A 57,671-nucleotide genomic window follows, 5' to 3' on the forward strand; every position below is an offset into this window, starting at 1 on the left:
ATGAACGCGAACATGATGGCCATGCCGAGGAACGTCATGAACTCGTACATGTTGCTGGTCGGAATGTGGCCGCCGCCGTACCAGCGGGTAAAGAAGAACGTCAGATGGGCCAGCCAGCCGATCGCCGCGAGCACGAAGGCGATTTTGCCCCAGCGCGCCGCGTGTTCCGCCGGCTTGCGATTGCTCCATTTCTTCCCGCCTACCGCGATCGCGTAGCTGATGAAGGACGCGCAGTACAGAAAAAAGGCTACGATAAATGCGTCACTGCTGAAATCCAACCACCACTTCAACGTACATTCCTCCTGTTATCGAGCGTCTTAGGGTCCACTGCGATCCCGGTTTTGCCCAGCGCTCCGGCAACGTCGGCCCTTAAGCCGTAAGTATTCTTGTTCGTATGTCCTCCGAGCGCCAGCTTGTCGCCGTCGATCCGGAGCCAAATCCGTCTGTGCTGCCAGTAGAAGCCCATGATCAGGCCGATCATGGAGATGGCCGCGCCGACCCAGACGTACGGCATCGCTCTGTCCATGCGAATGTTCAAATACGTCGTGAAGGCGGAATATTCGATATTGTTCATCTGGCCGTCGACGATCGGATTGTCCACTTGAATGGAGAAGCGTCCGGAATTGTCTCCGCGCTGCTTGAAGCTCTCGTTCAGAATCGTCTCGTAATACTTGCTCTTCTCGCTCGGCATCGCGAAGTAGACGTACACTTCTCCCTGGTCCTGAATGCCGGGGCCGGCAATCCGGAAGACGAACGCCGGATTGTTCGGATCGCGCGACTTGGTCATCGGCCTCGTCTGCTCGTCCAGGCCGAAATCCGGGTAATAGTCGATCAGCCTGAGCGCGTATTCCCCGAGCTTGTACTCCTCCGCCGGCTGGTTCATCTTCAGATCGAAGCTGCCGATATCGGTTCCGCTAACCTTGTCTTTCAACGTCGGATGCACGGATATGAAACGGACTTTCTCCTGAAAGCTGTTCTGATAGACTTTCAGTCCCTTGTAGGCAAGAGCGCTGTTCACGCGAATGTCGTGCTGCTTGACCTCGGTCAGAACGGGCTCGCGGGTCGGATCGTCGCAGACGTCCGTGCACTCGTACAGGCGCGCTTTCGTCTCGTACAGCTTAACGACCTTCGTACCCTTCTGATTGCTGGCCAGCTCTTCGTCCGAATAGTAATCGATCGTGAATTTGTCGTTCTTCAAATAATAATTCGTTCCCGGAATTTGCCGCGTCTCTCCCTCGTAGAGAGTCAAATACTGGTCCATGTGCCAGGCGGGAATGCTCCGTCCGAGCACCGCCAGCAAGAAAACGATAAGGCCGATATGGTTGATGTACGGTCCCCACCGGCTGAACCGGTTCTTCTCCGCCAATAGCGCCCCGTCTTCCCTCCAAACGCGGTAGCGCTTGCGTTTCAGCTCCTTCGCGAAGCGATCGAGCCATTCCTGCTTGTTCTGCGTCAGCTCGCCCGAGTAGACGACGTGCTGGCGGTTGATGAACTGCAGATGCTTGCGGACCTGCTGCTTGGAGAGCGCGCGGTACAACGGCAGCACCCGATCGAGACTGCAGACGACGAGCGACGTGCCGATCATGACGAGAAGTCCGATAAACCACCACGATTCGTACGTTCTCGACAGTCCGAGCGCATGATAAATGACGCCGAACGTGCCGTGCTGCTCCTTGTAATAGGAGGCGAATTCGGAGCGTTCCGTCAGGTTGATGATCGTGCTCTCCTGCTGAAGAATCGTACCGAACGCGGCTCCGATCAGCGTAATGACGATTAAGTAAACCGCGATCTTGACCGAGGAGAAGAAGTTCCATATCCGGTCGACGAAATGCGGATTCGCTTTCTGCGATCGGCGCGCCACGCCGTCGTACCTCATTTCCAGCAGCGCGTTCTCATCCTTCAGCAGCGCTTCGTCGAGGGGCTTGCCGCAGGACTCGCACAGGACCGTTCCTACGGGGTTTTGATGTCCGCATTCGCACTTGGTGTTCTGAAACAACGGTTAATCCTCCCTGACTGACGTCACGACTTCGTCTGAATGAGCCGTTCGATTCTCTTGTCGATCTCTTCCTCCGTCAGCACCCCGCCGATGACGACCTCCTGGATTTCTCCGGTGGGGGCGATGAAGAACGTCGTCGGGTACTGCTTCAGCCCGTATTTTCTTTCCGTTTTCTTGTCCTTGTCCAGCAGAATCGGGAAATTGACGCCGACTTGGCGGATGAAGCTTTCCGCGGTCAGCTTGTCCTCGCTCAGGTTAATGCCGATCAGCTCCAGCCCCTGGCCCTTCCACTTGTCGTATTGATGCTGCAAAGCCGGCATCTCGTTGCGGCACGGCGGACAGAAGGTCCCCCAAAAGTTGATGATGAGGGGCTTGCCCTCGTAGTCGCTCATATCGTGGACCTCGTTGTTAAGGTCAGCCAGACGGAAGCCCGGCGGCTTGTCGCCCTTCGTAAGCACGACGCTTTTGGAAAACAACGAATTGCCGATCGCGTATCCTCCGATGAGAAGCACGACGGCTAAAATGATATATTGAACCGGTTTCCGATAACGTCCCATAATCGTGTCAACACCACCCGCGTTTCGCTTAGTTCCATTGTATCGGAATGTGGGTCCTGCATCAATCGACCCCTTCCAGTATACGTTGATTTTACGGGCATTTCAGAAATTAGTTTGTCTAAATTAGTACAGTTTCGCGAGGAGGTCAGACTTAACAAAAGCAGTCGATGCCCAATGAAAATCAAAGAGAAGGCGCCTTTAACGCGCCTTCTCTCTCGTCGTTCCTTCCTATTCTTGGACCGAATCGGCAATCTCGCGAAGCTTCTCCAGCTCTTCCACGGTCAGCTTCCGATGCTTGCCTCGCTGCAGGTTGTTCAGGAACAGCCCTCCGAAGGACACTCGCTTCAGTCTCGTCACCGGGTGGCGGATCGCCTCGAACATCCGGCGGACTTGCCGATTGCGTCCTTCGTGGATTGTGATGGCGATCGTGGCGTACTTGCCGTCGGGATCGATATCCTGGTATTCGACTTCCGCCGGGGCGGTCATGCCGTCGTCCAGCTTGATTCCCTTCGCCAGCTTCTCCAGCGCATTGCCGTGCGGCACTCTCTCGACCGTGGCGTGATACGTCTTCGGCACGTGATGGCTCGGATGCGTCAGCTTGTGGGCCAGGTCGCCGTCGTTCGTCAGCAGAAGCAACCCTTCCGAATCGTAATCGAGCCGTCCGACCGGATACAGCCGCTCCTTGATCTCTTTCATGTAATCGGTCACGACGCTCCGCCCTTTCGGATCGGATACGCTCGTAATAACGCCCTTAGGCTTATTGAACATCACGTAAATCTTCGATTCTTTCTTGATCGGCTTGCCGGACACCGTGATCGTGTCCACGGCCGGATCGGCTTTGGCGCCGAGCTCGGTCACGACTTTCCCGTTGACCGTCACCTTGCCCGCCGTTATCAGTTCCTCGCACTTGCGTCTCGAAGCGACGCCCGCGTTCGCGAGAACCTTCTGCAATCTTTCCTCCACGACTTTCACCTCCACCCCATCATACCAAGCCGAACAGCAACCAGCAAGCGGCGACGGCGGCGAAAAATCCGACGAGATCGGAGAACAGCCCGACCTTGAGCGCGTAGCGGGCGTTGCGAATGCCGACGGCTCCGAAGTAGACGGTCAGAACGTACAGCGTCGTATCGGTGCTGCCCTGAATCGTCGACGCCACTCTGGAGGCGAAGGAATCCGGCCCCTGCTCCTTGATCAGATCCGAGACGAACGCGAGCGAGCCGGCCCCGGTAATCGGCCGCAGCAGCGCCAGCGGAAGCACATCGCTCGGAATGCCGATCAGCTCCAGCGCCGGCCGGATTACGCCGACGAGGGCGTCCATCGCTCCCGAGGCCCGGAACATGCCGATCGCCGTCATCATGCCGACGAGATGCGGAATGATGCCGATCGCGGTCCCGAAGCCGTCTTTGGCCCCGTCCACGAACGTCTCGTAGACGGGGACTTTGCGAAGCGAAGCATAAAGAGGAATAAAGGCGATAAGTACGGGAATCGTCCAAGTCGAGACGATCTGAATGATCGAGATCAATGCGATCAGCCTCCTCCGGCGGACGCGGGAGGCGGACTAACGGCGGCGCCTGGGTTAACGCTGCCGGTGTTCCTGTTCGCCTTGAAGGCGGGCGGAAGCTTGTTGCGGCGGCGGTACCACCTGTCCGCCAGGATGGCCGCGCCGGTCGAGATCAGAGTGGCGAGCAGCGTCGGCGCCACGATATCCGCGGGATGAACGGCGCCGAAGTTCATCCGGATGGCGATGATCGTCGTAGGTACGAGCGTGATGCTGGCGGTATTCAGCGCCAACAGCGTACACATCGCCGGCGTGGCGACGGTCGGCTCGGGGTTCAGCTTCTGAAGCTCCTGCATCGCCTTGATGCCCATCGGAGTGGCCGCGTTGCCCAAGCCGAGCAGATTGGCGCTCATATTAGACAGGATGTATCCCATCGCCGGATGGTCCCCCGGCACGTCCGGAAACAGCTTGCGGACGACGGGAGCCATGAGCAGGGACAGCTTGCGGACGAGCCCGGCCTCTTCGGCGATTCGCATCAGCCCCATCCAGAATACGAGGATGCTGATCAGTCCGAGACAGACGGTCACGCCGGTCTGCGCGCCGCCGAAGGCCGCCTCCGCCACCTGCTCCATCTTGCCGTTGGCGGCTCCGTAGATGACGCTGAACACGATCATGCCCATCCATATCCAGTTCACCATAGGCTAATCCCCTCCTTGCAGTAGCAAAGCTCTAAGCGCCGTCTTGAACCCCGTCCCGAACCCGCCTTGCGAGCCGGCCGCAGCAGACGACGGACGGTCGTCGCCCGGCCTCGTCTCCTGGGCGGCCTGCCGTTCCCGTTCGGCGTCGGCGACGAGCGGAACTGTCCCGACCTGGCGGCCGTCCAGCATGAACCTGAGCTCGCCGCGGTAGCCGAGACGGTAATGAACCGTCTCCGGCTTAAGCGGGGCGAGCCGGATTTCCAGCCGCTCGCGTTCTCCGTCGGCGAACGGATAAGCGAAGTCGGCCGCCGTCTCGTATGGATAATTCTTGAGCGGCTCTCCGGCCTTCACGACGGAGGCGAGCGGGAAGCCGGTGAAGCCGTAGTCGAGCAGCCTGGCGTGATCGTTCCAATCGTCGCGGTCGTTCAGCGTAACCGCAACGAGCTGCTGCCCGCCCCGGGTCGCGGAGCTGACGAGCGTTCGCAGCGCCTGCTTCGTATAACCCGTCTTGACGCCGTCCGCCCCTTCGTACAACCGCAGCATTTTATTTTTGTTCACCCATTTGTAATCCCAGGAGTCGTTGGGGTTGGGCGCGGTTCGGACCTGCGTGCCGACGATTTTCTTAAACTCCGGGTTGCGCAGCGCGTAGACGGTCAGCTTGGCCAAGTCGTTGGCGGAAGAATAGTGGCCGGGCTCGTCCAGTCCGTGCGGATTCATGAAATGGCTGTTGGCCAGCCCGAGCTCCTCGGCCTTCCGGTTCATCAGGAATGCGAAGCCTTCGACCGAGCCTCCGACGTGTTCGGCGATCGCCGTCGCGGCGTCGTTGCCGGAGCGCAGCATCAGGCCGTACAGCGCGTTGCGCAGCGAGATTTTCTCTCCGACCTTCAAATATAGCGAGGAGCCTTCCTTGCCGGCGGCCCGCTTGCTCACCTTCAAGGCGTCGTCCAGCTTGCCGTGCTCGATTGCGACGATGGCCGTCATGATCTTCGTCAGGCTGGCAATCTTCATCGGCTCGTCCCCGCGCTGGCTGTATAGAATCCGCCCCGACGCGACGTCGGCGAGGGCGGCCGCCCTCGCCTGGTTCGCAGGCGGCCCGGACGGCTTGGCCGCTCCGGCGGCGGCAACCGCCAGTGCAGGCAGAGAGCACAGCGTCAAGGCGATTCCGAGCAGACGAATATTTCTGAAGCAGCGAGTTTTGTTGATCATGCCTGTCCTCCTTGGGCGGTCGGTTCCGAAGACGGGGATCGCCCTTCGCGAAAAAGTTCCTGCCACCATTTTATGTATGCGTGTCCCAAAGTATGTGTCCAACGTAATGGAGGCCCGCCTCCGCCAACGCCCGTTCGCTCTTAGCCGACGCAGTCGGGCAAAAAAAGGAGCCGCCCCGCGAGTCATCTTGCGATGACTTGCGGGACGGCCCCGGGTTACATAAGCGAGGAATCGGCGGACGTTTTCGTCTCGACCGTGCGGATCGTCTCCGTCGCGTTCGGACTGCGCATGAAGGCGTTCTTCAGCTTGTCGACCCATTCGGGAGCGGCGTCGATCAAACGCTCTAGCAGATGCGTCTGATTGTCCAGCGGAACGACTTTGACGCCTTGCGAGCCGACGACGAGGAAGGCGATCGGGGTTATGGATACGCCTCCCCCGCTGCCTCCCCCGAACGGAAGCGCGACCGATGCATTTTGACCGTCTTGGCCCTGCGAATGATGATGCCCGGAATCGCCGGACGCGTCGTCCATCGCCGTAAACTCGCTGCCTCCCGCCGCAAAGCCGAAGCCGACCTTCGAGATCGGCATAATGACGCTGCCGTCGGGAGTTTGCACCGGTTCGCCGACGATCGTGTTGACGTCCACCATGTCCTTGATGTTTTCCATGGCGGTTTGCATTAAACCGTTAATCGGATGCTGATGCTGTGACATCTTCAACTCCTCCTTTCGTGTACCTAATTTGCCCGAACTCCCGCTGCCTTTATGCGTCGCATTCCGAGCCTCTCGTTGCCAGATGGGGTCAGCTCAAGCCTTCGCTCGGCGGCGTTAGCCAGCTGCGCCAAGCTCGAATCGCTTTGCGGATGCGAACGGTCCTTTTTCCCAGCTTGATGAAAGCCGCGACGGCGGTTGCCAGGCGAATGCGAAAGTCCGCTTCCCAGACGACCGTAAATTCGGACGACGAGTAATTCGGCGTCACCTCGCCGCGCGGAGAAGTGCGCAAGGAGATTAGCCTATCCGCAACGCCCGTCGCGCAACCGGACACGGCCCACAGCAGTCCCGTCAGCACCGCCGTCGACGCCGCGTCTCCCGTGCCTACGCGAAAATCGAGCCGCCAACGGGTGCACTCCACCTTTTTCAGCGTCCTTCTCGCCCAGCGCTTAAACTGCTTCGTGGATACGAGCACCGACCGATAGGCCCTCAAGTCCCGCAGAACCGTTTTCCTTCCCAGTGTCCGTCTGGTTCCGGTTTCGTTCTCCTTGCCGGGAAATCCGCCTTCCCGATGCTCAGCGTATACCATGTTCCAGCCGCGGATCGCGATGGAGGGCAGCAAAATTTGATAGCGAAAAAGGCCGAACAACGCCTGAACGATAACGACCAGCTGATCCAGCTTGCCGCTGCGCGAGTAACGCACGCGCACCTTGATCTGCGAAAACATTGCCGCGACGATAGCCGCCGCTGCGACCGCCAAGGCGATCCAAAGCCAAAAGGCCATACCTCCCCCGCCTTTCCTAGGGGTAGTATGACCTTCTGGCTTCCTTTCATTCCATATTCGCGCCAACGATTAGTCCGTTTCGAGCTCGCGATCCAGATCTTCCAAGGACAGCTGCCGCCCTTCGATTCGGTCGAACAGCATCTTCGTTCTTTCTTCCAATTCGTCGTCCCCGTCCGCGATCGTCGGCTCCGGCAAGCTCTGGATGCTCGGCAAGCCGAAATAGTCGAGGAACGCCTTCGTCGTGCCGTACAGGATCGGCCTGCCGATCGCGTCGGCTCTGCCCTTCTCCTCGATCAGGTCCTTGTTCACCAGATGGTGAATCGGACGATCGGCTTTCACTCCGCGAATCTCCTCGATCTCGATCCGGGTAATCGGCTGCCTGTAAGCGATGATCGCGAGCGTCTCCAGCGCGGCCTGCGACAGCGAAGAACGGGAAGGAGAGTACGCCAATTTCTCGAAATAAGGCGCGTGTTCGATGACGGTCGTCAGACGATATCCTCCTGCGACTTCGGCGATGCGGATGCCTCGGTTCTTCTTGACGAACTCCTTCTGAAGATCCTTGAATACGTCCGTGACGACTTCCACGTCCGTCTCCACCACTTCCGCCGCCGTCTTGGCGCTGATTCCTTCGTCTCCGGATACGAACAGCAAGCCTTCAAGTACCGATTTCAATGTCGAGTAATTCATCGTTCTCTTCTCTCCCCGTCCACGACAACACGATTTCATCGAACAGCGCGTTCTGATGGCACGAAACCCATCTTCGCTTCATTAACTCCAGAATCGCCAGGAAGGTGACTACGATCTCCTCGCGATCGTCCGCTTCCCTCAGCAGCTGCGAGAACAGCAGCTTCCCTTCGGTCGAACGGTTCTTGAGCGTATGAATGATGTCGAGAATCCGGTCCTTGACCGAAATCTCGTCCTTGCGAATGGAAGATACCCGGTTTCTTCCGGCCAGACGCCTCATCGCTTTCTGAAAAGCGCTCACCAGATCGTTCACGTGCAAGCCTTCGACCGGATTCGTCTTGATCGCCTTCTCGTACGGAGTAAGGTCCGCAGGCTCGCGCGTGTACACTTGGCTGCGGTCCCACTCCTTCTCCCGAAGCTGTCCGGCTACCGACTTGAACTTGCGGTACTCGATCAACTTGCGGATCAGTTCCTCGCGCGGATCGAGCTCGTCGTCTTCGTCGACCGTCAGCCACGGCTCTTCCGTAACGGGAGGCTTCGGCAGCAGCTGCCTGCTCTTCATCGAGAGCAGCGTCGCCGCCATGACGAGAAACTCGCTGGTAATGTCAAGCTCGAGCTCCTGCATAGCCGCCAAGTATTCCATATATTGATCGGTAATGTCGCTGATCGATATATCCTGAATATCGATTTCCGCTTTGTCGATAAGATGGAGCAGCAAATCGAGCGGACCTTCGAACGTCTCCAGCTTGTACAGCATTGCCACGCGGGTTTCTCCTCCTGCCTCTGCGCACGATCCTGTCTATCCCTAAAATAAGATCTTATCAGCCGGAGATCGCCCGCGTCAAATTCGCCATCTCGATCGCCGTCGTAGCGGCGTCCCAACCTTTGTTGCCCGCTTTGGTTCCAGCGCGTTCCACAGCCTGCTCGATGCTGTCCGTCGTAAGCACGCCGAAGATCGTCGGCACGCCCGTCTTAAGCGATATCGCGGCAACGCCCTTCGCGACTTCGTTGCAGACGTAGTCGAAGTGCGGCGTGGAACCGCGGATGACCGCGCCGAGCGTAATGACGGCGTCGTACTTGCCGCTCTCCGCCAGCTTCTGGGCGATCAGCGGAATTTCGAACGCTCCCGGAACCCATGCGATCTCGATCTCGTCCTCTTGCGCCCCGTGGCGCTTGAGCGCGTCAAGAGCTCCTCCGAGCAGTTTGGACGAGATAAACTCGTTGAATCTTCCGACGACGACCGCGTATTTTAACCCTTTGGATACTAAGTGACCTTCATATACGATAGACATATTCGTTCATCCTCTCAAATGTTGTAGTCAGGCTCGCCTTGGAACGACAGCAGATGGCCCAGCTTGGCTTTTTTGGTATGCAAATATCCGGTATTGTCTTCGTTCTCCTGCATCTGGATCGGAACGCGTTCGACGACGTTTAAGCCGTAACCTTCCAACCCCTTGATCTTGCGCGGATTGTTCGTCAGCAGACGAATGTCGCGAATGCCGAGATCTTTCAAAATTTGCGCCCCGATGCCGTAATCGCGCAAGTCGGGAGCGAATCCCAACTTGATATTCGCGTCCACTGTATCCAATCCCTGCTCCTGCAGCTCGTAGGCCCGCAATTTGTTGATCAGGCCGATGCCGCGTCCTTCCTGCCTCATATAGAGCAGCACGCCGCTGCCCGCTTCATCGATCTGCCTGAGCGCGGCTTCCAATTGGGGCCCGCAATCGCAGCGATGGGAATGGAACACGTCGCCGGTCAAGCACTCGGAATGCACGCGCACGAGCACCGGCTTGGAACCGTCCAGCTCTCCCTTAACGAAGGCGACATGCTCCTTGCGGTCGACTTCGTTCGAATAGGCGATTGCCTGGAACGTACCGAAGTCCGTCGGCAGGCGGACGGCGACTTCCCGCTTCACGAGCTTCTCCTTCTCGTTGCGGTAATGAATCAGATCCTTGATCGTGATCAGCCTCAGCCCGTGCTCCCGGGCAAAAATCTGCAGATCCGGCAGCCTCGCCATCGTTCCGTCTTCCTTGATGACTTCGCAGATAACGGCCGCGGGCGCGGAGTCGCTCATTCTCGCCAGATCGATCGCCGCCTCCGTATGGCCGGCCCGTCTGAGCACGCCGCCGTTCTTGGCGATCAGCGGGAAAATGTGGCCCGGCCTGCGGAAGTCGCCCGGCCTAGCCTCCGGATCGATCATCGCCTGCACCGTCAGCGAACGCTCGTGAGCCGAAATCCCCGTCGTCGTGGACACGTGATCGACCGAAACGGTGAACGCCGTGCCGTGATAATCCGTATTGTGATTGACCATCGGCGGCAAGTCAAGAGCTTCCGCGCGTTCCTGGGTAATCGGAACGCAGAGCAGCCCGCGGGCCTCCTTGATCATGAAGTTGATCACTTCCGGCGTCGCCTTGTCGGCCAGCGCGATCAGATCCCCTTCGTTCTCCCTGTCTTCGTCGTCGACGACGATGATGATCTTCCCTTGCTTCAAATCCTCGATCGCGTCGTCGATCCGGTCAAACTGATGCTCTTCCATGTTGCCCTCTCCTTTCACATAAATCCGTTGTCGCGCAGTATCGACTCCGTCAATCCTCCGGCCTTGCGAGCGGAAGGGGCATGATCCCGCCAGTTCAGCAGATGATCGACGTATTTGCCGAGAATGTCGCATTCGATATTAAGCGTGTCGCCCGGGTGCTTATGCTGCAGCACCGTTTCGCGAAGCGTGTGGGGAATGATCGATACGGTGAACGCGCCGGCGTCCGGGTCGGTCGAGACGACCGTCAAGCTGATTCCGTCCAGCGTAATCGAGCCTTGCTGCACGACGTGGCGCAGCATGGAGCGATCGTCGGGCTCGATCGCGAAGACGACGGCGTTGGCTTCGGCCGTTCGGCCTCTGATCGTCCCCGTGCCGTCCACATGTCCTTGCACGAGATGTCCGCCGAACCGAGCTCCGGCTTGCATCGCCCGCTCCAGGTTCAGCGGAGCGCCAGGTTTGAGCGCGCTCAGGTTCGTGTGACGGTAAGTTTCCGGCATCACGTCCACCGCGAAGCTCGTTCTATCGAACTCGACGACGGTCAGGCATACTCCGTTGACCGCGATGCTGTCGCCGAGCTTAACGTCCTCCAACACCTTGGAAGCCGCGATGCCGAGGATCATCGCCTCTCCCCTGCGCTGCACGGAGCGCAGCATGCCCATTTCTTCAATAAGTCCCGTAAACATCGTTAGCCTTCCTCCTTGCCTGCACGCTCAGGCGGTTCCGCCCCGGATGGGGCAAGCCGGTTGTCGGGATACCCGGTCACACACCAATCGTCTCCATAGCTTTGCATCGTTACTCTCGCAAGACGAAGCGCCGCGGACATTTCGTTAGGTCCGACATAGGAGAATGCGGACGGAGCTCCTTCTCCTCCAACGATAATCGGAGCGTAGAACAGCATCACCTTATCGATGAGGCCCGCTTCCAGCATGGCGCCATTGAGCACGCCGCCACCTTCTAGCAGCACAGAGCTGATCCCCCGTTCCCCCAGCGCCTTCATCGCCGAAGCCAGATCGACGCGCTCGCCGCCTCCGCGACGCAGCACCTCCGCGCCAAGCTCTCTGAGCCGTTCGGCTCTCCCCTCGTCCGCTTGCAGCGTGGTCAGAACGATCGTCGGGGCGGCGTCGTTCAGCACTCTTGCGGCCGGAGGGACGTTCAGCTTGGAATCGACGACGATGCGAGTCGGGTTCAGCGCCGGTACGGCGAGGCGGGTCGTCAGCTCGGGATCGTCGGCCAGCACCGTCTGCACGCCGACCATAATCCCGCTGTGGCGATGCCGCAGCGTATGAACGGCTTCCCGGGCCGCAGCGCCCGTAATCCAGCGGCTGTGGCCCGAATGCGTGGCGATGCGCCCGTCCAGGCTTAGCGCCGTCTTCAGCGTAACGAAGGGCATTCCGGTACGAATGAACTTATTGAACGCCTCGTTCCGGGCGGAGGCTTCCGCCTCAAGCACGCCGGTCAGCACCTCGATGCCCGCTTCGCGCAGTCTGGCGATCCCTCGTCCGGCGACGAGCGGATTCGGATCGACCGCGGCGACGACGACGCGGGACACGCCTTCTTCGATCAGGCGCTCGCAGCAGGGCGGCGTCTGGCCGTAATGGCTGCAAGGCTCGAGCGTGACGTATGCGGTCGCCCCTCGTGCCTGAGCGCCGGCCATATTCAGCGCATGCACTTCCGCGTGGCCTTCGCCCCGCTTCAGATGGGCGCCCAAGCCGACGATCCGGCCTTCCTTCACGACGACGCAGCCGACGACGGGATTAACGCCGGTCTGTCCGGAAGCCCCGTCCGCCAAATTAAGCGCCAGCCGCATGTAATATTCGTCATTCAGAATGTCCATCTGTCTCCTCCTCTCCTGTCGTCGGTCAGACAAAAAGCCCCCGGGAGCGAATCATCCCGGGGGCGTTAAATGCACAGCGATAAACAGGCCTTCAGGTCGTGTCCCGAAAAGCAGGGGGAAACAGCAGCTTAGGATCGAATCGACAAGCATACTGAAACAACCCGTCGCAACGCAGGTTTGTGAAAAAAGGAACAATTAAGTCCGACGAATGCCGGAATTCCCGTTACCCGCGAGTCGACGCTCTCCATTTGACACGGCATGGCCGCTGTGCTTCCTTCTCCCATCCAGACTGTTACTGTCGGTCCCGGATTCTCACCAGGTCCACCGCAAAGCGTCCGCCGGATCGACCGGAAGAAGCGATGACGGGTCACGGACTGACGGCGGCAAAATCGGCTTCGATGCGATCGATGGCCAAAGTGCTGCCGATCACCGTCGGTGGGGAATTGCGCCCCGCCCCGAAGGATAAGCAACTATTGTATGTCAGTGTATCACTCCGCCTGCCAAATTGCAAGCGGTCAGGTTGGAATTATGGTCAGCTTACGCGGACGGATTCCATCTTGTCCTGCCCTTTGAATGCGTCCACATGCTCCATGCCGGACGTTACTTTGCCGAATACGGTATGTACGCCGTCCAGGTGAGGCTGCGGCTGGAAGCAAATATAGAACTGGCTGCCGCCGGTATTCGGTCCTCGGTGAGCCATTGCCAGACTTCCACGCTCGTGCCTGTTCTTGTTGTGCTCGCAGTTAATCGTGTAACCCGGTCCGCCGGTTCCGTTGCCGTTCGGGCAGCCGCCTTGCGCAACGAAGCCCGGAATGACGCGATGGAACGGAATGCCGTCGTAAAAGCCTTCGTTAGCCAGCTTCTCGAAGTTCGCGACCGTGTTGGGCGCGTCCTGGTCGAACAGTTCAAGGACGACTTCGTTGCCGTCCGCCATTTTGATAATCGCTTCTTTAGCCAAATCTGTATCCTCCTCAAGTTCGATTCACCTTATTTTACAACATTTCCTTGCCGACGCACCACCTGTCCATCCAGGCAAGCCGCCGTAATGCCCGCGCCGGCAGGGCGGCGCTGTGCTAAATCGGGACGGACGATTCGCCCGCTAAAATGAACGCCGCGCCCCTCTGCAGGGACGCGGCGCCGAGTGCCATGCTTATTTCGCGACCGCTTGCTTCTGCAAGCGCTGCGGGATGACGTCGTTGCCGACGATATTCTCGTACGTCTCGCGGGCGACGACGAGATCCGCCTGGCCGTCTCTTACGAAGACGACGGCAGGACGGCGGATGCGGTTGTAGTTGCTCGCCATCGCGTAGTTGTACGCTCCCGTGCAGAACACCGCGAGCAGATCGCCGGATTGTACGGCAGGCAGGTTCAGATCCCAGATGAGCATATCGCCGCTCTCGCAGCATTTGCCCGCGACGGAGACGACCTCTTCCGCGGAGTCGTTGGCGCGGTTCGCCAGAACCGCCTCGTATTTGGACTCATACAGAGCCGGACGCGGGTTGTCGGTCATGCCGCCGTCCACCGCGATATATTTGCGCACGCCCGGAATGTCTTTGCTCGTTCCGACGGTGTACAGCGTCGTGCCGGCATCGCCGACGATGCTGCGGCCCGGCTCGATCCAAATTTCCGGAAGCGGGAAGCTCGCGTTCTCGCAGGTCGTGCGGACGGCGTCCGCGATCGCCTGTACGTAAGTGCCGAGCGGCAGCGGCTGATCGCCTTCCACGTAACGAATGCCGAATCCGCCGCCGAGGTTCAGTACCGTGAACGTATGGTTCAGCTTGTCGCGGATGTCCACCGCGAAGGCGGATACTTTTTCGACTGCCATCCGGAAGCCTTCGACTTCGAAAATTTGCGAGCCGATATGGGAATGGACGCCGAGCACTTTCAGATTCGGCAGGGAGATCGCCGTCTCGATCGCTTTGAACGCCGTGCCGTTACCCAAGTCGAAACCGAACTTCGAGTCCTGTTGGCCGGTGGAGATGTAATCGTGCGTATGGGCTTCGACCCCCGGCGTAATGCGCAGCAGCACGTTGACGCGCTTGCCTTGTTCGCCTGCCAGGGCGTTCAGAAGGTGCAGTTCGTTAAAGTTGTCGACGACGAAGCAGCCGATGTTCGCTTCCAGCGCCATCAGAATTTCTTCGGGCGTTTTATTGTTGCCGTGGAAATGAATGCGCTCGGCCGGAAAACCCGCCTGAAGCGCCGTATATAGCTCGCCGTCGGACACGACGTCGAGACTCATGCCTTCCTCTTCGGCCACGCGGCACATCGCCATGACGCAGAACGCCTTGGAGGCGTAAGCGACCTGATGACGCATGCCCGTCGCGCGGAAAGCTTCCATGAATTCGCGGGCGCGCACGCGCACCAGCTCCTCGTCCACGATGTACAGCGGAGTGCCGAACTGCTTCGCCAAATCCGTAACGTCGCATCCTCCGATTTCCAGATGACCTTTGCTATTTATTTTGCTCGTACCATGCAAGAACATAACTTCTTTTCCCCTTTGGCGAATATTTCCGGAATCGGGCCGTCGTCCGGCTGTCCGGTGTTTGCACTTTAACACTCAGTATAACGGAAAACCGGCCAAGGGGATATGGAGGATTTGCCACAACATTTGCATTAAACCTTCAAGAGGTTGTTCAAACTGTCCGCTAAACCGGCTGTTTGCGATTTTTTTTGGTCCGGTAAATGGAGAGTCTCTTTTTGTTGGTCGAAAGCGGCATTCTGAACAGGATGTTGCGGAAAGCGACGGCGTTAAAGGGCAAGAACGGCCACAGGTAAGGCGCGTTAAACGACCTCTTGAACGCCAAATACAGCAGCGTAACCGTCGAGAGCAGGACAAAGCCGATTTCCTGGAGGAAAAAGACGGAGAGCAGCAAGCCCAGCCGAATGATCCGGTTGGCCAATCCCAGCTCGTAGCTCGGCGTCGCGAACATCCCGATCGCGGATACGGCCATGTACAGAATGACCTCATTGACGAATAGTCCGGTCTTGACCGCAATGTCCCCGATCAAGATCGCTGAGAGCAGCGTCATCGCAGTGACGAGCGGCGCAGGCGTATGAACGGCGGCAAGCCGCAGCAGATCGACGCCGATCTCGGCGATGACGAACTGGAGAATAATCGGGATCTCACCCGCTTTATCGGTTCCGACGAACCACAGCCAATCGGGACGGAGGTCGGGATTCGCGTTGAACAGAAACCACAGCGGCATCAGGACGAGCGAAGCGATAATGCCCAAGTACCGCACCCACCTCATGTAGGAGCCCATGAACGGATTTTGGCGATTCTCTTCCGCATGCTGCACCAGGTCGAAGTAAGTGGTCGGAAGCAAAATCGCGCTAGGCGACGTGTCGACGAGGACGGTTACGCTGCCGTCGAGCAGCTGCGCCGCGACGACGTCCGGCCGCTCCGTATAACGCACCAGGGGGAACGGACTCCAACTGCTGCTCACCGTCATCTCCTCCAGCTGTTTGTCGGCGAGCGGGAGACCGTCGATATCGATCGCACGGATTTTGTCCCGGATCGACTCCACCAGTTCCGTGTTCGCGATATCGTCGATGTACCCTATGCAGACGTCGGTCTGGGTACGGCGTCCCACCTTCATGACCTCGAAGCGCAAATTCGGGTCGCGAAGCCGGCGCCGGACGAGCGCGACGTTCGTCAGCAGTGTCTCGGTGAAGCCGTCCTGGCTGCCTCTGACGACCTTCTCCAGCGAAGGCTGCTCCAGACCCCGAGACGGAAACGACTTCGCGTCGATCAACAGGGCGGCTGGCTGCCCATCCACATAGAACGCCGTGTTGCCCATCAGAACCTCGTCGATCATCTGTGGGAACGATTCCGTCATCTTGATCTGGACGGCGGGCACATAACGTTCGAGAAAAGCTTGCAGCGCATCGGAATCGAACGAGCTGTCGGGATCGAGATAGGTCAGTCTTTTGATAATCTCCGTCAGCGACGCGTCCTTCGCGAACACGCTGAGGAACAGCATCGCCACCTTCCTGCCGCCGAACGTCATCTCGCGCACTTGAACTTCGAAGCTCTTGTCCAGACCGATCGTCTCGGTCAGCAGCTCTTTCCACCGCTCAAGATCGGAGGGAATGCGCTCCTGGGACTTGCGGGCCGTCTCCGAAGCCGAGGGCATCGACTCCTCCTCCCGATCTTGCGAGTCTTCTTCGTCTCTCCGACCCGACCTTCGTCCCGACGGACCTCTATTGTCCTCGTGTCGCCCGCTCTCTTCGCCCAATTCCTTCGGGAATTTCATCGGACGGCCCGCATTCTTCAAATCCATGCTTCCGTGCTCGGTCGTTTCCATCATGTTCACACTCCTTAAGGCTGCAGCCACAGCCAATCGACGAGGGATCCCGTCACCTTGCCGAATACCAAGGCCATCAGCAGCGGCAGTAAGTAGGGTTTAAGCTTTAATCTCTTAGAGACGATAGGGATGACGTTCAGCACTTCCGTTAATGCCGCCGCGAACATGCCGACGAACAGCCCCTGAAACGCCGCCGGAATGAGCAGGAAGCGAGCCGACAGCCGGAACGTCCAGTCGAACAGATCGGCGCATATCCAGTACTGCGATCCGATCAGGATGGCGGATTCGAATACGGGAGACCGGCGATACGCCCTTGTCAATTGTACCAGCCTGGGGATCAGATCGAGCACGATCAGCAGCGCCACGAAGGCGCTCCCGACGGCAAATCCGCCCGCCAGGCTCACGACGCCGAGCAGCAAGCCTCGCAGCGCTTCAGCCGCCATCTCTTCCCGTTCTGTCCTCGTGTTTTTTGCGATATTCCTCGGTAATGACGTAATGGTTCACATTTTCCTGATACATGAACATCTCCACCTCCAGCGGATTAGGCTCGTCGTTCAGCCGCTTGCGCAAGAGCCGGTTGAAAAACAGCAGCATGCCCATTCCGACTCCGATCGAATACGGAATTTGAAACAGCCACGGATGCTTGCTCCCCTTCCCGGTGATCAGCTCGGTTATCCGTAGCTGCACCGCGGGCATATTGACGTCGGCATGGAAATTCATCATCGCCATCCCGGACCCGAAGAATAGCAGGAGCCAGGCGAGCACGAGCACGACTTTGCGCGGTTTGACTTCCCCGGCAGGCGATATTTCCAGCAGCACGTGCGGCTCTCCGAACGTCTCGATGACCATGCCCGGTTCCGCTTCGCGAATGGCTTTGACCACTTGCAGCATGTCGATCAGCACCAGATTACCGTCGGCGGCGGTCACTTCGTGGAGCGGAAGCTTCTCCAGCCGCTTCTGCAGCGCCGTCTCCGTCACCAGTCTCGCGACGTCTCCCAGGTAGACGACCGCTCCCGGCCGAACAACGGCTCGCCTTCGCATGCGGACGTAGACGACTGTGGAATCCTCTTCGGAACGGCCCATGCTACCCCCTCCCCATTCGGCATTTCGCTTAGTATGGAATGGAAGCGGTCATCGTAACCGCGAATTGGGAAAAAAAGAGGAGGCGGCCGCCGGTTTCCCGGCAGTCCGCCTCCCTCGATCGCGCCTTACAGGCTTAGGCCTACTGCGCGATCTGGTCCTTGATATTTTGCAGGATCTTCTTCTCCAGCCGGCTCACTTGAACCTGCGAGATGCCCAGCCGGCCGGCCACCTCGGACTGCGTCTGATCGCGGAAGTACCGCAAATAGATGATCAGCCTCTCCCTGTCGCTCAGTCCCTGGATCGCCTCCGTCAGCGCCAGCTTGTCGAACCAACGCTCCTGCGACTCGTCGGCGATCTGGTCCATGAGCGTAATCGGGTCGCCGTCGTTCTCGAACACCGTCTCGTGAATGGACGTCGGCGGCTTGTTCGCTTCTTGGGCGAACACGATTTCTTCCGGCGTCACGCCGAGCTCCTCGGCCACTTCGCCGATCGTCGGCGCGCGGCCGAGCCGCTTGGACAGCTCGTCCTTCGTCTTGCGGACGCGGTTGGCCATTTCCTTCAGAGATCGGCTCACCTTCAGCGTGCCGTCGTCCCTGAGGAATCTCTGGATTTCCCCGATGATCATCGGAACGGCGTAAGTCGAAAATTTCACGTCGTAAGAGAGATCGAACTTGTCCACCGACTTCAGCAAGCCGATGCAGCCGATCTGGAACAGGTCGTCGCTGTCGTAGCCGCGATTGGCGAACCGCTGGACGACGGACCATACCAGGCGAATATTGCTATTAACGAGCGTGTCTCGCGCGGTCGTATCCCCGGATTGACTAAGCGCGATGAGGCGCTTCACTTCGCTGTCATCCAAGTATGCCGGCGGAGACGATCGTTTCCATTCTGCTTCCATGCCTCCAACCCCTGCCGCACGGTTTTTAGTTAAACAACGCTTTTTTCGACTCGATCCGTTTTTTCATCCGAAGAGATGTGCCCCCTGCTTCCGAACTGACGACGTCGAATTCGTCCATGAAATTTTCCATGATCGTGAAGCCCATTCCCGAACGCTCCAGCTCCGGACGGGAGGTGTACAGCGGCTGTCTGGCCAAGTCCAGATCTTCGATCCCTCTGCCCTGGTCGCTTACGGACAGGCTGATCGTATCTCCGTCGATTTCCGCTTCCACGGTGACGATGCCGTCCGTTCTTCCGTCGTATCCGTGAATAATCGCGTTGGTGACCGCCTCGGATACGACCGTCTTAATCTCGTCCAGCTGCTCCAGCGTAGGATCGAGCTGGGAGACGAACGCGGCGACGGAGACTCTGGCGAACGACTCGTTCTCGGAACGGCTTGCGAATGAGAGCTTCATATGGTTATGTCCGCTCATGATACGACCTCCAGACCGGCGACTGCCGAACGCTCCGAATCGTAGAACGATAAAATCTTGAACAGCCCTGACAGTTCGAACAACCTCTTGACGCTCGGCTGCGTGTCGCACACGACCATTTTGCCGCCGCGGCCCTTGATGAGCTTGTAGCGCCCGAGAATGACGCCGAGTCCCGAGCTGTCCATGAATTGTAAATCTTTCAGACTAAGAACGACGTGATCGCATCGGCCGCGCAGGATCGCGTCCTCCATCTTGAAACGGACAATGTCCGCGGTATGATGGTCCAGTTCCCCTCTCAGGCGGACGATCAAAACGTTGCGTTGCTGCTCCAGCTCGACCTGTAAGCTCATCTTCATTTCCCCTTCCCCATATCCTGCTTGCTCGTCACCAATTCTACGAAACGCTCTCCCATTCCTGCCCTCCGACAAAACTAGAAGCTGGCCCTCCCGATTCGACAAAACGCGCGAAAGAGGCGGCGACGTTCTGTTCGTCGTGCCGCCTTATCGCCGAATTAATCAGAATCCGAGAAGAACAAGTGTCCAGTTGTGCGGCGCAGCAGCGACCACCAGCCCGCTCGTTCGACCGCTACCGGCGATTCTACCGGAAACTCGGTCAGAACGTCGTTGCCGCGGTAGACGATCAGCTTGCCGATCGGCTGACCGATCTCGACCGGCGCCTTGACGTTAGGTTCCAGCACAAGCTCATGGCGTATACCCTTGCCCGCGTCGCCCTTCTTCAAGAGGACGCTGTACGAATGCTTGGCCGTCAGCGGAATTTTGGCGACTTTGCCCTTCTCCACCGGCAGCGTTCCGATCGGGTCGCCCTTCTTGTAGATCGGGACGTTCGTATATTGAGCGAACGCATAATCGAACAGATGCGATACTTCCGCGTTGCGCGTCTTCGTGTTCGGCTCGCCCATCACGACGGCGATCAGACGCAGGTTGTCCCGGCGCGCCGTCGCCGACAAGCAGAACTTCGCTTCGCTCGTAAAGCCGGTCTTCAAGCCGTCGGCTCCGCTGTAGAAGCGAACGAGCTTGTTCGTATTCACGAGCCAGAACGGCTTGGGGCTGCCCTTGCGCAAGTAATCCTGGTACAGTCCTGTGTATTTCGTAATGCTTTCGTATTTCAGCAGCTCCCGCGACATGATGGCGATGTCGCGCGCGGAGGATTCGTGACCGTCCGCGGGCAGCCCGTTGCAGTTGACGAACTTCGTGTTGGCCATGCCAAGCTCGGCCGCCTTCTCGTTCATCATCGCAACGAACTGCTGCTCGCTTCCGCCCAGCTTCTCGGCGAGCGCCACGGAAGCGTCATTGCCGGAAGCGAGGGCAACGCCCTTAAGCATATCCTCGACGGTCATCTCTTCCCCGGGCTCCAGGAAGATCTGGGAGCCGCCCATTGACGAGGCGTATTCGCTCGCCGTTACCTTGTCGGTCAGCTTCAGCCGGCCTTCGTCGATCGCTTCCATCACGAGCAGCATCGTCATGATTTTCGTGATGCTGGCGGGAGGCAGAGCCAATGTGCTGTTCTTCTCATAGATGATCGTCCCGCTGTCCGCATCCATCAGAATCGCGGACTTAGCGTTGGAGGCCAAATCGGTTGCCGGCTGCTTAACCGCCGGCTCCTTGGCGTAGGCCGCAGACGGCGCGATCAGGGCAGCCGTCAACAGCCCGGCAAGCAGCCAGGCGTAAGGACGTTTGTCGGATGGTTTTCGTGTCTCTTTGCAAGCCAAAAGTGGCTCCCCCTCCTGAAGGCCGAGTGTCGGCCAATGATTTCTTCCCATTAGTCTGTCCTATGGGATGAAATATATTCCATCGGAGTGACCGTCCTGGATTAAGAATTAACTAAACTGGATTTTTTCCATAAAAAAATGGAAATACCACCAAGAAGAGCATCTCTACTCTTGGCGGTATTCCCAAATTCTATCAGTTTCGACCGTTGGGTCAAAGCATAGTAAGAACAATCTGCTCCCCGGAACGAGTTATAGTGTAGATGCCATCCTTCATATCTACCCCGTAATGCTTGTTCAGAAGCCGATTCCCGTCCGAATCGCTTTCCACGACGACCAGGTAATCGTAACCGCTCAACAGGTTGTCCATATTGTCCTCGTAGAACAAACAAATCCCGTCCACGTGCGAAGCGTACAAGAAGTACCTCCCAATATACTGCATATAAAAGTTCGTCACCTGCTGATCGGCATCGGAGGCGTAGAAAAGATATTTGCTGTTGTCCTCTTTGCCGTCGGCATACCACCGATCTCCGGTAATCGTCTGGATTTTGTGCGGAAGCGTCGTCTCGTAGCTGCTCGAGATGGATTGGATGCCGTTGTATTCCGATAACAACAAGGTGACCGCAACAGCCATGCAAGCCCAGATCCCTTTCTGATAAAAACCTTTCGTCTGCACGCTCTTGAACGCTCGCGAGTCGGGCACTTCGCCGATTTTATAATGAAATGAACGTTCCAGGTCTACTGTAGCGCACAGCACCAAGCCGCCGACAAAGAGGACCACGATACTCGAAGCGTAACGTTCAAATCCGGCCAGCCAAATGGCCTCGTCCAGCGGCATGGAGTAGAGGTATAGCCCCAGAATGCCTGCGTAGTACGACAACAGTACGAAATTAAGCGCAATCAGCGCTTTCCATAAGCGCCATTTCTTCTTCAGCACGACGGCCGCAATAATGGAAGCCGCGATCGCTGAAATCTCGAATGCGACAATCCCCATTGCGGGCCTTGTCGTAAGATCCATGCTGGACTTCAGAAATAGAGAAATAATTTCGTTCATTTGCTCCGGAGTTTTCCCCTGATCCACACTTTGAAGACCGGAGGCAGCGACGTCGAATTTGTTCTCTATTCCTTGAAAGACGGTCGCCATGCGCCAGCTCCAGCCCAAGTAAGGAAGCAATGCGGCGCAAATAAGCCCGACGACGGCAAGCGCATTTTTCCAGAAAGGCTTGCGACTATGAGTCAGCCAAGTATACGTCAAGTAGAGAAAGCCGATCGCCGCAAAAATGATGCCGGTGCTTTTCATGATCGTCAGCAATCCGGCGAGCGGAAGTATCGCTATGCAGGCTCGGAAAATATCGTTGCGATATTTATAGACCATCGTAAAGATGGCAAGCGTATAAATCGGGAGCAAAAAGTCTACCAACAGATTGGTGATGCGAATCGTAATATTGAAAAACGAGAGCGCGGAAAGTCCCAAACCGAGAAAAGCGTACAAGAGGAAGCGTTTCTTTTCGGAAACCAAGCCAAACATGGCATAGAAGCAGGAAAAGATGAGCAGTCCCTGCGCGAACAGCATCATGGACTGGGAATGCCCCGCGAAACGGCAAACATAATAGAGAAAAGACGAGACGCCAAGCGGGTAATTCTTAAAATCAATGAGATCGGAAGCGGCCGTCGGGAAGGCATCCGCACTTAACATCACCTTCAAAACAATCGCCCAATGGGAAAAGTTATCGTAATGTGTCAGCTTGCTCTGGAAAAGCATAAGAAGAAAAATGAAGCTGCCCGCCAAAAAGGAAAATTGGAAGATGGAAAAGGAAATCCGAAATTTCGCCTCTTGTCGGAGCCACATAATTACGACCGTGGCAAATGCCAGTAGCCCTAGAATCAGAATGACAAGACTGACGGAAAAAAGCTGTCCCGCCAAGCCGCCGAAATTGACCAAGCAGGCAATAGACGAGAAGACGAATACCGGGATAAATTCCCATTGTAAAGAAACTGTTTTTCGAACGAGCAGCATGTAACCCAAACAGGACAATGCCAGCAAGGCTCCCGTTAATATTAGATACATAGCCAGCAACTCTCTCCTATTTCACTTTATGCGGAACTCTCGGAATTCGATTGCATCAAGTCATTCAGCATCTGATCGACCAGGCCGCGCTCTACTATTTCGTCAATATTGACGATTGAGAGAAGCAACTCGTGACGACGGGCTCTCGTTTTTTTCGCATGCTCCAAAATGACCTCAATATTGCTTTTCGTATAAAAAGTAACCCGGGTTCCGGTCATCGTATCGCCCTCGAAGTCGGAGACGGAGAAGAAAAGGTAATTAAAGCTGCGCAGCGTACAGCTGTCTCCGTTAGTAAAGACGATCGGACACTGAAGCGGAATCCGCGGCATCTTTCTCTGATGCGGGGATGGCTGGACGATGCGCTTCTTCACATTGCGAATCATGTCGTCATAGGCCGTATCCCAAAGATTCATCTGCTCGGGTAAGGAGTGCTTCCGGTCGTAAACGATTTGCATGTATTGGCGTTTGTCCGTCTCGCTGACCGGCTGAACTTTTGCCGAATAGTTCCAGCCCTCTCCGTCCCTTTTCACATAGACGATCGTTCCCTCCAGATTCGCTTCGTAGCGCTTGGTCTTTACGACCAAAGAGATCGTGGATTGCGGGGGCAAGTAAATGGAAAAAGCAACATACAAGGCTATGCCATGCTCCGATACGTCTACGGTACGGGCCTGGTAACGAAGCTTCCTGGCTTTGTCGAGGATCGTCACCTCCTCTTGGGCCCGAATTCGCTCTGTCTCGCGATAGGCACGCCGGCCGATCATGAAGAACAGGGCGTAGCACAAAGCGACCATATTATGAACCAGCCAGAAAATGATAATGCTGCTGTAGAAGAGAGCCAGGCCGTATTTGCCGTGTACGAACCGAAGCAAGGCCGCGATCGAGAGAAGGAGAAGGAAAATATGCGGAAGGGCATACACCGCGGAAGACATCCATTTTCGACCGGCGTTTTTGTTCTTGCTCGTAACTTTGAATTTTCTCTCATGAATGTGCAAGGTTTCAAGGAAGACCGGCACGATCAGATACGGCATAAAAATCGTATCGATGACTTGACTCCAGCGCTGATTGCGAATATTGCTGGACAGGTAGCGCATCGACAAGCTGTAGCAAAAATAGGACGGAAGCCAAAAAATAAAAATGTGCCAAAAGCTGGTGCTTACGATTTGGAAATCGAACAGTGCAAATAGAATAGGAGCCAAAATGAAAATCAACCGGTTAAAAAAGGACCACCAGTACAAAAAGCTGCTCAAGTAGGTGACTCTTGTCCAGAAAGGGAGCTTTTTGGAGAAGATCGCCCGGGTATTCTGCAAACTCTGCAAAATGCCTCTCGCCCAGCGAATACGCTGCTTGATCATGCTCTTAATCGTTGTCGTCGTCAGTCCGGCGGCCTGAACTTCCTGCGTTGCATAAGTAATATAGCCCGCTTGTTGCAGGCGGATGCTCGTTTCGAAATCTTCAGTGATCGTTTTCAGCGGAAACCCGTTGATATCCTCCATTGCTTTCCGGGAAATAACCGTGTTGCTCCCGGTGTAAGCGACCGCGTTGGAGGCATTGCGCAAAATGTTGACTTCTCTCGAGAAGAAATCTTGCTCGTTCGGAATTTCTCGTTCCGCGTACAGATTAAATTGAAATAAATCCGGATTATAGAAGCTTTGAGGAGTTTGAACCAGTCCAAGCTTGAATGTATCGTCCAATTCATCCTCTCTGCGCAGCCGCCATTCTCCGTTTTCCTTTATAAACTTGGAGAGCAGGAAATACGGAACGGTTTTCATCAAAAACGTGTGCTTCGGAATCATGTCGGCATCAAAGGTTGCGATGAGCGGGGAGGAGGTTTTGCTCAGCGCGTTGTTTAAGTTGCCGGATTTAGCCTCCTTGTTGCCCGGAAAGCCGAGGTACCCGACGCCAAACTGTCTGGCCAGTTCCTCAACCTCGGGTCTTCCTCCGTCGTCGCACAAGTAAATATGAACTTTTCGTTTGTCGGGATAATCCATAAACGTACAGGCGTTAACGGTTTTATACAACAGCTCCACCGGCTCATTGTGCGTGGCGATGAACACGTCCACATCCGGGTAATGCTCCGGCGGAACGGTCGGGAGGTCGAGTTGCGTACGTTTCTTTTGCATCTTCTGAAAAAACAATTCGAACGTAGTCAACACCGTAATCGTTTCAGCCGCAATCAGGAGAATGCCGAAAATCATGTTCAATACGCCTTGATTCCATGGCAGCGTAAAAATCATGCGCCATAGCAAATAAACGGACATCAGGATCATCGTGACGACAAACAGAACATTTTGCCGTTTTTCATTTTGCACTACAGTTGCTGCCTCCTTGCCGCAAAAACCCACCGCCGCTGCGCCTGATAACTCAGCAGGAACAACAAGGCATCGCAGATGAGCTTCGCTATTTTCTCGCTCATGAAGAACACCGTATGAATTATATATACCCCGGTACTCGAAAGTAGGATCACTAACGCGCAAAGCGTCAAATAGCGCCACAAACTCCCCCGGCTATCCTTCTTGCGGAAAACAAAATGCGTGTTCAGCAAATAGTTGACCATAATCGAAACGATTCTTGCGATCACGGTCGCCAGCAGAATTCTCAAGTAGTCCTGCTGACCCAGCATCGGCCGCAATAAATCGATTAATAGCCATGCGATTCCCAGATCGACTACAGCGCCTGTAAGGGAAGAGGAGATAAATTTTGCGAAATTGGAGAACAGAACCCCCATGACCCGGGCGCTGTCCCGTACCGCTTTAAAATGCGTCCCCGCATTTCCGTTTTCATAAATCACTTGAATCGGAAGAGTAGCGATCGGTATGCCGGACTGGATACAGGAGATGAGCATCTGCAGCTCGTATTCGAACCGTGAGCCTCTGACGCCCTGCATTAACGCGAGCAGCCGAGGCCCGAAGGCGCGAAGTCCGGTCTGGGTATCCGACAGCCGTTTGCCGTACAGCGCGGCAAACATAAAGGAGGTAATCCGGTTTCCAAGCAAAGACTTCGGCGGTATTCCACCTGCGCCAAAGTCTCTGACCCCTAGAACGAGCGCTTCAGGATGGCGCATCGCTTCCTCCGCAAGGCGATATACATCTTCAGCGGCATGCTGCCCGTCCGAATCCGCGGTTACAACGCAGGAAACGTTGTCGAACTGCTGATCTATGTACTGGAATCCGGTCTTGAGGGCAGCGCCCTTCCCCAGATTTTCCGCATGCCGGAGCACGACGCAGCCGTTCTCGCCCAGTTTCCTGAAAAGAGGCTGGTACTTCTCGCCCGAGCCGTCGTCCACGATGACAATATTAAGCAGAAAATATTCTTTCAATTGCTCCACATAAGACAACAACTTCTCATCCGGCTCAAGCGAAGGAATAAGGATAATAGTTTCGCCCTTTTGTTTCCCCATAATCACCACACCAAATCATTGCAAATTATGAAATCGCTCAAACATCGTACAACATATAAATCCACATTTAATTTCATGAAAAACAGATCAAAAGACCTGTAATTTTACAAATATATAATTCTATTTAACTATTTCATTTTCGATTGATTTCAAGTGTAACATTATCAGACTGAACAATAAATAAACATTTCGCACAACATCCAGTATTTTTCGACGAAAAATTCTGGAGAGTCTTCTGAAGGTGAAGATGATTTCCCATTGGTTTTAGTGTCGTTTTATAACAACAAAAAGAACGTGCTTCAAGAGAAACACGTTCTAACTTTAACTTGTTTGTCACTAGTCTATTTCAGTTTGTAAGTCAACATTTCCCCTTTTGTTGGGAGCTTATCAGCTTTATTATCGTTGAGAAGAATTCCAAGATTTACACTCTGTCCCGCACTAACCTTTAAATCCGCTAGCGGGATCGCCAATTCAACTACAGATGAACTAGATACGTACAACTTGTCTTGCGACAATTTCACGGGACTGAATGACCAATTCCCGCCATTTCCTGAATAGCTGTACCATTTACCCGACTCCAATAAATAGTCGATGCCCGCGGTTGTCCATCGGGAGGTTTGAAAGCCAGTCTTCTCGTTCGCATCCGAATTAAAATAAACCTGCAGCTTATTGTTTAGCTTCGTTCCTTCTATGAGCATATAAAGGTACTCGGCATCATTCAAGATTTTGACCGATTTCACATTGCTGCTGCTGGATGCGGCTGGTGCAATTTGACTCCATTCATTCCCTTGGCCGTCTACAACAACTAATGAAGGTGTCGGCGTTGGCGTCGGTTCAGGCATCGGCAAAGCTCCGTTAACAGGCACAGATGCCATACTATTGTTAACCGGCAGCTTGTCTGCGGCAGAATCCTTCCATGCAAAACCAATTTTTACAGTATCCTTGACTCCGCCCAGATCCGTTAACGGAATCGCATATTCGACCACCGTCGCATTCGCCGCATGCTGCTTCAGGCTTCTATAGGAGACGATCTTGGACCAGTTCCAATCTCTTCCCCCTGTACCGCTGTACTTATACAATGTATCATTTTCGATCAAATACTCTGAAGGGTTCCCTATCCAATATGGGGCATCAAAAGCCTTTTCGCCCGTACCCAGACTTATGAACAGTTGGCCCTTTTCATTGAGCAGGTTACCGGTTACCAGCACGTACAGCCAGTTGTTCTGAATGAATGCTTTCATGCTTCTTGCATTAGAGCTGCCGGTACTTAGTTCTGGAACCTGACCCCAATCCTCGCTTACTCCATCAATGAGGATCCCGGATGGCGAAACCGGCGGTTCAGTCGAAGGATTTCCGGTATTGATTGGCGGATCAGTAGGTTGCGGTTCTTCTGTTGGCGTCGGCTTCGTCGGTATAGGTTCCGTCGGCACCTCGGGAATAACCATCGCCCCAAACTCCGCAGCTCCAATATCGATGCTGCCGCCCGTTATCCTCGGCTGACTGTAATAATCTAACGACATATTGCCGCTATATTGCAGCGATCCTTTATCTATAGCCAATGAATGTTCCGACAGACGGAAATTATGATTGCCGATATCTACGAACGCCGGATCGGCAAAAATCGAGTTTTGATCAAAACCTGTTGCCCACTTGAAATCATCCCATGTTTTATACGATACGCCGTCATATCGCCAGCTTACGGAGTTTAGCTCGTCTGTGCGGTAATACAAGTTGTTATCAATAACATTCCCGCCGCCATTCGTTCCGGATTTTCTGATAAAGGACTTTTGGGGGAACGTGTAAAATATGTTATTCGCGAATATATTGTTAAAATTATAATTTTGCAGCGTCACTTCGCCATAGCCTTGATTCAATCCGTCGTTTAGATACAACGTATTGTTAACGATTAAATTGTTGGACGCCCCTCCATTGCTAGTGCCCGAACCGCCCATAATTAGTCCTGCGCCATGATTATGATGTAAATAATTATTCCTTAATATAATGTTGCTGGTTGCTTGTCCATTCTGTTCGCTGGCCAATTCAACACCGAAATTGCTATTGTACACTTCGTTGTTCTCAACGATGATATTGGTTCCGCCGTCTACATAGATCCCTCCCGCGCTTCGGCTTCCCGAGCCATAGGCAGGATTTGTTGAGCTATCGATATTATAAACCGTATTATAGGCTACAACCCCATTGCGAGCCTGATCCTGACAAGAGCTTGGGCATGTATTGTAGTAGCCGGCAATATCGATGCCAATATTATTATTATCATGAACAAGGTTATGATCGACACTGAAATTCTGCACGTTGCCGACGACAGTTAACGATTCGCTGGAACCGTTAATCAGGTGATGGATTTCATTGCCGCTTATTTTGATATCCGTGATCGGAATGACAGAGTCCCCGTATACGACCAACCCGTGCGCATTTCCCCTGCTGGACCGGTTTTCGATATGATGGATATCATTGTTCAAAATATGAATATTCGAACCGCCGCCCTGAATCTTCACGCCTGCCGGATACTCGGAAGAACTTGCAGAAGTCAGTCCGCGAATCTCGAAACCTTGAACAACAATATAGTTGGCCGATCTAATGCTAATCAAGGAACTTTTACCGCTCGCAATCGTCAAGTTCCTTCCTTCGATTACGGGTTTCTCGCCCGGATAGGCCTGGAACGTAATATACCCCGCATCAGCCGATCCGGAGCTTCTTATCGTAACGAATTCTTCGTATATTCCGCCTCTTACCAGTACCGTGTCTCCTGGCAATAGCGAGTCGACTGCCTTCTGGATCGTTCGCCACGGAGCTTCAATCGTTCCCGGATTGACGTCGTCGCCTTCCGTGCTTACATAATAAACGGCTCCTGAAGAGTTATTGGAATAAGCCGTTCTCGGAACAGCATAAGAGAATAAAATCATCATGACCAGCAACAAAGCAAATGCGATCTTTACTCGTCCCAACATTAGTTCGTGCCTGTTTGGTATTTTCATGACCAATCACTTCCTTCCTGTAATATCATCGGATGAACCGTAATTCTTTGGAAATGAAAAGCCTCCAAGAGTACCTGCAGTGTAGCACAGTTCCATTGGGAGTAACAGGTGTAATCATCTAATATTAGTAAAATTGGTTTCGCTTGCATAAACATAGAAAGACACAGCCGGAGACCCGAACTGTGTCAAGAAAACGTAATGAAAACAAGATCTCATCTTGTTTTCATTGCTTCTTTTCGTTCGGCAACTGGCTACCATAGGCATTAGCCCTTAGGTCCTGTAGTTTTGCGTCGCTGTCTTTCGACAGTTTTGCCCTTATCGCGAGAATGAGAGACGGCTTCCGACTCCCTCTGACAAACCCTTAGCTTTCATTATCCATACTTCGGGTCAATGTGCAAGAGAATGTGACATCCATTCACAAATTTATCTTCTAACGAGCTAATAATCTTTCTTATTGCGCATAATCTCCTGTGTAATTCACAAGTGAAACCACATTTCCCGCTATATGATTCTTCCTCTCTTTTTTGTGCTAATATTTGAGATATGGAGATAGGGAGAGGGCGCTATGAACTTAAAAAACAAATCTTGGCTTCTACTAGCCGCTTTTATGGTCCTGGCCGGAGCGATCTGGTTTTCAGCAGGACATAAGCAGGAAGAGGCCACCCCGGGTTGGCCTGTAGAGACGGACGGGCCTGTCGGAATTACGGGCGATATCCCGCAAGCCATCGTCACGACATTCAGAGGGGATCCGCGGACCAGCCGGGCATTTACTTGGCATTCGGAGACGCCTAACATGCAGGCTGATCTGCAGGTCGTGAAGGGGACGAATGCGGCAGATTTCCAGGATCAATCGAAGCTCCTGGAATTTCGGGGCGAAGCTTCGGAGCTGACGTTAAGCAATGGAAAGGTTAAAGGGGTATATAAAGCGGAAGCGACCGGGCTGAAGGCAGAAGAAAGCTACCTGTACAGAGTAGGCGATGGAAAAAAGGCACGGTGGAGCGAGCCGGCGGCATTTAGGACGGCGCCAAATCGCATTGAAAACTTCGGTTTTATCAATGTTGCGGATTCTCAAGGGGTAAACGAGCAGGATTTTGAACTATGGCGAAATACGCTGGAAAAAGCGTTCGAGCGATTTCCGGAAGCCCGATTTTTGATCCATAACGGAGATCTAACGGAACATCCCGAGGACGACGCGGCATGGAATCATTTGCTGAACAAAGCGCGTCCATGGACGGCGAGCGTTCCTTTCATGCCGGTAACGGGCAATCACGATCAGGTAGGTCGGCAAGCCTCTGCCTTCGGCTCTCATTTTCATTTGCCGAATAACGGTGCCGCAAGCTTGCAGCCAGGGACAAGCTATACCTTTGATTATGGTCCCGTCCATTTTGTGATGTTAAATACGGAAGGAAAGTTTAAGGAGCAGGCGGTTTGGCTCAAGCGGGATTTGGAGGCTAACCGTCAGCCCTGGGTCGTCGTCTCCATTCATCGTCCTGCTTATGGCGGGAATCAGGATCAGAAGGTGATCAAGCACTGGGTGCCTCTGTTTGACGAATACGATGTCGACCTTGTGCTGCAGGGGCACAATCATGAATTCTCCCGATCCTACCCGCTCAAAGACGGAGAAATTGCATTATCGGGCGGAACGGTGTATGTAACGACGAATGCCTCCGGACAGAAGTTTAACAAGAAAAAAGAGGATCGATTCTACCACAAGAAGCACCTGCAAAACTGGAAACAGATGTATGCGGGCATCGAAGTGTCTGCCGATAAGCTGATCTATAGGGCTTATACCGTTGATGGCGAGCTGGTGGATGAATTTGAGCTTGAACGCAAGGAAGGTCGGAAGCGCTAAACTGACGAAGCATAGATAGGCCGGCGCACCCCCAAGAAGGGCTGTCTCCATGAGTAGGGGCGTACAAGATAATCGATGAATAATAAAGGCATCTATCTCCTGGCAGCAGTGCAAGGAGATAGATGCCCATCGCATTCACCCATCGATATCGGTACGACTCTGTTTACTATGAGACAAGCCCTTTCTGAGCTTAGATGCTTCGCGTCTATTGTGCGTAATCTCCCGTGTAGTTCACCAAGGACGCATCGCTTACGCCCGACATCTCGATAATGGTTTGCAGAAAAGAAGTATTGTCGTCGACAAGCTTGATTTCGTAAGTGACTTCCGTATAATTCTTGCGTACATTTTTCGATTTGAGCTTCCCGTTGAGCTTTTTCATTTCCGTTCTCAAAGCAGCAGTGGCTTCGTCGGTATGGCGAATGATCAGGAGGAATGCTTGCTCTCGGATCTTTCTCTTGCTGAGCCAAACGATGACAAGGCCGATTAATAAGGAGCCGCCAAGCGCAATCGGATAGACTTTGGCTCCTGTGGCAATTCCGGCGGATAACGCCCAGAACATGTAGACGACATCCAGCGGATCCTTTACCGCAGTACGGAAACGAACGATACTGAGCGCGCCGACCATTCCCAGCGACAAGACAATATTCGTGCTGATCGTCATAATGACAAGCGTCGTAATCATGGTGATCAGGACGAACGACACATTGTAGTTGTAGCTGTATACGACGCCGCGAAACGTTTTTCGATAGATGGCGTAAATAAACATCCCAATTGCGAAGGAAATCGCCAAGCTGATGCTTGCCTCATAATAGGAAACTGTCTGGAAGCTCTCCAGTGTCAATACGCTCTTCTTAATTATGTCCTCAAAATTCATAACGGTCCTCCAACCTGTTCTCTAACAGCCTCATTGTGTATGCAGCAGCATGAGTTTCTCTCTGCACAGGACATACTTTGAAATCGTAGATCGTAGATGATACGCCGGCGTAATCAGTTCTCTGACGACATTAGGCAGCACATCGTCGAACTTAACCTCCATGATGGTGACGCCAGGCATGCTAATCTCGGAAAACAACAGCTCGGGGTGAAATAGATCTTGCTGGTTAGCGGCTACCGCAAGACGCTTATCAAAAGTGATTCGAACATTCCCGTGCGGATAGATGAACGCTTCCCGCCAATAATCGACGATAACCGTCGGCCTATATCCGCCGGCCGTCATGGCGGCGTAGAAATCGTGCGCTAACGGATCCCCGTCTGCGTACAAGCTTTCATAATTTCCATGCAGAATTTGATCATACTGCTCTCTGGATATGCGAATCGATTCCTTCGCGACGTATTCCCCCAACTTGCTTTTCCGTTCCAACGCGATGTGATTGTCCGAGCCGTTATAAATGCGGATTCGGAACTTTTGCCTACTGAAGATGCCATCGTTTTTCGTTTCCAGCGCGGTTTTGCGCGGGTCGTCGAAATACAAGCTGCGAATATTGTAGCCGTCAACATCGACCGAATTCGGATCAAGCGTCATCAGTTGAGATAGCTTCATACGCAATGCCAGATAATCGTGCATATGGATGTAGTATTTCTGCTCCGTGCGTAGCTGCTTCCCTCTCAGCCGCATTCAGTTCACCTCAAAATCCTTTATGCCGTAGTACATTTCGCCTTCCTCATCCGTGTAAATTTCAAAGTTGAACTGCCGATTGCCTTTGCCGTCCACGACATCTACCCGCCAGAAATATCGGCCGGGAGCCAGCTCCGGAATCGAATGCGAGATCTCCCGCAGTTGTTTATTTTCATAGACGACATCCGTGAATTCCTTGTTTTTGGCAATGACCATTTCATAGGTCAGCTCATCGTCTTGCAGATCGAACGATACCCCCCAGTCGAAATAGAGCCGGCCGTCGCGCTGCGTCGCTTCGTTCAAATAGAACGGCTTGGGCTTTTCCAAGTCGTCGTAGTAGCGTTCCAGCCCCCGTTTGGGCGTGTCGATAATCCGTTGTATGTCTTGATCATAAGCGGATAGACGATCGGGCAAATATTGGATGTCCGGCATCCGGCTGACGAATGGCTCGACGATCGCGCGGTATTTGTCGATTTGTGCCTTTACGGTTTCCTCATTAATGTATTGGCTAAGCTCCTCCATTTTTCGGGTTAACTTATTGACATTCTCCTGATTGCGGAAGAATCGGTTATGCAATTCAACTCCCCAGTAATTGCTAAGACCGGTTTGATACGGACGGATAAACTTCATATTTCTTTGAAGCTCCCATCCTCCGTCGTAATCCCATGGAAGAAAATACCACTTGTCGATGTTAAGCGGAGAGTAAAGGAAAAAGTTATTGGCGTCCGTATCCATGTTGTCCATTAAGATATTCATGGCTGTCCATGTCAGAAAGTTGTCAAGATCGAAATACTTTTCCACGGTCTCTTCGATCGGAATGCTGTAATCGTTGACGGCCTCCAGCATGGCGATCAGCTTGTCATGCTCTTCGCGCCCTTTGATTTCCAAAATCTTCTCGAATTTGGCAACATCGTAAGCCTCGTCCGTCGTCGATTTAATCTGGTCGGGATAGCGGTGGAATTCGAAAAATTTGACTTTATAAAAATAGGCGTTCGAATCCAGCATATGAGCTTTCAAAAACCGTTTGTTCGGCTGCTCTACATTCGTGTATAAACCATAGTCGACATAGGGAGCTTGCTTCTCCCCCTGGGTAAGATCTTTCACGTAGAGCCGGACAAACTGCGTCCTCAGGCTTGTCATATCCGGAATGGTTTCCATCAAGTCGAAGCTGAGCTTGTTGCGAAGCCGCGACAGATCGTCAATGTGCTTGTTCAGATTAAGCGTTCGCTGATCCATGTACAGCCCGGTCTCCTCGTAAAGCTTCAGCTTATAGGACTTTTGAACGCGCGACCAGGCAGAGTTGCCGCGCACCGCAATCGACGCATTGGCCGCTGTCGCATCATGTTCGAACATGCCGGGCTTTGGCCCGGATCCGTCCGGCAGCCCTTCCTGCACAATAACTTCAAGCGATTTTCCCGATTCCTTGTCCACCTGACGGTTCAATGCGTACCAGTCGAACGAAGATTGTTCCCCTTTTGCCGGCAGCACGGTAACGTACAGCGCTTTAAGCGAATCATCCTGATCGCGATTATACAACCGTTTATCGTCTTTTAATCTGTAATCGTGATCGACCGTGATCATCTTGGCAGGGCTATCGTTCGCTTCCGTCTGGGAAGAGGCCCCTGAACTGCATGCCGTCGCCAGCAGACACGCGATAAGCATCGTCGCGACGATGCCTGCTTTACCTTTGCCGCGTTTTTGGCGTGCGTTGTTGCTGATCGGCTGCGCGCAGAACGTATAGTAATCGATATTTCGCACCACGTAGAGCAGCCGCGCACTCACGGCCAGCAAAGAGACGAACGAAGCAATGAACATGCCTAGGCCGTCATAATTCAACTGCATCGTTGCAATCGTGCAGCCGATATTGAGCGCCACGAACAACAAGCTTGTCCAAAGCACGCCTTTTCGGTCGTCGAAGTACATCAGAATATGGACGAAGGAGAACAAAATAATAAACAAGTAATAAGCGAGCGCCAGGATGATGAAAAGATCGAGCTGCTGCATCGTAAAGCCGATTTTCGGCAACAACAGCATTCCCGCGCCAAGCGACAGGACCGTAACCACAAGCTGAATTTCCATCAGAAAGCTGATTTCTCGCATCAGCGTTTTTTGCATTTGTTTTTTGGCATTTTGAATATCTTGTATGGTGCCGTCGGCGCTGATGTACAAATAATAGTGGCGAAATTTCTCGAAGAACGACGTTTCGACGGACACGACAAAAGCGACGAGCGTAGGCAGCACGGTCAGGAATGCATAAAAAACAGGAACGTCGTAAAACATGAAGACCCGATAGGCGCCCCCGATCACTTGGCCGTTATCGCTGAACCAGTAGACAAAGTTATGCAAATAGATGCCGGAATAAACTAACATGCCGCTGAAGAACAAGGCGGGATACTTTTTCATATGCAGCAAAAATTCATAGTAGCTGCCGGAATCGGCTTTAGGGAACTTATGGTGCATGTGAAGCCCTGTCAAGAGGCATATGGTCAAAAAGCCAGCATCCAGGCCAATGAAGGCGCCTAAAAGGGTAGAGATCGAGAAGTATTTCATCAGGACCCACGCGACCAGCACGGCGATCCCAGCGCCGCTCAGAAAGCTGCGCGCAATTCGCATATAATCCTTTAACGCGGACAAGTAGACGCCTTGTATCCAAATCATAACGAGAAAAACAAAAAAGAAAAAGGCGCTGAATTTGTAAGCCAGACTTCCGTCTACCCGACTTAAAAAGATCGCGGCCGTTATGGAGGCGATCGGAACGATAAGGCTCAGTACGCCGTAATAGGAGGACATGAGCTTGCTGAATTGTTTGGTGTACAAGCAGTCCGAAACATATCGCGTAACGACGAGGGAGATCCCCGAAGTCATCACGATGGAAAAAATAAAGCAATAGGATACTGTTGCAATGTATAGTTCCCAATCCAGATAGGTTCCCTCATGAATCGACATCAAGCGCTGCAAAATAATGATCAATGACATGCAGAGGATCATAGGACCGACTGTTGTCATGGAGGAATATGCGTAGGCACGCAGATTGTTGAGCAGCCCTTCCTTACGAAAAAGCTTTCGCAGCTCGAATCCGATCCCCGCCATTTGTCCCGCCTCCTAGTTCAGTATATAATTTCCGGTAATTCGCAATGACGTCTTCTTGCCGATAATAGCGGCTAACGCGAGCATAAGCGTTCCGTCCGTACTCTTCTCTCATTTTTTTGCTGCTTGCCAGCTGCAGTACTGCCTGGGCAATTTGCTCGATATGCATAACCGGCACCACTAAGCCCGCGGGCCCGATCCCGTCGTCCAGCCCGTCTAGCAACTCCTTGCAGCTGCCGACATTGGTGGCGACGTACGGCTTGGCGGCAGCCATCCCTTCCAGCATCGCGAGCGGCTGTCCTTCGCTAATGCTCGTCAGCAGCAATATATCCATTTTTCCAATATACTCCATAATATTGACCGCTCCGGTAAAGATAACATCCTTCAGTTGCAGGCTGTCTACCAGCTTGAGGCATTCCTCGTAATATTCCTCGTCCTCTTCGTAAGAGCCCATAATATAAAATACGGCATCCGGTCTTTCTTCTTTCACAAGCATGAAGCTCAGCAGCATCGTTTTAATATCTTTAATCGGCACTACGCGAATAATGGCGCCTAGATAAAGCTGGTCGCCGGGTTTTTGCCGATCCAGCCGATCATATCTTTCGACCTGAACCCCGTTGGGGATAATCTGGATTTTATTCGCGTCGCAGCCCAGTTCAATTTCGATTTCACGATTGCGGTTAAACAAAGTCGTGACATGATCCGCATGCTCATAGGCGCTGCCCGACAGGCGATAGAAGTATTGAATCCACAAATCTTTGAAATACCCTTTCACCCAATCGGCCTTAATAATTTCCTCTTCCCTTTCCCGCGAGTAAATGCCATGCTCGGTCAGGAGAAACGGCATTCCGTACAGTTGCTTGGCAAGAGCGCCGACTACGCCGGCATAACCGGTGGATACGCTGTGATACAGATCGGCTTTCGGAATGTTCTCCCGAATCGTCAGAAACAACGGAAGAATCATCGAACGAACCGTCCAGAACATTTCCGTGAAGGGGACCAGCGGATAGCGCTTCAGGCACAGCGCCTGAAGCACATCGTAGAAATCTTTGCTCTGCAAAAAATCCGACACGCGAGCATATTGCTCCTTGCGCAACAGCGCGAACAGCTCCCGCCATTCCACGGTTCCCGCATCTCCCAGAAGCCGCATCAGGTTGTCGCGGTCGGCGTCCGAGAGATTAAACCGCGTTCCCCATTTCCCTTCCTCTGTTAGATAGGCGTCGAGAAAGGTTTCCTTGACCTCGATCACATTGTCCGGCAGCTTGTATTTGAACTTTCCCTTCTGCGTTCGCTGCGCGGCGATCGTATAAATGATAAATTCATGCTCCTGCATTTGCGTGGCAATCTGATGAATCCAACTGGAGACGCCCCCCGTGACATATGGGTAGGAGCCTTCGGCAATGATGCATATTCTCAAGTCCTCACCTACTTCAGTTCGATATTGAATTGCGCGTTTGTCGCTTCAACCAAATACGTATTTTCATCGATCCGTTGGACGTGACAGTTGGTCAGCTTGCCGATTTTCTTGTCGGAGCGAAGAATAAAGTATTGCCGGGTACGGTAATTTTCAATGTCGACCCCTAATTCCGTATCCGATTGCTTGCGTGTGATCCGGCTGTTCAGCACCGCTGCCACATGCATGGCGGCGTCCCCGGAGGTTTGCGCCTTTAGCCAGGGATAGGTATCGTTGACCCGGTCAAGCAGATGCTCGAAGTCTTGATACAGGTTTTTCCAGCTTTTCTTCTTGCCCCTCCGCACATCCAACAGATCGTCGGGATGAATAAAGTGCGAGAAAAACCCGTGCGCGGTCATCACGCTCGCTTCCAACCAGAGCATATCGGGCGATTCGGCATAACCGGACGTAATGCGCGGCATTTCTACGATTCCGTCGTCGGCAATTTCAAACTCTTGTACGTAGGAGAAGTCTCGCGGATCCTCCTCGTACAGACTCGAAATGACGCGCAAGCTTTCCCAGTTGTCGACCAGAGCCTTCCTGCCCTCTCTGCTCAATACGTTGGAAGGAGGCACATAGCTGACCGTATCGTAGTTCGGAAACGCTTTTTCCAAAAACGCAACGACCGTCTGTACGGAGGCCTCGATATCCTCATAGGATTTCCACGTATGATAATGGTACTCTTTGGCGATATCCTCCCGAAACTGCAAGGGCTGATGATTGTAGCCGTGTATGCCGATTTCGCCGTCGCTCTTCAACACCTCGCGGCCGTAAACGATCAGGTTGGTCAGATCCTCCTGTCTGTAGGCGGGAAGAGGCGCGGCAACCTTATCGTTATAGTCTTGAATCGCAACGGCCGTATATTTCAAATCGTATTTTTTCGCCACCCGAATCATATCCGGCCACCAAATATCCTTGAAGAACGAAGCGATATTGCGTTTATAGTCCGCGTAAATGCCAAGGTCTATCCCCTTGCTGAACGGCGCGGGATAGTCGTCGATGTAGAACAGCTTGGCGTTAAAAATCGGATAAATGTAGTCCTGAATCAGCATGCTGAGCGCGCCGACGATCAGGCCGCGATTCGATTTCGTAAACAAATTGTTTCCATTGTAGACCATTACAGCGCCATCGCCGTATTCATAGCGCCAAATGACCGGTGATAGTTGTCCTTTGGCAAGCAGTTCGCTGTCATGATCCAGTTCGACAGAAAGCGAGTCGTTATAGAAATAATCGTCAACAAATTTCTGGTTCTTTTGTCCGATCAACACGTTCGAAGTAAATTCGATATCGTGATTTCCAATGACATACCGGTAATTAACGATTCCGATCTTGCGATAGATGCGGGTGAAAACGGGACCTGGATGATCCATTCTAGCCAGGAAGAGATAGCCGCCTTGGGCGATATACCGCTCGAGTTCATCAATGGCATCCGGCATGGTTTCAATGCTGTTAAGCAGGATGACGGCCTGGCACGATTCGAAGCCGATTTCGTCTACGGCGACATCCTGAATCGTATAAGGCTGCTTGATATAACGATAAACTTCCTTAAAATTGCCGTAATGCTTGGCGCTCAACTCATCTTGGCTGTCATAGACCATACAGTGTGCGCCGAATGCTTGACGATTCGCCATAAGCATATCTACGGGCTCGATCGACTGTTGAAACTCCCGCCACTCCGCCATTGACATTTTATTGTTGTTAGACACATACTTCAGAACGAGATCCGATCGGGCAAGCTGTGAAATAATGCCAAAGCCAAGTATACCGACCAGGATAATATAGACGTTTCTTCTAAATCTGACGTTGTTGTTCATTTGCTTCCCCTTCAGACCAGAACCGCACTGCAGTCAGCCCTGCATTCGACAAGCGAATCGGCGAGTTTTTCAAGCGAATTAGCGTCTGCTCCAGCTTGCGGCTGGAGCGGACAGTAAAATAATATTTCATTAATGAAAGATAGGCTTGCTCGCTTAATGGAAAACATTCGACGTAATGAAGGGCGGTCTGCTCGGCTTCTGCAAAGATGCCCAGTTCAATTTCCGTTTCCAGCTTGGCGGCAAACAGCTGCTCTTCCTTCTCGTGCTGCTTCAAATAATTCGTCATAACGGACAAGTACGTATATTGATATTTTCTTTTCGTCCGCTCGTCGAGAAAACCGCTTCTCACGTAAACCGCCAATACTTCGACATACGCTTTGGCGGTTTCCGCATGATGCGGATCCTGCTCGTAACGCACTTCCAATTCCTGCAAGGAAATCAATAGCTTGCGCTTCATCTCCATAATCGCGCTCACCGCGTAATGCGAGGTTTCCGTATCCTCATTGTTGACCGCGAGCTGCAAAACCTCGATATATTTGATCGTATCCTGTTTCAGCACTTCAATCAGCGCTTGTCGCCGCTCTTGATGGCGGCTGGCCACCAGCGCGTCCTCAATCGGCACGACGTCCAGCTCCCGCTGCTTCTCAACGCCGTGAAATACCCCGATTCGACGAATCGAATGCTCTCGTTCTTGTTGTTCTACATATTCCGCGAACTGTTGTGCGGAGCGGGGGCGCGGTTTTTGACTCCATATCGTCGGCAAAAGCCAGCCCAGCCCCGGAATGCTCGCTACGATTAATAGTTTGATCAGCAGCAGCTGTTTATCTTGCCGGTTAAACAGGACAAGTGCCGCAGCAGAAATAATGAGATATAATCCGTAATAGAGCCAAAGCATTCGCTCACTCCTCGCTTACGACGGTAAATGATATTTCCGGATGAGACAGCCGCGGCATAATGAGGTTCAGATCTTGTTTACTCGTATTCGACAGCAGCAGCTGAAGCTGCCGCTCTTCCGTAAGACCTACATAATCCGTTTCGCGAAGCAGAGGCTCAATAAATTGCGCCGCCTGCTGCTGAGAACACTGGTTCAGGCTGCATTGCAGCAGCAGGTACGGAATTTGATGCTGCAGCTTCGCCTCCTGCTTGGCTTGCACAATTTCCTTAAAGATAGCCGGCTGCATAATTTTCGTTCCTTCAACGTACCGATTGTTTTCCGTTGCTTCAATAAAGGTAAAGGCCTTGCTTAAGGAAGAAGCGATCAAATCGGTCGTAATCCGAAACAGATTTTGCTGGTACAAGGAGAAGCTTTCGAATTTCATGCCGTCAATGGCAATAACCGCAGCAACCCGGTTTTGATGATAGAGCGGGACGGCCATTAGCGGCATGCCCTGCTCAAGATGCTTATTCATGTAGATTTGCCCGTCCTGCAGCATGATCTGCAGGTAGCTAAAATCCGATACCCGCAAGGACTTGTCCAGCGATTCCGCATCATAGCCCGAGCTCGCCAGCAGACGGAGAAAGTTTTGATGCTTGTTCAGGCGATAGATGGCAACCTTCTCGACGCGCATAATCGATTTGACAACGTTAACGGCGGAGTTGAAGACCGTTTCCGGCTCCAAGCTCTCAAGCTCTTTCGTCGCATAATAGATTTTGCCGTAGCTGTCGCCCGCGTTCATGATGCGGAGTTGAAGCTCGTCCTTAACTTCGCGCACTTCTTTGTAGATATCTTCCAGAAATTCATAGCGTTCTGTAGCTTCGGCTGCTTTTCGTTCCTGCTGTGCGATACGCACGTTTTTTCGCTGTATCGCATAACCGACGACAAGTCCGATAAACAGATAGATCGCTATGCTGAAAAAGAAATCGGTGTCGTAGGTGAGCGACACAGGGTCTCTGCCTGCCTGCAGTTCTTGGTAGGTTAGCAAGCTGACCGACAACGCAACGGCCAGCAGCGCCTGGCGATTGCCGTATAAAATGCCAATGATCGTTATGTAAAACAGCTTGACATCGATAACGCCGTACATGTTGCTCACGATGCTCAGGCTCAGCCAGGCGGTTAACGCAAAGGCCAGCGCATTTTCAAGCGTCGGCATTAGCCACTTCGGCATTTTCGGACGGCCTTGTTTCGGCGCCAGTTCTGCCGCAGCAGATGCCGCGGTCTCATTTTGCCCGATTTGGCTGACGAAATAAGCGTACGTGCGCTCCAAGCCTTCTTTAAGACTGTAGAGCGGCGACCAGTCCAAATCTCGCATGATGGACGTATTGTCCAGATGCGAATGCCGGATATCTTGCTGACGGGGCGGTTGGTTCTGAACCTGCAAATCCGGGCGGATTTCAGAAAGATATCGGATAATGTCGTTGACGGAGTCCGGGCGGTTCACGGAAAGATTGTAAATGCCCGTGTGCGGCGAATTTACGCTGCGATACAGCGCGTCGGCCAAATCCTCGACATAGATGAAATCCCTTGTTTGCTCGCCGTCGCCAAACACCTGCAAGGGCTTGCCTTGCAGCATGTTGTTTATAAAGATCGAGATGACCCCGCCCTCGCCTCCGGAATTTTGCCGGGGTCCGTACACATTGGAGAAACGAAAGCCGATTGTCGACAAGCCGTACAGCCCCTGCCATTTTTCCGCGTAGAGCTCGTTGACGTATTTGCTTATCCCGTAAGGCGCAATCGGGTCCGCGCTTTTCGTTTCCTGATGCGGCAAAGCTTCGCTGAGACCGTATACGGCGGCCGATGACGCGTAAATAAACCGCTTAACCCCGTACTTGACCGATAGGTCCAGCATATTGACCGTCCCCAGCACATTGGAGTCTGTATCAAGTTGGGGATTGACAACGGATTTGCTGACGCTGATCTGGGCCGCGAGATGCACAACGGTATCAAAACGATACGCCCGGAAGATCTCTTCGCATTTGGGATCTGTCACATCCAGCGTATAACCGCGATGCTTGATTTGTACATTCGCTTTATTTCCGGTCGACAGGTTGTCGATGATAAATACTTCGTAGCCTTCCTTGAAAAACCGGTCCGCGACATGGGAGCCAATGAACCCATAACCACCCGTTATTAACACTTTCATTCCATCATCACTTCCTGAATAAGAAAAATTTTATCCTAATTTGTAGCCAAATTATCTTAACAGAGACCACATTTTGGATGCCAGCTATACGAAAAGTATCATAACATGTCTAAACTTGCCAGTCGACACATTTATTGTTGTTGAATGGCTGAATTAATTTCGACATTCCATTCAAACTAGCATAATAGCATGAAGCGCTAAACAATTTCTGAACAATCACGATCTGCTCCCCCGGAGCAGGCAATTGGTAGATGCCTCTTTCAGTGCCCTTGAAGCGAACTATACACTTGGTGCATAACGTTTGAACCCGCCATTTTGTACAGTTTTTGTTCAGTACGATAGTTTATTATTTCAGCTTGAAGGTATTACGTATAGTTAAAGGCAGATGGTAAATCTATGAAACTAACCGGAACAACCGTCACGAAAATCGCTTCCTACGTTTTGATCGCCGCCGGACTTACAGTGCTGGCCTTTCCATTCGTTCGCGAGTATGTTCAAGACCGAGAGCAGCAGCGAATATTGCAAGAGTTGGAGCAATCTTTGTCATCCGGCGATCTCGTTCGCTCGTACAATATTCAAGCAGAATACAGCCGCCTCTCCAACGTGCTTGACGAAGGGCTAGAGCAAGCAGCAATGAAAGCGGAAGCGTCCGAATCTCCCGAGGATTCTCAAGAGTCTATGGACGACAAAACGATCGCCATCATTCAGATCGACAAAATCGATCTGAAGCTGCCGATTCTCGAAGGAGCAACCGCGAAAAACATGAAGGTCGGAGCGGGTCATATGACGGAAACTGCGCCGCTCGGGGAAATTGGCAATTCAGCTGTCGCCGCTCATCGGGCTCGTACGAAAGGCCGGATGTTCAACCGGCTTGACGAGATGGAAGTCGGCGACCGGATCGACATTCGGATGAGAAACAGCAGCGTCGCCTACCAGGTAACGGATATTAAAGTCGTCCTCCCTACCGATCTATCCGTACTGAAAAGCGATGGAGACAAAGCCGTTCTTACTTTGATTACCTGCGATCCGTTGGTGAATCCGACGCACCGGCTTATCGTTCATGCCGAGAAAATCGAGGATCAGGGATGAACCCCAGCCTGACGCGCAAGCGGTTATAGCTGTAAACACGAAAAAACGGCCAGAATCGTCAATAGATTCTGGCCGTTTCGATGTTCGATTAATAGTATTTGACTGCCGAATAATCGCTTGCCTTCTTGCCGAACGACACCTTCTTGTCGCCCTTGCTTAGCCCCGCGTCCACGGTCGTGTCCACGACGACCCATTTCCCGTTCAAGTATACCTCGTTCCAAGCATGGTACTCGTCGACCAAGTTCGTCGTGCCCATCGCCAGCTTGGCCGGAATCCCTGCGCTTCTCAGCATGGCCGCATAGAGCGTAGCGTAGCCGTAGCAGATCGCTTTGCCCGACGCCAATGTACCGTCAATGTCGGGAACATAATCCGATGTCACCTTGCGGGCCAACTCTTTATCGTAGCTTACGTTGCGAATTATATAATCGTAGATCGCTTTCGCCTTCTGTTCGTCGGTCGCAGCGAGCGCCGTCAACTCCTTGGCCTTGGCTAGCGCCTTGTCGGCGTCCTGCCAAGCGATCGCCTGCGTGGAATTCAAGTAAATGTCCGACGTCTTCGTTACGGTTACGTTGACCTTCTCCGCCAGATTCACGCGATACTTTTTGCCGGTTACGTGCTCGAGCACCGCAATCTCGTATTGCCCGTTCCCCATCTGCAGCGGCAGCCACAACGTCTGTCCGTCGGAAGAGGCGCTTAGCGTGTAAATATAACTGGCGCTCCCTTTCGATATTTTCGCTTTCGTGTCCACTGTCGGTTTGCTCGTCAACCGAATGCCGATCGTACCCTTTTCCAATTTGGAAGTGTCCAAAGTCGCTTTGCTCGTCCCTGTGCTCGCGGATGCAAGAGCAGGAATCGAGGCGAAGAGAACAAGAAACGCCAACAACAATTTTGCGGATTTAAGCATGCCATATGGCTCCTTTCGATAGCTGGCTGTCATCCTTCGAGGAAGGGAAGACCCTTTAGCTTTGCGTCGCTGCCTTTCGGCAGGTTTGCCTTTATCGTGAAGCTTGTCCAAATAAAACAAAAAAAGCCTAGTCTTTCGGTAGCTGGCTGTCATCCTTCCGGTGGAAGGGAAGACCCTCTAGCTTTGCGTCACTGTCTTTCGACAGGTTTGCCGTTATCGAGCTTGCTTTCTATGAAAATTATAGCGAAATTTCGACGAAAGCACAAGGAAAAACCTGCCAGATTGACCGGCAGGTTTAGTTTTTTTCTCTCTATGAAATTCTATCTGTCTTTATTTATCTATCTCTATCTCTCTATCTATTCTTTCTTCATTCGAAAAATACGATTGCGGTACATGATGAATGCACCTGCCGCAATGAGGGCCAGGCCGGCAAGCTGAAGCGGCAGCGGGCTTTCTTCCCCGGTTTTCGGCAATGTTTTGGTCGGAGTTTTGCCTCCGTCGTTAACCCCGCCGCGCGGAACGTCGTCCACGTCGATCTCGACGAGAATTTCCTGTTCATTGCCTTCCGAGTCGGTCACGATGATGGTAAAGGAATCTTTGCCTTTGTAGTCTTTGTCCGGCGTATACTTCCATTTGCCATCCGGCGTGATCGTTACCGTGCCGTGCTTCGGCTCTTCTCCGACTTTAACTTTGCCGCCTTTGGGAACTTCCGTTGTTCCTTCAACCGGCTTGTCGTTCGTCGTTTTCTCTTTTACTTTCTCTCCTGGCTTGCTAGGCTCCTCCGTTTCTGTCGGCTCCGTCGGTTTCGGAGTTTCGGTAGGCTCAGGAGTTTCGGTAGGTTTCGGAGACTCGGTCGGCTTCGGAGACTCAGTCGGTTTCGGCTCCTCCGTCGGCTTCGGCGTCTCCGATGGTCCCGGACCAGGCGCACAACATCCGCCCGAGCTCGGGATTCTCTCGTTTGTTTTTTCCACCAGGACCGTTGCCGTTTGCGTTGTCGTAATCTCGAATTCTACCGGATCGGTATTCAGACGATAGTCGTAAGGCGCTTGAATTTCGATCAGGCGATATTTGTTTGGTTCGAGTTCATCCAGGAACAACTCACCGTTCGCACCCGTCGTCAGCTGCGCCGGAGTCAACCCTGTCACGCGCTCATAAATCTCGTTGCCCTGAAGATCGAAGTTGAGTGTAGAACGCCACAGTTCGAACACAGCGCCGCTGAGAAGCTGCGACTTGGACGCATTATACTTCACCAGTCTGACCGAACGAATATGCTCCTTGTTCTCGATAATCAACGAAGTGTTCTCCTGATGAATCGATACTTTCGTATTTGGATTCTCGATGACGAAGCCTTCCGCTTTCGTTTCTACTATCGTGTACAAACCGTAAGGCAGGTTTGTAAACTCGACTACTCCATTAACGTCCGTCGTTTTCGTATCCACGAGTACGTTTTGGTCGTTCCACAACTCGAACTCTACATCTTTAAGCTTCAGATTATCCGGATCCTTGGCGTTCACTTTGGTGACGGTTAACTTTCCGTCGGATCCTCTCACGTTAGGATGTGTTTTCGTAACAATCTGTGTCTGATTGGCGACAATTTCAATCGGAATCGGCGTCGGGTCGAGTGTATAGAACAACGGCGCCTCCGTTTCGATCAGCGTGTAGGTGCCCGCCGGAAGATTACCTTTGCCCAATCGCCCATCTACCGTAACCAAGTTGTCGTCGATGACCGTGTTGTTGGAGTCTCTCAATTCGAACTTAGCTCCCGTAAGTTTGGCACCCGTAACCGAATCTTCCTTCACAAGCTCGAAGCCTTGGCGAATGACCTCATTGACAATCGTGATCGGTTCGACCACGAACGGCGCGGCCAAGTCATCCTGTTTGCCGATCAGTTTAATTTCTTTTCCGCCAACTGTACCATATTCAGGGTGTACGAGGTATCCGCTCGGAGCCGATACTTCCTTCAGTTTGTACGAAATTCCGGACGTGCTGTTAAGGCGGTACTTGCGCAGCGTCTCGGCTTCTCCGTTCGCGTCAGTCGTTAGTTCCTCCAGCACTTGGGTGCCAGCAGCATTCCATAACTCGAATTTCACACCCGCGATCGATTTGTTCTCGTCATCAAGCTTAACGATTTTGAGCTTGCCCGTTCCCGTTCCAGCTCCGCCGCCGGCATCCGCCATTTGTACTTTGAACCCATCCTGGTCGTTTTCTTTAACCTTCACGGTGTCGCCATGATAGGAGGCTTCGTTGCCGATCAGATCTCCGTTGAATGCATTAATGTATGATTCGTATTTGACGATGTACGCCGTGGACAGAGCTTTATGGAACGTAATCGTAAACTCGTTTTCCGTCACGGACACCGAGTAGTCCGGCTCTTCCGGATCTTTCAGTTCATCGCCTTTAGGAAAATTGCCCGAGTTGTTCGGCGGGAGATTCGTCTTGTACACCTTGATCGTGTTACCGAGCAGAATCTGGTTATCGGACAGTTTGTCTTTAAACACGGAGCCCGCCGGGATATGGGATTGGCTCGGATTCACGATAACCGTCCATTCTGCTTTGTCCGTACCAGGGAGTTGTCTGCCGGATTTGTGCAGATACTCTCCGCCATATTTCGGCGTTACCTTCGCCGACCACTTCGAGTTAAGACCCGGAATCTCTTCGTCCGTAAGCGTCGCATCGTTAGAATAAACTCCTTTGACCGGATACTCACCGCCGACGCTCGTCTTGTACTGTACGCGATAAGCTTGCTTGCCAACGTTGCCCAGCTTCAGCTCGAAGCCTTTGCCGTCACTGTCAAGCTGGAATTGGTAAGAATCAGGATCTTCTGGCGTGACAGGCTCAGGATACGTGTCGTTAGTTGTGTTGAGTTGAAGCTTATAAACCTTAATCGAATCCTCAACGTATTTCAGATTCGCAGCAGAATCTTCTGCCTTGAAACGGTCATTCACGATCGCATTTTTAAGATCGTAAAGATTGTAGTTCAAATCGATTGTCCAGAGAATCGTTTTGTCTTTGGCGTTGTATTCGCCTTTTTTGTTTCCGTTCTTCTGGGTATTCTCTTTAGCCTGAACCTCCGCCTTTTTTTCAATAGGATCCGGATTCGAGTTCGTAGGCTCTTTCCAATAAATCTTCGCCGTGTTCACGTACTTATTGCCAGCAGGCATACCCGCTGTAGGATCAAACGTTGTCTCGAACGTAATGAAGTGACGTTTGGAAGTGCTTTTCCCCGACTTTAACTGGATTGTAAATCCATTATTATAATTTCCTGGATCATTTGTCGGATTAACAACTTCATCAACAAGCTCAAATATGGACTCATCTTCAGCGATCGCGACACCATCCACCTTGACGGTATCCTTAATCAGTTTCATGTGTTGACCAAAGTACTCATCCTTGATCACGATGTCGGTCATCTCTTTTTGATCGCGGTTAACTTCAAGCTGCCATTTGATTTTCTTTTCATTGAAGTCTTCCTTGGCAACCGTCTTTCTAAAGATGACTTCCCGATACTCCCCGTTGGCCTCCTTTGTCTTGTTGCCATAGATTGTTGCAGTATTCTTGAATTTTGTATTTTTGTAGACGCGCTCCTCAGCTTTCGTCGTGTAAACGATATCGTAGGCTTGCTTGTCTACGTCGTTTATAAATTTAAGCTCGAAGCCTTTGTTATAATCTGTATCCTCCGCTTCCAGTGGCTTAACCTCATACAAATTGGGATCAATCGCCATGCTGCCGCGAGAGGCTATTCCGTCGCCGTCGATCGTCACGGGATACACTTTCAAACCTTCAATAGTGTCGCCATTATGAACGACATCGTTAACCACAACGCTCTGCTTAATTGGATTTTCGATGCCAGTCAACTCATCCTTAATCCAGGCATCGACTGCCGCAATCGTCTGCTGATTGTAGTTGTATTTGATGACCCACTTCATCGTCTGATTGCCGCTATTTGAACCGAAGTCGTGGTCTATCGTCTCCTTATACAACGGCTCGTTAAAGCTGATTGTTACCTGTTTTTTATCGTTCTTTTCGTCGATGCCACCTCCAGTTAACTTAACCGCATTCTCATACGTCTTGCTGGCCGAGCCGTCGGTAGGAGCCGTCACGGTTGTCGCGTACTCAACCTGGTAAGCCTTGTCAGTATCTACCAGATTGATTGGAAAACTATCATACTCGACCGGTGACGCAGGGTCTTTCTTCTTCACCGAACCGTCCGGTTGAACTTTAAGTTCATAAACTTTGATCATGCCATCCAGAGTCAAACCGTCGCCCAAAGTATCGTTAAGCTGGGCATTCGTAATGGCTTGTTGCTGTTGGTTGAATTGAACAACCCAGTTAATCTTATCCGAGTTAAAGCCGTTTTTGGTGGCCTCTCCCGTCTTGACAAGCTTGTCTTCGGCCTTATTCCCGAACTCCACCTTGATCTTTTCGTTTATCGGAGCCTTGAAATCAAGCTCGTATTCCAGACCGTCGTCCAGCTTGCCCTCGTCGAACTTCAGCCACACCCAGAAGAATCCGTCTTCCAAACCTTGACTGCCATTAATATTTTCGTTGAAAGTAAACTTGACCGTGTGGTCCGTATTAACGACAAAGTTACCCACACCGCCCGATAACGTTCCATTAATAGGAGCTTGAACCTTAAAGAGGTCAGGCAACGTAAAAGTGAAAGTATCTCCGTCGTTGTAAGAATGCCCATCCTGCAACGACCAATCCATAACAATAGCAACTTCCTTAGTCGCATCAAGTTTCACATCATTTTGATTCGGAAACTCATTGCCATTAGGCGTCCCGTTGGCATCAGGCTTCTGGTCAAAAAGCCTTACCTTGGTAATTAGAGGTTCTGCAATTTCTGCCGCATGCGAAGACGGCGTCACAAACAACTGCGTCGCCAACTGAAGAACCAACGCGAGCGCAACGAAAATCGTCAGCTTTTGCTTGGCTTGTCTAGCGCGGTTCTTGCTCACTCTTACTCTGCTAACTCTCACAAAATCCTTCCTTTCTAATATGAAGTGTTGCAGCCTGCATTCGGACCTCTGTTGTTCATGACTAATTGATTGTTCTCGGTTTTCCGCATGCAAAAAAAGCACATAGCTGAATATTAGCAAGGTCTCCTGAACAACTTCTGAAAAATAACTGAAAAATATCCCGAACCTTGACATCCGAACACATGTTTGCTAATATTAGTAAATCATTCGCGAGAGGGGTCTACTAATGTCTGAAGAACGTCTGGCTAGGCTCGAGGATATGATGGGGCAGCTAATCGGCATGGTAGGGAAGGTTCTGAGCGAACAGCATGAGTTGCGGCAAGAAATGAATGGGATGAAGCAGGAAATTGGCGGCGTTAAGCAGGAAATTGGCGGAGTTCAGAAGGAAATTAGCGGAGTTAAGCAGGAAATTAGCGGAGTTCAGAAGGAAATTGGCGGCGTTAAGCAGGAGATCGATGGGATAAAACAAGTATTAATAAGAATGGACGAGCGTTTGGAGAGAGTAGAAACCGAGCAGACCCGCTTCAACGACTCCATCCTCTATCTCATGGACAAGTCGACCCAGCACGATCACGATATCCACGTACTCAAGAGGCATATTCTCAAATAATCCCTTCACATAACGAAGGAGCCGCCCCCCCGAGGGGCGAGCTCCTTTTTCACTGATTCAGCGTCAAGATGACGCTGAAGACGTTTTTGCTTGTTTGCCGTTATTACATTTTCGGAAGGACCGACAGTACGAGCGATAAAAACTGTTCCTTCACCCGCTCGGTCGTCTCCATAACCTCTTCGTGCGAGAGCGGCTGATCCAGAATGCCCGCAGCCGCGTTGCTGATGCACGAAATGCCGAGCACTTCGATGCCGGAATGCCGGGCGACGATCACTTCGGATACGGTGGACATGCCCACCGCATCGGCTCCAAGCGTACGCAGCATGCGAATCTCCGCAGGCGTCTCGTAGTTCGGGCCGAGCAAGCCGACGTATACGCCCTCTTTAAGTTCGAATCCAAGCTCCTTGGCCGTCTCCTGAGCGATGCCGCGCAGTCTTCTGCTGTACGCTTCGGACATATCCGGGAACCGGACGCCGAGCGCGTTGTCGTTCGGACCGATCAACGGATTTTTGCCTGTTAAGTTAATGTGGTCGGAGATGAGCATCAAATTGCCCGCCGCGAAATCCAGATTGATGCCCCCGGCCGCGTTCGTCACGAGCAGCTTCTGCACGCCCAGCGCCTTCATGACCCGAACGGGCAACGCCGTACGCTCCGGCTCGTAGCCTTCGTACATGTGGAATCGGCCGCGCATCAGCATGACGTTGCAGCCCTGCAGCTTGCCGATCAGCAATTCTCCGGCATGCCCTTCTACCGTCGAGACCGGGAAATGAGGAATATCCTCGTACGGAATCGTAACCGCATCTTCCAGCTCGTCCCCAAGAACCCCTAAGCCGGAGCCGAGAATCAAGCCAATCTCCGGGCGCACGTCCGTCGTTCTGCGGATGAACGCCGCCGCTTCTTCGATCATCGTTTTCGTTATCGCTTGCATAGCATTAACCTCTCCTCTATATCCATCGGTTACTTCAACAGCGGAAGAAAGCTGGAACCGTGTGTCTTGAATTCGATCCCGAAGTTGTCCGCGATGGTGGCTGCGACATCGGCGAACGTGGCCCGATCCGCCAGTTGTCCCGATCCGGTCAAGCTCGGGCTCCATGCCAGCAGCGGCACGAACTCCCGGGTATGATCCGTTCCGGCATGAATGGGATCGTTGCCGTGGTCGGCCGTGATCAGCAGCAGATCGTTGTCGTTCATCGCCGCCATCATATCCGGGAGCGCGCGATCGAACTCCTCAAGCGCCCGCCCGTAGCCTTCCGGATCGCGCCGGTGACCGTACAGCGAATCGAAATCGACCAGGTTGGTAAAAAGGAAGCCGTCGAACTCTTTCTTAAGCTCCTGGATCGTCACTTCGATGCCGTGCGCGTTGCTCTTCGTCGACGTCGCTCTCGCGATGCCTTCTCCGCTGAAAATATCGTTGATTTTTCCGACGGACACCACTTCCACTCCTCCCGCTTTCAGGGCGTTAAGCACCGTCGGCTGCGGGGGCTTCACTGCGTAATCGTGGCGGTTGGATGTCCGCTTGAACGCTCCAGGACCGCCTACGTAAGGCCGGGCAATCACTCTGCCGACCGAAAATTCATCCTTCATCGTCAGCCTGCGCGCCACCCGGCATGCGTTGTACAGCTCCTCCAAAGGAATGACGTCCTCGTGAGCCGCCAGTTGGAAGACGCTGTCCGCCGAAGTATAGACGATCCACGAGCCGCTTCTCATCTGCTCCGCGCCCAGCTCGTCGAGAATCTCCGTGCCCGACGCCGGCTTGTTGCCGATGACGGACCTCCCCGTCTCGTCCTCGAATTGGCGGATCAGAGCGGCGGGAAAACCGTCGGGAAACGTGCGGAACGGTTTGTCGATGCGCAGTCCCGCCAGCTCCCAATGACCGGTCATCGTATCCTTGCCGACCGAAACCTCCGCCATCTTGCCGAAGTATCCGCTCGGCGAAGATTCCGGCTGCCAAGCCCCCAACGGAGCAATGTTGCCGAGTCCCAGCTTGCGCAGGTTCGGGAGCTCCAGCTCAGGCACTCTCTCGATAATGTGACCGAGCGTATGCGCCCCCGTATCCCCGTATTGCGCGGCATCCGGCAGCTCTCCGATGCCTACGCTGTCCAGTACGATAACCGTAATCCGTTTAAAAGTCATGCCTCGATTCCTCTTTTCCCAAACAAATATCGCCTTCAAACTCCGGGCTTCGTCCCCGCGCGGGGATGATTGCGTTCGTACACCTCGGTAAGTCTCGGCTTAGCGGCGGACAAGTAAGGCTGCAGCGCAGCCGCGCTCGATACTCCCAGCATCTCTTGCACCGCTCGCAGATCGGCGCCGTTCTCCAGCATGTGCGACGCGAACGAACCGCGAAGCGCTTGCGGGGACGCGTCCATCCCTAACCTGCCGGCGTAGTTCTTCAATATTTTCCAGATTCCCTGGCGCGTCAAGCGCGATCCCTGCTGATTGAGAAACAGCGCATCCTCGCGCCTGCCCGGCTCCAGCAAATTCGGCCTAACCTCTAGTACGTATTTCGAGACCCAGTGGTTACCGCTCGCTCCCACCGGCACCATTCTTTCCCGGCCGCCCGATCCTAAGCATAGCAAAAATCCCATGTCCAGTCTAACGTGCTCCGCATCCAAAGACGCAAGCTCCGACACCCGCAAACCGGTCGCGTACAGCAGCTCCAGCATCGCCCTGTCCCGAATTCCCAAAGGCTGGCTGACGTCCGGCAGTTCCAGCAGCTTGTCCAATTCTCCGGATCGAATCGTTTTCGGCGCTTTCTTCTCCGCCTTGGGCGCTTCCAGTTGCATCGCCGGATCGATATCGACGATGCGCTTAAGCACGAGATACTTGCAAAAAGAGCGAAGCGCCGCAATGCGGCGGGCGATCGTGGCCGACGATCTGCCTTGGGCGCGCATTTCATTCACGTATGCGGTCAGATGCGCCGCTCTTAATTCGGCCGCGAGACCCGCGCGATGCCTGTCCAGAAAGTTCATGAAGTCGGACAGATCGCCAAGATAGCTTTGTTCCGTTCCGCGGGAGACGCCCCGCTCCTCCTTCAAGTACACGAGATAAGCGTTCAGCAGGCTCCTTAATTCCATGACGAATTCCTTTCTCTTTCTCTTGCTCTGGACCTCGTCCGTCAACATCCGGACTTCATTTACATTCCACGCGCGACCGCGCATCTCCTTCCGAACCTATTCCCCCAACCAATAAAACAATCGCAGGCGATCTCCCGGGGAAACGTCCGGGTCGCTTCCTTCGCCCGTCATGAATACCTTGAACGCTTTTCCCTCGGGTATTCTATAGGGATCATCCGGATCGAGCCAGCCGTGAAACCATCCGAAGAAGCCGTGAACGACCACTGCAAGCGCGAGAAAAAGGAGCGTAAACTGCAATCGCTCCCACCATCTCTCCAATGGATCCTTCATCCTCATCCCCCCTTCTTGTCCTTGCCCATACTCAACCGTATGAAGAAGGGGAGACATTCATGCCTGTCACCACAAGCTTTCCAGCTTCGTATAAGGAAGCCCTACGGCTTCCGCCACCTGCGGATGAGTCATCGCTCCGCGGTACGCATTCACTCCGAGCGCCAGCATCGGGTTGCTTTTCACCGTATCTTCGAACCCTCTGTGCGCCAGCTGCAGAACATAATCGATCGTGACATTCGTAAGCGCCAGCGTCGAAGTGCGGGGCACGGCCCCGGGCATGTTCGCGACAGCATAATGAATAACGCCGTGTTTCTCGTAGATCGGGTCTTCGTGCGTCGTCGCCCGGTCGATCGTCGCGATCGATCCCCCTTGATCCACGGCCACGTCGACGATGACGGCGCCTCTCTTCATCGTCTTCACCATGTCCTCCGTGACGAGCCGCGGCGCCCTTGCGCCCGGCACGAGTACGGCTCCGATCAGAAGATCGGCTTTGCGAACCGCATTGGCGATATTATAGGGGTTGCTCGTAAGCGTGCGCAGCCGTCCTTGGAACACGTCGTCGAGATAACGCATCCGATCTGCGCTTTTCTCAAGGACGACGACTTCGGCTCCGAGGCCGAGCGCCATCTTGGCCGCATTCGTCCCGACGATGCCCCCGCCGATGATAATGACCTCAGCGGGAGGCACGCCCGGTACTCCGCCGAGCAGCACGCCCCGGCCGCCCTGGAACGCCTCCAAATATTTCGCGCCTTCCTGTACGGACATCCGACCGGCCACTTCGCTCATCGGCGTGAGCAGCGGGAGACTTCCGTTCGGCGCTTGGATCGTCTCGTACGCGATCGCGGTTACCTTCCGGTCCGCGAGCGCATGGGCCAGATCCGGCGCGGCGGCCAAATGCAAATAAGTGAACACCATTTGATCTTCACGGAAGAAGGCAAATTCCTCTGGCAACGGCTCCTTGACCTTTACGATCAGATCCGCGGCCGACCATACCTCCTGCGCGCTCCCGACCAGCCGCGCCCCGGCCGCCGCATACTCGGAATCGGCGAAGCCGCTTCCTTCGCCCGCCTGCTGCTGAACGACGACTCCATGGCCCTGCTTCACGACCATCTCGCAGCCGGCAGGCGTAAGCGCAACGCGATACTCCTGCTTCTTGATCTCTTTGGGCAATCCGACAATCATGCTCGTTCCTCCCCGCACGCAGTCTCGTCCTTCCCTTTTACAATCTCCCCGCCCTTAGAAAATATGTGCGCGAGGCCCAATGCACCTCCTGTGCGAATCTTCCATACCCTACTACAGAATACGATCGTGAGTACGTTTATGATCCGCCCAGGAGGAAGGACATCCGATGAAGCCATTGGCCAAGCAACTCAGCCAGACGGTGAAGCGCACACCGACGTCCCGCACGGAACGAAGGAACATCGTGTTCCGCCGGTCGCAGGACTATCACAGCTGCCTCAAGCATCTCTCCGCGGCGGGCATTCGGCCGGTGAAACAGGTCGACTCGATGCGGATGATCTGCTGTCATGGCGACAAGGGCGCCTATTGGAAGCAGCTGCGCAGCCATCCCCGCATCGCCCTTGTCGAGCGGGATCGCAAAGTCAAAGCCCACGGATTGGCGAGCCCCAAGCTGCCTGGCCTGTCGGCCGTCGTCAAGAGCCGCATCCCCTGGAACGTCCATCGCGTCAAAGCTCCGCCGGTATGGCCCGCTTCGAATTCCGGCGCCTCGATCAAGATCGCGATTCTCGATACCGGGATCGCTCGCCATCCCGATCTCGCCATCGCCGGCGGCGTGAACACGATAACGGGCAAATCTTACGCCGACGACAACGGCCACGGCACTCACGTAGCCGGAATTGCGGCTGCGACGGGGCGAAGGAGAATTTACGGAGTCGCGCCCAAAGTCGAGCTGTATGCCGTCAAAGTGCTCGACGAGAACGGTTCCGGCTTTATCTCGGACATTATTGAAGGAATCGAATGGTGCCTGGCGAGGGGCATTCGAATTTTGAACATGAGCTTCGGTCTGGCCGCCGATAGCGCCTTGCTTAGAAACGCGATCCGTCAAGCCCGCCGCCGCGGCGCCGTCATCGTCGCTTCCGCCGGCAACAGCGGCGCCGCCTTGTCGCAGATCGACGCGCCAGCCCGCTATCCGGAGACGATCGCGGTAGCCGCCACCACGCGCGCCAATCGCGCGGCCAGCTTCTCCAGCCGGGGACGCGGCATCGACCTATCCGCTCCCGGGGTCAGCATTCTGTCCACATGGCTGCACGGCACGTACCGCAGGGAGTCGGGAACCTCGATGTCCGCTCCGCACGTGACCGGAGCCGCCGCCCTCCTTAGAGGCGTTCGTCCCAAGCTCACCGCCACCGAAGTCGCCCGCAGACTGAAGCAAGCGGCGCTGCGAATTCCGGGCGGTAAAACCGCGGTCGGCTGCGGACTTTTGCAAATCGAGCCGGCGGCTCGCTAATCGCTTATTTTCGAGCGCCCAAATGCCGATATAATAGAAATAGGCCGGACAAACCATATCGGCGGCTTATTATCTACGCATACCGATTAGGAGATTATGGTGCCTTATGAAAGCAATTCTTGTAGACGATGAAGGACTGGCGCTGAAAGACCTGGAGAGACAGTTGGAGAAAATCGGCGGCATCGAGATCGTAGGCAAGTTCCAGAACGCGGCGGACGCTCTGCGGCGGATCGGGGAGCTGCGTCCCGATGTCGCTTTCCTCGATATCGATATGCCCGAGATTTCCGGTCTGGAAGCCGCCGAGCGGATTCATAAGATCAGCGACGAGATCGAGATCGTATTCGTGACCGCTTACCACGAATATGCAATCAAGGCGTTCGAGCTTGCCGCTCTGGATTACGTCCTTAAGCCGATTAACGCCGGCAGACTAGCCCATACGATCAGTCGATTGAAGCAAAGAACTCCGTCCCGAGAGAGAGAGAACGAGGCCCCCGTTGCCACGGTCAGCTGCTTTCGCAGATTAAACATCGAATACGGCAAGGCGGAACCGTTCTCCTGGCGCACCGTCCGCGCACAAGAGCTGTTCGCCTACATGGTGTACAAGCGCAACCAGCCGGTTCGCAAAGATATTTTGCTGGACCTGCTCTGGCCGGACACGGAGTACAAGAAGGCGTTCACGCAGCTGTACACGACGGTGTACCAGATCCGCAAGTCCATCGAGGCCGCAGGTCTCACGATTCGGCTGACGAACAGCGGAAGCGACTATTACCTCGATCTGGGCAACAACCGGTACGACGTTCAGGAATGGGAGAACGGCCGGTTGGCGCTGCCCGAGCTCTCCCCCGAAACGGCGGCCGAGCACCTTTCCTGGCTGCAGAGCTACGGAGGAGATTATTTGTCGGAGACGGATTACGCATGGGCCGAGAACGAGAGGAAAAGGCTGCGCGATATTTGGTACAAGCATGCCCACGCGGTAAGCGAAATGTGGCGTACGTTGGGCTATCGCAGAGAAACGCTGGAAACTTACGAGATGATGGAACAGAAGTTCCCTTTCTCGGAAGAGCTGTATTTCATGATTATGCAATTCCATGCGGATAACGGCGACCTGGGCATGGCCAAGCTGAAGTACGATCAGCTTCGTTCCATGCTCAAGGAGGAGTACGATATCGTTCCGTCGCTCGCCGTGCGCCAGTGGGCGGATGTCGCGTTTCGTCACTGAACAGCATAAGGCATGCTTCTTGCCGCAGCGATTGCGGCATGAGGCATGCCTTTTTTGGGCGAGTCATTCGGTTATAGAGCTGGAGACGACGTCATTCCCTGAACTTTGGCGAGCATCGCGACGATCTGCTCGCGCAGTGCGTCCGCCTCCTCGCGAGCAACCCCTGCCTGGCAGAACAGCTGCTGCGGGATGTCGCGGACCTTCTCCTTCATGGCGGCGCCTTTCTCGGTCAATCCGACGATCACGCTTCGTTCGTCCTGAGGATCCCGCGTTCTCGTGATCAACCCCATTTGTTCCAGCTTCTTGAGCAGAGGCGTTAACGTGCCGGAGTCGAGATACAACCGCTTTCCCAAATGTTTGACCGTTGCCCGGCGATCCTCCCACAACACGAGAAGCGTAATGTACTGCGTATAGGTCAGCCCCAGCTGCTTAAGGAGCGGGTGATACAGCTTCGTAATTTCCCTTGCGCAGGCATATACGGCGAAGCATAGCTGGTTGTCCAGGTTAAGTGCGGATTCGTAGTCCATTTTCGTTCTCCTTCTCGATTTTTCCGTTAAAGGATTGACTTTTCTTATTGGTTGTATACAATTTAATTTATAGCAATATATATGCCTGACGTCAACAAAACTAAGGAGGTTTCTCTTATGTCCC

49 protein-coding genes and 4 riboswitches (2 of these 53 running past the window's edge) are annotated in these 57,671 nt (G+C 53.5%); of the genes, 6 read left to right on the plus strand and 43 right to left on the minus strand.

Going from position 1 to position 57,671, the window contains the following annotated elements:
- The 28 genes from ccsA to ACESLM_RS01125 all read right to left on the minus strand — a co-directional run.
- Nucleotides 1-290 carry the start of a cytochrome c biogenesis protein CcsA gene (ccsA, locus tag ACESLM_RS00990; RefSeq protein WP_372629133.1) on the minus strand. The gene continues 973 nt to the left of window position 1, outside the view, so the window shows 290 of its 1,263 coding nt (coding positions 1-290); its start codon is at nucleotides 288-290; its stop codon lies off the left edge, out of view.
- Complete coding sequence (resB, locus tag ACESLM_RS00995; RefSeq protein ID WP_372629135.1) at nucleotides 287-1,996, minus strand: cytochrome c biogenesis protein ResB; 1,710 nt, start codon at nucleotides 1,994-1,996, stop codon at nucleotides 287-289. The genes ccsA and resB overlap by 4 nt, the downstream gene beginning before the upstream one ends.
- A gap of 23 nt (nucleotides 1,997-2,019) precedes the next feature.
- Nucleotides 2,020-2,553 (minus strand): redoxin domain-containing protein, encoded by a 534-nt coding sequence (locus ACESLM_RS01000; protein ID WP_372629137.1) that lies wholly within the window; start codon nucleotides 2,551-2,553, stop codon nucleotides 2,020-2,022.
- Between the two features lie 228 nt (nucleotides 2,554-2,781).
- Nucleotides 2,782-3,516 (minus strand): pseudouridine synthase, encoded by a 735-nt coding sequence (locus tag ACESLM_RS01005; RefSeq protein WP_372629138.1) that lies wholly within the window; start codon nucleotides 3,514-3,516, stop codon nucleotides 2,782-2,784.
- A 19-nt stretch (nucleotides 3,517-3,535) separates the two neighbouring features.
- The gene (locus tag ACESLM_RS01010) at nucleotides 3,536-4,075 is read right to left on the minus strand and encodes a spore maturation protein (RefSeq protein WP_094042805.1); all 540 of its coding nucleotides are present in this window, start codon (nucleotides 4,073-4,075) and stop codon (nucleotides 3,536-3,538) included.
- A gap of 5 nt (nucleotides 4,076-4,080) precedes the next feature.
- Entirely contained in the window at nucleotides 4,081-4,749 is a 669-nt protein-coding gene (locus ACESLM_RS01015) for a nucleoside recognition domain-containing protein (RefSeq protein WP_372629140.1), read from the minus strand.
- A 3-nt stretch (nucleotides 4,750-4,752) separates the two neighbouring features.
- Nucleotides 4,753-5,955: a D-alanyl-D-alanine carboxypeptidase family protein gene (locus tag ACESLM_RS01020; RefSeq protein ID WP_372629142.1), complete on the minus strand. Its 1,203-nt coding sequence runs from the start codon at nucleotides 5,953-5,955 to the stop codon at nucleotides 4,753-4,755.
- A 215-nt stretch (nucleotides 5,956-6,170) separates the two neighbouring features.
- Nucleotides 6,171-6,665: a GerW family sporulation protein gene (ytfJ, locus tag ACESLM_RS01025; protein ID WP_372629144.1), complete on the minus strand. Its 495-nt coding sequence runs from the start codon at nucleotides 6,663-6,665 to the stop codon at nucleotides 6,171-6,173.
- Nucleotides 6,666-6,753: 88 nt separating this feature from the next.
- Nucleotides 6,754-7,446 carry a DUF2953 domain-containing protein gene (locus ACESLM_RS01030; RefSeq protein WP_372629146.1) on the minus strand — a complete coding sequence of 231 codons (693 nt, stop codon included), beginning with the start codon at nucleotides 7,444-7,446 and terminating at the stop codon, nucleotides 6,754-6,756.
- Nucleotides 7,447-7,515: 69 nt separating this feature from the next.
- Nucleotides 7,516-8,133, minus strand: a complete 618-nt coding sequence (gene scpB, locus ACESLM_RS01035) for an SMC-Scp complex subunit ScpB (protein WP_372629148.1) — start codon at nucleotides 8,131-8,133, stop codon at nucleotides 7,516-7,518.
- On the minus strand, nucleotides 8,102-8,893 hold the full coding sequence (locus tag ACESLM_RS01040) for a segregation and condensation protein A (protein ID WP_372629150.1): 792 nt from the start codon (nucleotides 8,891-8,893) through the stop codon (nucleotides 8,102-8,104). Before ACESLM_RS01040 ends, scpB begins: the two co-directional genes overlap by 32 nt.
- 58 nt (nucleotides 8,894-8,951) lie before the next feature.
- On the minus strand, nucleotides 8,952-9,422 hold the full coding sequence (gene ribH, locus ACESLM_RS01045; RefSeq protein WP_372629152.1) for a 6,7-dimethyl-8-ribityllumazine synthase: 471 nt from the start codon (nucleotides 9,420-9,422) through the stop codon (nucleotides 8,952-8,954).
- Nucleotides 9,423-9,436: 14 nt separating this feature from the next.
- Nucleotides 9,437-10,666: a bifunctional 3,4-dihydroxy-2-butanone-4-phosphate synthase/GTP cyclohydrolase II gene (locus ACESLM_RS01050; protein WP_372629154.1), complete on the minus strand. Its 1,230-nt coding sequence runs from the start codon at nucleotides 10,664-10,666 to the stop codon at nucleotides 9,437-9,439.
- A gap of 14 nt (nucleotides 10,667-10,680) precedes the next feature.
- Nucleotides 10,681-11,349 carry a riboflavin synthase gene (gene ribE / locus ACESLM_RS01055; protein ID WP_372629156.1) on the minus strand — a complete coding sequence of 223 codons (669 nt, stop codon included), beginning with the start codon at nucleotides 11,347-11,349 and terminating at the stop codon, nucleotides 10,681-10,683.
- Between the two features lie 2 nt (nucleotides 11,350-11,351).
- Nucleotides 11,352-12,500: a bifunctional diaminohydroxyphosphoribosylaminopyrimidine deaminase/5-amino-6-(5-phosphoribosylamino)uracil reductase RibD gene (ribD, locus tag ACESLM_RS01060; protein ID WP_372629158.1), complete on the minus strand. Its 1,149-nt coding sequence runs from the start codon at nucleotides 12,498-12,500 to the stop codon at nucleotides 11,352-11,354.
- A gap of 268 nt (nucleotides 12,501-12,768) precedes the next feature.
- Nucleotides 12,769-12,967, minus strand: a riboswitch (FMN riboswitch).
- Nucleotides 12,968-13,032: 65 nt separating this feature from the next.
- Nucleotides 13,033-13,458, minus strand: a complete 426-nt coding sequence (locus ACESLM_RS01065; RefSeq protein ID WP_372629160.1) for a peptidylprolyl isomerase — start codon at nucleotides 13,456-13,458, stop codon at nucleotides 13,033-13,035.
- A gap of 192 nt (nucleotides 13,459-13,650) precedes the next feature.
- A complete protein-coding gene (gene lysA / locus ACESLM_RS01070; protein WP_372629162.1) occupies nucleotides 13,651-14,982 on the minus strand; it encodes a diaminopimelate decarboxylase in 1,332 nt (443 codons plus the stop codon).
- Nucleotides 14,983-15,145: 163 nt separating this feature from the next.
- Entirely contained in the window at nucleotides 15,146-16,810 is a 1,665-nt protein-coding gene (locus ACESLM_RS01075) for a spore germination protein (RefSeq protein WP_372629165.1), read from the minus strand.
- An 11-nt stretch (nucleotides 16,811-16,821) separates the two neighbouring features.
- Nucleotides 16,822-17,250: a stage V sporulation protein AB gene (locus ACESLM_RS01080; RefSeq protein WP_372629166.1), complete on the minus strand. Its 429-nt coding sequence runs from the start codon at nucleotides 17,248-17,250 to the stop codon at nucleotides 16,822-16,824.
- Nucleotides 17,240-17,890 carry a stage V sporulation protein AA gene (locus ACESLM_RS01085; protein ID WP_372629168.1) on the minus strand — a complete coding sequence of 217 codons (651 nt, stop codon included), beginning with the start codon at nucleotides 17,888-17,890 and terminating at the stop codon, nucleotides 17,240-17,242. Before ACESLM_RS01085 ends, ACESLM_RS01080 begins: the two co-directional genes overlap by 11 nt.
- A 139-nt stretch (nucleotides 17,891-18,029) precedes the next feature.
- On the minus strand, nucleotides 18,030-18,788 hold the full coding sequence (sigF, locus tag ACESLM_RS01090) for an RNA polymerase sporulation sigma factor SigF (RefSeq protein WP_094042820.1): 759 nt from the start codon (nucleotides 18,786-18,788) through the stop codon (nucleotides 18,030-18,032).
- 25 nt (nucleotides 18,789-18,813) lie between these two features.
- Nucleotides 18,814-19,260, minus strand: a complete 447-nt coding sequence (gene spoIIAB / locus ACESLM_RS01095; RefSeq protein WP_094042821.1) for an anti-sigma F factor — start codon at nucleotides 19,258-19,260, stop codon at nucleotides 18,814-18,816.
- Entirely contained in the window at nucleotides 19,257-19,610 is a 354-nt protein-coding gene (gene spoIIAA, locus ACESLM_RS01100) for an anti-sigma F factor antagonist (RefSeq protein WP_372629170.1), read from the minus strand. Before spoIIAA ends, spoIIAB begins: the two co-directional genes overlap by 4 nt.
- Before the next feature lie 161 nt (nucleotides 19,611-19,771).
- Nucleotides 19,772-20,989, minus strand: a complete 1,218-nt coding sequence (locus ACESLM_RS01105) for a D-alanyl-D-alanine carboxypeptidase family protein (protein WP_372629171.1) — start codon at nucleotides 20,987-20,989, stop codon at nucleotides 19,772-19,774.
- Between the two features lie 211 nt (nucleotides 20,990-21,200).
- Entirely contained in the window at nucleotides 21,201-22,562 is a 1,362-nt protein-coding gene (locus tag ACESLM_RS01110; protein WP_372629172.1) for a hypothetical protein, read from the minus strand.
- Nucleotides 22,563-23,080: 518 nt separating this feature from the next.
- Nucleotides 23,081-25,363, minus strand: coding sequence for a glycosyltransferase family 2 protein (locus tag ACESLM_RS01115; RefSeq protein ID WP_372629174.1), 2,283 nt, complete (start codon nucleotides 25,361-25,363; stop codon nucleotides 23,081-23,083).
- The gene (locus ACESLM_RS01120) at nucleotides 25,363-26,451 is read right to left on the minus strand and encodes a GtrA family protein (protein ID WP_372629176.1); all 1,089 of its coding nucleotides are present in this window, start codon (nucleotides 26,449-26,451) and stop codon (nucleotides 25,363-25,365) included. The genes ACESLM_RS01115 and ACESLM_RS01120 overlap by 1 nt, the downstream gene beginning before the upstream one ends.
- A 341-nt stretch (nucleotides 26,452-26,792) precedes the next feature.
- Nucleotides 26,793-29,444: a right-handed parallel beta-helix repeat-containing protein gene (locus ACESLM_RS01125; protein WP_372629178.1), complete on the minus strand. Its 2,652-nt coding sequence runs from the start codon at nucleotides 29,442-29,444 to the stop codon at nucleotides 26,793-26,795.
- Between the two features lie 239 nt (nucleotides 29,445-29,683).
- Nucleotides 29,684-29,768, minus strand: a riboswitch (cyclic di-GMP riboswitch).
- A 241-nt stretch (nucleotides 29,769-30,009) separates the two neighbouring features.
- Between ACESLM_RS01125 and ACESLM_RS01130 the strand changes: the two genes are divergently transcribed.
- Nucleotides 30,010-31,296 carry a purple acid phosphatase family protein gene (locus ACESLM_RS01130; protein WP_372629180.1) on the plus strand — a complete coding sequence of 429 codons (1,287 nt, stop codon included), beginning with the start codon at nucleotides 30,010-30,012 and terminating at the stop codon, nucleotides 31,294-31,296.
- A 205-nt stretch (nucleotides 31,297-31,501) separates the two neighbouring features.
- Here the strand turns inward: ACESLM_RS01130 and ACESLM_RS01135 are convergent, their stop codons facing one another.
- Genes ACESLM_RS01135 through ACESLM_RS01165 form a run of 7 tightly spaced genes read right to left on the minus strand, consistent with a single transcriptional unit; the run spans nucleotide 31,502 to nucleotide 42,345 of the window.
- Nucleotides 31,502-32,170 (minus strand): DUF4956 domain-containing protein, encoded by a 669-nt coding sequence (locus ACESLM_RS01135; RefSeq protein WP_372629182.1) that lies wholly within the window; start codon nucleotides 32,168-32,170, stop codon nucleotides 31,502-31,504.
- A gap of 30 nt (nucleotides 32,171-32,200) precedes the next feature.
- Nucleotides 32,201-32,911: a polyphosphate polymerase domain-containing protein gene (locus ACESLM_RS01140; RefSeq protein WP_372629184.1), complete on the minus strand. Its 711-nt coding sequence runs from the start codon at nucleotides 32,909-32,911 to the stop codon at nucleotides 32,201-32,203.
- Nucleotides 32,912-36,001, minus strand: coding sequence for an exopolysaccharide Pel transporter PelG (gene pelG / locus ACESLM_RS01145; RefSeq protein WP_372629186.1), 3,090 nt, complete (start codon nucleotides 35,999-36,001; stop codon nucleotides 32,912-32,914).
- Nucleotides 35,961-37,415: a GT4 family glycosyltransferase PelF gene (gene pelF / locus ACESLM_RS01150; RefSeq protein ID WP_372629188.1), complete on the minus strand. Its 1,455-nt coding sequence runs from the start codon at nucleotides 37,413-37,415 to the stop codon at nucleotides 35,961-35,963. Before pelF ends, pelG begins: the two co-directional genes overlap by 41 nt.
- A gap of 8 nt (nucleotides 37,416-37,423) precedes the next feature.
- Nucleotides 37,424-39,265: a DUF2194 domain-containing protein gene (locus ACESLM_RS01155; protein WP_372629190.1), complete on the minus strand. Its 1,842-nt coding sequence runs from the start codon at nucleotides 39,263-39,265 to the stop codon at nucleotides 37,424-37,426.
- Nucleotides 39,243-40,160, minus strand: coding sequence for a hypothetical protein (locus ACESLM_RS01160; protein WP_372629192.1), 918 nt, complete (start codon nucleotides 40,158-40,160; stop codon nucleotides 39,243-39,245). Before ACESLM_RS01160 ends, ACESLM_RS01155 begins: the two co-directional genes overlap by 23 nt.
- A gap of 4 nt (nucleotides 40,161-40,164) precedes the next feature.
- Nucleotides 40,165-42,345: an NAD-dependent epimerase/dehydratase family protein gene (locus tag ACESLM_RS01165; protein ID WP_372629194.1), complete on the minus strand. Its 2,181-nt coding sequence runs from the start codon at nucleotides 42,343-42,345 to the stop codon at nucleotides 40,165-40,167.
- Nucleotides 42,346-42,741: 396 nt separating this feature from the next.
- Here ACESLM_RS01165 and ACESLM_RS01170 point away from each other — a divergent pair, with 396 nt between their 5' ends.
- Nucleotides 42,742-43,434, plus strand: coding sequence for a class D sortase (locus tag ACESLM_RS01170; RefSeq protein ID WP_372629196.1), 693 nt, complete (start codon nucleotides 42,742-42,744; stop codon nucleotides 43,432-43,434).
- An 88-nt stretch (nucleotides 43,435-43,522) separates the two neighbouring features.
- Here the strand turns inward: ACESLM_RS01170 and ACESLM_RS01175 are convergent, their stop codons facing one another.
- Both ACESLM_RS01175 and ACESLM_RS01180 read right to left on the minus strand, forming a co-directional pair.
- Nucleotides 43,523-44,338 (minus strand): transglutaminase-like domain-containing protein, encoded by an 816-nt coding sequence (locus ACESLM_RS01175; RefSeq protein ID WP_372629198.1) that lies wholly within the window; start codon nucleotides 44,336-44,338, stop codon nucleotides 43,523-43,525.
- A gap of 14 nt (nucleotides 44,339-44,352) precedes the next feature.
- A riboswitch (cyclic di-GMP riboswitch) is annotated at nucleotides 44,353-44,438 on the minus strand.
- 34 nt (nucleotides 44,439-44,472) lie between these two features.
- A riboswitch (cyclic di-GMP riboswitch) is annotated at nucleotides 44,473-44,560 on the minus strand.
- A gap of 134 nt (nucleotides 44,561-44,694) precedes the next feature.
- Entirely contained in the window at nucleotides 44,695-49,296 is a 4,602-nt protein-coding gene (locus tag ACESLM_RS01180; protein ID WP_372629200.1) for a collagen binding domain-containing protein, read from the minus strand.
- 247 nt (nucleotides 49,297-49,543) lie between these two features.
- On the opposite strand from ACESLM_RS01180, the gene ACESLM_RS01185 reads away from it, so the two are divergent.
- On the plus strand, nucleotides 49,544-49,927 hold the full coding sequence (locus tag ACESLM_RS01185) for a hypothetical protein (protein WP_372629202.1): 384 nt from the start codon (nucleotides 49,544-49,546) through the stop codon (nucleotides 49,925-49,927).
- Nucleotides 49,928-50,030: 103 nt separating this feature from the next.
- On the opposite strand, the gene ACESLM_RS01190 is transcribed toward ACESLM_RS01185, so the two are convergent.
- From ACESLM_RS01190 to ald, 5 genes are all read right to left on the minus strand, one after another.
- Nucleotides 50,031-50,855: a purine-nucleoside phosphorylase gene (locus ACESLM_RS01190; RefSeq protein WP_094042831.1), complete on the minus strand. Its 825-nt coding sequence runs from the start codon at nucleotides 50,853-50,855 to the stop codon at nucleotides 50,031-50,033.
- Between the two features lie 29 nt (nucleotides 50,856-50,884).
- Entirely contained in the window at nucleotides 50,885-52,060 is a 1,176-nt protein-coding gene (locus ACESLM_RS01195; protein ID WP_372629204.1) for a phosphopentomutase, read from the minus strand.
- A gap of 35 nt (nucleotides 52,061-52,095) precedes the next feature.
- The gene (locus tag ACESLM_RS01200; protein ID WP_372629206.1) at nucleotides 52,096-53,004 is read right to left on the minus strand and encodes a tyrosine recombinase; all 909 of its coding nucleotides are present in this window, start codon (nucleotides 53,002-53,004) and stop codon (nucleotides 52,096-52,098) included.
- A gap of 96 nt (nucleotides 53,005-53,100) precedes the next feature.
- Nucleotides 53,101-53,334 carry a DUF4227 family protein gene (locus ACESLM_RS01205; protein ID WP_372629208.1) on the minus strand — a complete coding sequence of 78 codons (234 nt, stop codon included), beginning with the start codon at nucleotides 53,332-53,334 and terminating at the stop codon, nucleotides 53,101-53,103.
- Between the two features lie 66 nt (nucleotides 53,335-53,400).
- Nucleotides 53,401-54,516 (minus strand): alanine dehydrogenase, encoded by a 1,116-nt coding sequence (ald, locus tag ACESLM_RS01210; protein WP_372629210.1) that lies wholly within the window; start codon nucleotides 54,514-54,516, stop codon nucleotides 53,401-53,403.
- 166 nt (nucleotides 54,517-54,682) lie between these two features.
- Between ald and ACESLM_RS01215 the strand changes: the two genes are divergently transcribed.
- A complete protein-coding gene (locus ACESLM_RS01215) occupies nucleotides 54,683-55,801 on the plus strand; it encodes a S8 family peptidase (protein WP_372629212.1) in 1,119 nt (372 codons plus the stop codon).
- Between the two features lie 106 nt (nucleotides 55,802-55,907).
- Nucleotides 55,908-57,020 carry a response regulator gene (locus tag ACESLM_RS01220; protein ID WP_372629214.1) on the plus strand — a complete coding sequence of 371 codons (1,113 nt, stop codon included), beginning with the start codon at nucleotides 55,908-55,910 and terminating at the stop codon, nucleotides 57,018-57,020.
- A 71-nt stretch (nucleotides 57,021-57,091) separates the two neighbouring features.
- On the opposite strand, the gene ACESLM_RS01225 is transcribed toward ACESLM_RS01220, so the two are convergent.
- On the minus strand, nucleotides 57,092-57,547 hold the full coding sequence (locus tag ACESLM_RS01225) for a MarR family winged helix-turn-helix transcriptional regulator (RefSeq protein WP_372629216.1): 456 nt from the start codon (nucleotides 57,545-57,547) through the stop codon (nucleotides 57,092-57,094).
- A 117-nt stretch (nucleotides 57,548-57,664) separates the two neighbouring features.
- Between ACESLM_RS01225 and ACESLM_RS01230 the strand changes: the two genes are divergently transcribed.
- A protein-coding gene (locus ACESLM_RS01230) for a glutathione peroxidase (protein ID WP_372629218.1) crosses the window boundary here: on the plus strand, nucleotides 57,665-57,671 show its 5' portion. The gene runs 470 nt beyond the window's last position; 7 of the gene's 477 nt are visible here — the first part of the coding sequence; it begins with the start codon at nucleotides 57,665-57,667; the stop codon falls past the right edge of the window.

Source organism: Cohnella sp. (assembly GCF_041641335.1).
In the GTDB taxonomy this organism is placed as follows: Bacteria; Bacillota; Bacilli; order Paenibacillales; family Paenibacillaceae; genus Cohnella.

What these genes read in the sequence shown, in the direction of transcription:
- ACESLM_RS01000 (WP_372629137.1), bottom strand. Translation starts at nt 2,553, where the DNA reads ATGGGACGTTATCGGAAACCGGTTCAATATATCATTTTAGCCGTCGTG.
- ACESLM_RS01015 (WP_372629140.1), bottom strand. Translation starts at nt 4,749, where the DNA reads ATGGTGAACTGGATATGGATGGGCATGATCGTGTTCAGCGTCATCTAC.
- ACESLM_RS01020 (WP_372629142.1), bottom strand. Translation starts at nt 5,955, where the DNA reads ATGATCAACAAAACTCGCTGCTTCAGAAATATTCGTCTGCTCGGAATC.
- ytfJ (WP_372629144.1), bottom strand. Translation starts at nt 6,665, where the DNA reads ATGTCACAGCATCAGCATCCGATTAACGGTTTAATGCAAACCGCCATG.
- ACESLM_RS01030 (WP_372629146.1), bottom strand. Translation starts at nt 7,446, where the DNA reads ATGGCCTTTTGGCTTTGGATCGCCTTGGCGGTCGCAGCGGCGGCTATC.
- scpB (WP_372629148.1), bottom strand. Translation starts at nt 8,133, where the DNA reads ATGAATTACTCGACATTGAAATCGGTACTTGAAGGCTTGCTGTTCGTA.
- ribH (WP_372629152.1), bottom strand. Translation starts at nt 9,422, where the DNA reads ATGTCTATCGTATATGAAGGTCACTTAGTATCCAAAGGGTTAAAATAC.
- ACESLM_RS01050 (WP_372629154.1), bottom strand. Translation starts at nt 10,666, where the DNA reads ATGGAAGAGCATCAGTTTGACCGGATCGACGACGCGATCGAGGATTTG.
- ribE (WP_372629156.1), bottom strand. Translation starts at nt 11,349, where the DNA reads ATGTTTACGGGACTTATTGAAGAAATGGGCATGCTGCGCTCCGTGCAG.
- ribD (WP_372629158.1), bottom strand. Translation starts at nt 12,500, where the DNA reads ATGGACATTCTGAATGACGAATATTACATGCGGCTGGCGCTTAATTTG.
- lysA (WP_372629162.1), bottom strand. Translation starts at nt 14,982, where the DNA reads ATGTTCTTGCATGGTACGAGCAAAATAAATAGCAAAGGTCATCTGGAA.
- ACESLM_RS01075 (WP_372629165.1), bottom strand. Translation starts at nt 16,810, where the DNA reads ATGATGGAAACGACCGAGCACGGAAGCATGGATTTGAAGAATGCGGGC.
- ACESLM_RS01080 (WP_372629166.1), bottom strand. Translation starts at nt 17,250, where the DNA reads ATGGCGGCTGAAGCGCTGCGAGGCTTGCTGCTCGGCGTCGTGAGCCTG.
- ACESLM_RS01085 (WP_372629168.1), bottom strand. Translation starts at nt 17,890, where the DNA reads ATGGGCCGTTCCGAAGAGGATTCCACAGTCGTCTACGTCCGCATGCGA.
- sigF (WP_094042820.1), bottom strand. Translation starts at nt 18,788, where the DNA reads ATGGAAGCAGAATGGAAACGATCGTCTCCGCCGGCATACTTGGATGAC.
- spoIIAB (WP_094042821.1), bottom strand. Translation starts at nt 19,260, where the DNA reads ATGAGCGGACATAACCATATGAAGCTCTCATTCGCAAGCCGTTCCGAG.
- spoIIAA (WP_372629170.1), bottom strand. Translation starts at nt 19,610, where the DNA reads ATGAGCTTACAGGTCGAGCTGGAGCAGCAACGCAACGTTTTGATCGTC.
- ACESLM_RS01110 (WP_372629172.1), bottom strand. Translation starts at nt 22,562, where the DNA reads ATGATGCTGTTCGCGCAGGGACTGCTCATCTTTTCCTGCTTCTATGCC.
- ACESLM_RS01120 (WP_372629176.1), bottom strand. Translation starts at nt 26,451, where the DNA reads ATGGGGAAACAAAAGGGCGAAACTATTATCCTTATTCCTTCGCTTGAG.
- ACESLM_RS01125 (WP_372629178.1), bottom strand. Translation starts at nt 29,444, where the DNA reads ATGAAAATACCAAACAGGCACGAACTAATGTTGGGACGAGTAAAGATC.
- ACESLM_RS01130 (WP_372629180.1), top strand. Translation starts at nt 30,010, where the DNA reads ATGAACTTAAAAAACAAATCTTGGCTTCTACTAGCCGCTTTTATGGTC.
- ACESLM_RS01135 (WP_372629182.1), bottom strand. Translation starts at nt 32,170, where the DNA reads ATGAATTTTGAGGACATAATTAAGAAGAGCGTATTGACACTGGAGAGC.
- ACESLM_RS01140 (WP_372629184.1), bottom strand. Translation starts at nt 32,911, where the DNA reads ATGCGGCTGAGAGGGAAGCAGCTACGCACGGAGCAGAAATACTACATC.
- pelG (WP_372629186.1), bottom strand. Translation starts at nt 36,001, where the DNA reads ATGGCGGGGATCGGATTCGAGCTGCGAAAGCTTTTTCGTAAGGAAGGG.
- ACESLM_RS01155 (WP_372629190.1), bottom strand. Translation starts at nt 39,265, where the DNA reads ATGAACAACAACGTCAGATTTAGAAGAAACGTCTATATTATCCTGGTC.
- ACESLM_RS01160 (WP_372629192.1), bottom strand. Translation starts at nt 40,160, where the DNA reads ATGCTTTGGCTCTATTACGGATTATATCTCATTATTTCTGCTGCGGCA.
- ACESLM_RS01165 (WP_372629194.1), bottom strand. Translation starts at nt 42,345, where the DNA reads ATGAAAGTGTTAATAACGGGTGGTTATGGGTTCATTGGCTCCCATGTC.
- ACESLM_RS01170 (WP_372629196.1), top strand. Translation starts at nt 42,742, where the DNA reads ATGAAACTAACCGGAACAACCGTCACGAAAATCGCTTCCTACGTTTTG.
- ACESLM_RS01175 (WP_372629198.1), bottom strand. Translation starts at nt 44,338, where the DNA reads ATGCTTAAATCCGCAAAATTGTTGTTGGCGTTTCTTGTTCTCTTCGCC.
- ACESLM_RS01185 (WP_372629202.1), top strand. Translation starts at nt 49,544, where the DNA reads ATGTCTGAAGAACGTCTGGCTAGGCTCGAGGATATGATGGGGCAGCTA.
- ACESLM_RS01190 (WP_094042831.1), bottom strand. Translation starts at nt 50,855, where the DNA reads ATGCAAGCGATAACGAAAACGATGATCGAAGAAGCGGCGGCGTTCATC.
- ACESLM_RS01195 (WP_372629204.1), bottom strand. Translation starts at nt 52,060, where the DNA reads ATGACTTTTAAACGGATTACGGTTATCGTACTGGACAGCGTAGGCATC.
- ACESLM_RS01200 (WP_372629206.1), bottom strand. Translation starts at nt 53,004, where the DNA reads ATGGAATTAAGGAGCCTGCTGAACGCTTATCTCGTGTACTTGAAGGAG.
- ACESLM_RS01205 (WP_372629208.1), bottom strand. Translation starts at nt 53,334, where the DNA reads ATGAAGGATCCATTGGAGAGATGGTGGGAGCGATTGCAGTTTACGCTC.
- ald (WP_372629210.1), bottom strand. Translation starts at nt 54,516, where the DNA reads ATGATTGTCGGATTGCCCAAAGAGATCAAGAAGCAGGAGTATCGCGTT.
- ACESLM_RS01215 (WP_372629212.1), top strand. Translation starts at nt 54,683, where the DNA reads ATGAAGCCATTGGCCAAGCAACTCAGCCAGACGGTGAAGCGCACACCG.
- ACESLM_RS01220 (WP_372629214.1), top strand. Translation starts at nt 55,908, where the DNA reads ATGAAAGCAATTCTTGTAGACGATGAAGGACTGGCGCTGAAAGACCTG.
- ACESLM_RS01225 (WP_372629216.1), bottom strand. Translation starts at nt 57,547, where the DNA reads ATGGACTACGAATCCGCACTTAACCTGGACAACCAGCTATGCTTCGCC.